The following is a 57,671-nucleotide window of genomic DNA, read 5'->3' as shown; positions in this document are numbered from 1 at the left end:
CTCGACGGCGATCAACGCATCCCATTGCGCATCCAGTTCGGCCACCGCCGCGTTGTAACGATCCGGCTCTTGCGAGTGTTTCGATTGCTGGATCGTCACCTGCTCGTGGAGAAGGTTGCGTATTTGCCGATAGAAGTCGGAGTCGTACGCGCCGCGGAACATCATGGCCAGGTCGTCGCTGTCCTGCCAATGGGTTTTCTTGCCAAGCTGCGCTTTGACTTTTTCGTAAAACTTCGTGCCCGGCAATGGGTAGGAAACACTCACGCCAATATCATCGGGCGCGGCCCTGGCGATCAGTTCGCGCGTTGCGAGCAGGTCATTGAGCTGTTCGCCCAGGTATCCGAGCTGAATAAAGAAGCCGACGCGAATGCCGCGACTTCCCAGGCGTTCCCTTGCTGCAATCAGCTCCGCGACATTCGTGCCCTTGGTCATGGCATCGAGCACGCGTTGGCTGCCGCTTTCGGCACCGATCCATGCTTCGGCGCATCCGGCTTTTTGCAACGCATTGGCCATGCGTTCGCTGATCAGGTCAGCGCGCGTCTGGATGGTGAACGGAATCGATCCGTCGGATTCGTCCAGATACTGGGCAAACTCCGCGACCCAGTCGACGTGAAAACCGAAGATGTCGTCGGCCATCCAGATGTGATCGGGTTTGAAGGTTTGCTTCAGGTACGTCATTTCCGCAGCCATGTCCTGCGCACTGCGTTGTTTGTAGTGATTTCCCCAAATGGGTTTCGCGCACCAATTGCAACGGAAGGGGCACCCGCGCGATCCAGCCATGTTCAGGCTGAAATAGCCATGGCGGTCCAGCCACATCGCGCGATACTTTTCGATGTCGACGAGATCCCACGCAGGGCGAGTGACCAGTCTCGGATCAGGAGGCTGTACGCCAATGCGTGTGATGTGCGTTTGTTCGCTCAAAACCGAAGCGACACCCGCGATGCCGGACACCCACGTTGCGTTATCGATCGTCGGCTCGCGATCCAACCGCTCCATCAGCGCGGCGAGTGCCGCGATGCCTTCGCCGATAAGCACAACATCGGCGCCCGCACCAAGGAACGCGTCGGGCTGATCGGAAGCATCGGAACCCGCAACGATCACGCGCGCGCCCGCCGCATGCGCTTTGGCGATCATCTGACACGCCGCCTCGCGCATGCGGGCCAGGCACATCTTGGTCAGGAAGTTGAAGTTGTCTTCGTAGAGCAATACGACATCCGGTTGCGCCGCATGCACGGAAGCGTCGTAGTCTTCGACGCCTTCGGCGAGCATGGCGTCGAACAGCGTGACGTCATGGCCCATCTGCCGCAGCAGTGCGGCGACGTGAATCGTGGCCAGCGGCGGGTAGGGTTTGCCACGTTCCCACTGTTTTCGGTCATACGTGAGTAGGTAGGAGTGGCCGACCTGAATTTTTAGCATTGCGAGAGCGCCTTGAGCGATACCCTGGATAGCCATGCAATGCCGTCGCCGACAGCACAGTCGCTTCAGCGTTCTTCATTGCATGGCAGTAAGTGCCGTCAAGTCGATTCGCGGTTGCTTGGTGCAACGATCCCGGCGTGCCTTTCGGGGAGAAGCGCGGGCAACCTTCAGGTGGAAACAGGGCACTCACGGGCAAAACCACGAGGATTAGCCGCGTGCCGGATTGTGCAGAATTGGAATCCATCCGGCAGAGCGTCCCGGAGTACGAAGATCACGCCGATCTTGTCGCCGATCCATTTTTCGAGCGTTTGGGCACTACGCGCTGTCTCAGCAAGCAGATACTCGGCGGCCGCTTTTTTTTCAGCAGTCAAAACGACGCGCTGCTGGATCTCGTGGAAACGACATACGGTGGTTTGCCCGGTTACGTCCTGTCAGGCGACCCATCGGAATTTCACGTCGAGCTGCGGCTTGTACCTCGCGCGCATCGTGCCACCCGCACGCCGCCTCTTGTGCAGATGCAGTCGGGCGCGGGGCTGCTATGCGGTGTCATGGACGCGTCGAATTACGTCGTGTTGATGCCAGCTCAGCGCAAGGCGCTGATCGTGGCCTCCGAAGACATGCTGATCGAGCCCTATCATCTGCGCTATGAGCTAATCGAATTCGCGGTCTTCGCGCTCGCTACGCGCGGCATGGGTCTGGTCCCGTTGCATGGCGCGTGCGTGGGACGAGATGGACGGGGCTTGCTGCTGCTGGGCGCAAGCGGTTCGGGCAAATCGACACTGGCATTGAACAGCTTGTTGCATGGCCTCGATTTCCTGGCTGAAGACGCAGTCTTCGTACAATCCGATGATTTATTGGCCACGGGCGTACCCAACTATCTGCACGTGAGGGCAGACGCGCTGCCGCTTATCGAAGAAGAATACGTACGGCGCTGGATATGTTCGGCGCCTGTCATCCGTCGGCGTAGCGGTGTGGAAAAGTTCGAGATCGATCTGCGAACCAGCCTGGGGCGCTTGGCTGAAGCGCCCATGATATTGAAGGGAGCGGTGTTTCTTTCCGCTCAACCCGTTGACGGATCAAATGCGTCGCTAAAGAGGCTGCCGAGCGACAAAGCTGTCGCGCGACTCGACGCAGATCAACCGTACGCAGCCGGACAACCCGGCTGGCAAGCCTTCACGCGGCAATTGGTGGAGACGGGTGTGTATGAATTGCGCCGTGGCCGGCATCCACAGGCATCCGTGGACGCACTGCTGCCGCTACTCGCATGAATCAAACGGCAACCTTCTGTATGAACAAGCGCGCGACTGAAACGAGCTTTCGGTCATGACAGCCCCTTCGTCTTCAGCAAAAAATCAATGGCGCTTGTTGGCGCAAACACTCGATCAAGTGAGCCTCGCGAAGATCGTCGCATACGTTCTGTTGTCTTTAGGCAGCGCATTGACCGGCAGCCTAGCCGCGGTGTTATTAGTTCCCCTGGTTCAACCGGGACATGCGTTGCCGATCATCTCCAGGCTGTTCCATGTAGAGGCGAATGTCTATGTGGATGCAGCCGTTTTCGCCGTAATAACAGCCGCTTTCGCCATCTTGCGATGGGCAACCACTCGATTGGCGGCAAGTCTATCAAGCTCCTATAGCCTGACACTGCGTCAACGTGTTCACGCGAAGCTTATCGACGCCCCACTAACTTCCCTCGCAGACGCGACGTCTGCAGAGATCGCCAACGTACTTACTTACAACGTCGAAGTGATCACGCAAGGCTTCAACGCGTTACTGCTTTTGCTGGCAGCTGGTTTTACCTGTCTTGTCAGCATTTGTTTCGCGCTGTGGTTTTCTCCAACGCTGGTGCTGGCTGCGCCGTTGCTAGCGGTGTTTGGCCTGATAGCCGCGCGTATCAGTAGTCGCGAGCAATCGCTTGTGGGGCGGCAGTACGTGGCCGATTTGACGCGACTGTTTTGGCACAGCGAAGATTTCCCGCGGCGTCTTCGCCATGTTCGTTCCTTTCAACGGGAAGCCTCTGAAAAGGCCAGTTACGGCGCGATCTCTGCGCAATTGGCGCAAGGTTATCGTCATCAGCTAAACATCATTGCGTCCGGAAGACTGATACTCGAGCTGCTGGCAGCCATCGGCGTCGCCTCGCTGTTTATTCTCGCCTATCGATTGCACGGCGTTGATCAATCGTCCCTGATCGCCGTCTGCCTGTTGTTGGGTCGCTTGCTGCCCTACCTGGTCTCAACGCGCCAAAGCTTCCAGCAATTGCATGTGGCAGCTCCCGCGTTCGAGCTCTGGCAGAAGTATGTACATCTTGTTCCGGAACACACGTCGGCGTCAGTTGTTGAGGAGAAGCTCGAGAACGACACGTTGTTTATCGAACGAATGCGGATAACACCGCCCTCCATGGGTATCGAGATCCGCCATTTCCCGCTGGTTCCCGGCGAACTGACCTTGATCTGCGGCGATTCCGGTATCGGCAAGAGCAGTCTGATCGACGTGCTGGCCGGCATGATGAAACCGGAGGCCTTTGTGGCAAGCGTCAACGGCCGCTCCCTCGATTTTTCCGAATATCGAGAACGCGTAAGCAAAGGCGCGTACGTCAGCCAGAACGTGCGCCCATGGCAGAACTCGATACGCGACAGTCTGCTTTGGGCGGCGCCGAACGCTACCGACGAGATGCTATGTTCGGCATTGAGCGACGTCGGCCTTGGAAAGCGCTTAAGTGAATCGCGCCACAAACTCGATACGGCGCTGAATAATTCCTCGAGCCGCCTTTCCGGAGGTGAGCTGCAGCGCTTGCTGCTCGCCCAGGTCATTCTGAGAAAACCCTATCTGGCACTGCTTGATGAAGCGACGAGCGCGCTGGATGTGAAATCGGAATTGGACGTGCTTTCCGCATTGAAGCGTCGACTTCCGCAGACCATCATCGTTGTGGTGTCGCATCGAAACGGCATTGCGTCCATGGCGGATCAGTGCCTCACCATCGACGAAAATCGTGAGGCAAGCATTGTCCGGAAAGAAGACTCAAAGCGCTCGGCGCTCCAGAACTAAGAAGCAACCTTCCCCGATTTAACGGTCACTCACTCGGACAAGACCCCGTCAGCCTGCGCTTGAGGGACGCCAAACGCGCGTCGACGCTATGCATACTGGAGAGCAGTACCACACCGTCATTCTGAACTCTAGGCGAGATCGCCTGGTGCGCGAGAGGTTTCAGAACATGGCGCTGAAGCTACTGGGCAAAGGTGCGGATGTTCTGGACTTTGGTGCCGGCACCGGCATTGACGCGAAGGCTTACGCCGCTCACGGACACCCGACGTTCGTGTATGAACCGTCGGAGGCGATGCGTGAGTACATGGAGCATCATTGCAGCGACGAAATCGCCCGCAAAACGATTACCAAAGTGGGCTCGCCGCTCGCGTGTACAGTGCAAGCCGTTACGGCAAACTTTGCGGTACTCAATCACATTGCGGATCACCAGGTACTTTTCGAGGAATTCTCGCGTGTGGTTCGCCGCGATGGATTTGTGCTGATCAGCATGCTCAATCCGTATTACCTCGGCGACGCGCGTTACGGCTGGTGGCGGTCGAATCTCATAAATCTTATGCGTCGCGGCCGCTATGCGATCGCGAGTGAGAGTCACATCCATCGCTTTACGCCGCGCGTCGTTGCGCGGGCGGCCGCACCCTATTTCCGGCTGGAGCGTGTCACACCGCGTGGTTTTGGCATGGCCACGCATCTCTACATGTTTTTGCTATTTCGGCGGACCTGACATGTGGAAAGATTGGATCAGACCGTTCGTGCGTCCATTGCCGCAATGGTCCACGGTTGCCATTGCCCCCACGTCGCGGGCGGTTACGGCCACCCTGCATGGGGACGACGCCTCGGTGGATGTCACCGCGGACCACACCGTGGCATCGCTCAAACCGTTGGTGATCGCGACCAGCGTTGATGCTGGAGAACGTCCTTTACTCGAATACACGGACAGTACGACGCAGAGGTTGCTAGGCGTTTTGCATCTTGTGCGAATGGCACCCGTCACCACCGATAAAGCGTCTATTTCGCTCTATCAGGTTGAAGGGGGCGAGCATTACTGCCTCAGCTGGCTACGGCGCTCGTGGAACGCGTGGCTTCAGAACCGCCTGATGTTGAAAAGCCGTGCGCCGCATCACCTTGCGATGGACCCTTCCGCCGTACAGCAGCTGATGACGGCGTATCTGCATCCACGGCCGGTTGTCCTTGTCTCGCTCGATGCGCCGGGCCATCAAAACATCTTTCCGATGGATTTGATCGGGCCGCTCGAGCGCAGCGGACTTTTTTCCCTCGCACTGCGCAGCACTAATGTTTCAGAACCCGTCATGCGCGAAGTGCGGCAGGTCGCTTTGTCCAGCATTCCCGCTGCGATGAAGAATGTCGTTTACAAGCTTAGCGAACATCATAAGCAACCACTGTCGGACTGGAATGCGCTTCCTTTTCCAGTGCGGACGTCGCGCGAATTTGGTATTCCTGCCGTCTCCTCAGCGCTACATATTCGTGAGTTGGCTGTTTTGCATAGCCAAACCATCGGTTCGCACACATTTTTCCTCTGCCGCATCGCCTCTGACGAAGATTTGGCAGAGGGACTCCAGCTGCATCACACGGCGGGCTTTCATCAAGCTTATCGCCGCAAGCGGAACATGCCTTTTGCAGAGGTTTAAGTCGATCTAGCATGCACGCTCTAGCGTGCGCGACCTTGCAGGCATTCGGATGCGCAGCAACCCCTTGCGCGCCCAGGAAGAAATCGGAGCTTCGACGTAACGAAACGTCAGCCATGCAACGATCACTGCAAGCGCCGGACGCGTTATAAAAAGCAATGCATTGGATACTTCGTGCGCGATGGGAATGGCGCCGATGACGCGCTGCGCAACTTCAAAGACGTAAACGTGGACCAGATAGAGCGAATAGGAGATATTTCCCAGCCACACAGACCACGAGGGCACATTGATCGCGCCGACTTTTGCCAGCATTCCAACCCCAAAAAACAAGATGGCCATGGGTAGAGCCCATCCACGAGGACCAAAGAAGTTTACTAAGCCGATGCGATGCCACCCTATCAACAACAGCATCGTAGACACCACAACCGCTGCATAGATCACCCAAACGCGACGGAACTTGAAGTCAGCGACATAGAGCCATCCGGCGATCATGCCAATAATGAAATCCCAGACGATGGGATTGATGGCAAGGTTCGCATACCTGCACCATTCCACTAGTGGTTGCGAAGCGACATTCAGACTGTAGTTTCCGCGAAGTAGCGGAATGGCCACCAGCGTCAAGACAAACCATGCAGTCATGACCACATAGCGCCATCGCCCGAAAAGCATGCACGCGGCGAACAACATGTAGAAATAGCACTCGAAGCACAACGTCCACGCGACACCCGCGGCCATCTGAAAATAAATGCCCGACGCGCCTGGATTGTGCGGAATGAAAGCCAGCCCCTCCAGATAGGGAAGCACAACGGAGGGATCGAAAAAGCCATGCACGCCGTGTTCCACCAGAAGCGCTACGGGTGTCACCACCGCGAACAATGGCCATATTCTGGACGCCCGCTTGGCTATGAACCGCCATGCGTACGCCTTGCTCCCGTCGAAGTTCCGGGTGGTGAACATCATCAGAAAACCACTGATGATGAAGAACAGATCCACGCCCATGCCCAAAGGCAATAGCACGTGATCCGCGACGACTTTTCCCGACGCGGTGTCCATCAACACGCTGCGGCTGTGCACCATCACGACCATGAACGCCGCGGCACCCCGCAGCGCTTGAACCCATTCCAGCTTGTTCTCTTGCGCCACCATCCAGGTGAGTGCTTACTTGCACCTGTTTCGGTTGAGTCGGTGCCGCCTTTGCAGATGCAGCAGATCAACCGATAGCGGCGGTACGGGGAATTCCAGAAACATCGGGCGTTACAAGTGGTTGATCGACCGTATCGCCGCTCAACCTCGTGGCGGTCATCGAAGTGCGCGAGCAGAAGCGATCGTACCAATGGGACAAGCGAGGGCGTGTCGCCTGGAAGACGTAGACGTTTCGGAATGCGATCCAGCTCAATGCCGTGGCGAGCGCGATATCGCCGATATCCACATTTTCTTCGTTTGCAATGTTTGCTTCCAGATAGTCGCAAGAGGCGATGACCTTCTGCAGATAACCTTCGAGCAAAGGTGGCCATCGCACCGCTTCAGGGCGCCGCTCCATCTCCCATCTCACGGCGATGCCCGCATCGGCGAGCCCGGTGGCGATGGCCTGGTTGCGTAGCGCCCGAAAGCGAACAGCCGGTGTAGACGGAATGAGCTTTCGGCCCTCGTGCAGGCCGTCCAGGTACTCGCAGATCACGTTTGAATCGAACAGTACCGTTTGATCGTCGCAGATCAGCACCGGCACCTTCCCGAGCGGATTGAGCGCAAACACCTCTTCATTGCGCTGTACGGGGCTGGTTTCGTGGTGAACGACTTCGATTCGATCGGCAAGCCCGGCTTCATGGGCAAACACGAGAACTTTTCGCGCATAGGGCGAATGGGATTGGTACAGAAGCTTCATGAGGCAGTCACCGTGAGCTGTTCCAGCAACGGGCTATGTTAGAGTCCGCGCAAGCGGCCAGACCGCGCCTTTTGGCAATATCGCGCGCCTTTTCCCTGCCTTGAAGTGTCATCACGCATAAATATCTATGGAACTGGACAAGCTCGATCGACGCATCCTCGCCATCCTGCAGAAGGATGCGCGCCGGCCCGCGGAACTGATGGGCGCCGACGTCGGGTTGTCTGCCTCGGCCGTGCAGCGCCGCATCGCCCGCATGCGCGAAGAGGCGGTGATCACCGCGGAAGTGGCGCTGGTCGATCCCAAGCAAGCCGGACGACCCTTGACCATGATCGTGGACGTCGAAGTGGAACGAGAGCGGCCCGAGTTACTGGCGAGCCTCAAGCAATGGATCGCTGCCGAACCCTGTATACAGGAAGCGTGGTACGTGACGGGGGCCGGCGATTATGTGCTGATCGTCGTAGCGCGTGACGTCGACGACTTCGAAGCGCTGATGCAACGATTGGTCGTAGATAACGCCAACGTTCGCCGTTTCCAGACCAGGGTGGCGTTGAGTACACTCAAACGAGGCATGTTTGTGCCGATGGATATCTCGCCTTGAACAATCCGGTTATTCCAAACCGTCATGCATTCGATGAGCTCTTCGCGCGCGAATGGGCGATCTCGCAACGCGAGGAACACGACATCAGCGTTCTGATGGTCGATATCGACAGATTCAGCCAATACAACGATGTTTATGGGCACGCCACCGGCGATCTATGCGTCGGCACAGTCGCCCGATTGCTCGCCGGATCGTTACGTCAGCCATCCGACTTCATCGGTCGTTATGACGGGGCGACATTCGTCGTGCTGCTTCCCGCCACGCCGATCGAGGGGGCGGAAAGAGTGGCCATTCGCATGAGCAGGGCGATTTACGACGCGGATCTGTTGCACATCCAGGGCATTGGCGGCCGAGTCACCGTAAGCATCGGCGTCGCTTCGAAACGCGGGGACGACGAGGTGGCCAAAACGCTGCTCGATCGCGCCGATGCAAATCTTCACTACGCGAAATCGCAAGGACGTAATCAGTACTGGATGGGTTGACGCTGCATACGGGGCAACACCGATCACCGCGGTTTTTTGGCGGTATACGCAGCGGGCAGGCGGGACTGATTGGCAAGTCTCATCCAGGTGGGTTGCTATGTTCGGAATCCTTACTGACCTGGAAAAATGTCTGGAACGGATTGACCCGGGCGCGCATCGCCGCATCAAGGGCCTGCGCCTTGTCACCGCTTATGGGATTGCCCTGGCGTTTGGGACGCTCCGAGATGTCAGCGCACATATTCCGTCGAATCTTTCGCTCGGCGTTCTGGCAGGAAACTTCGCTCTGTGGGCCAGCGTTTCCGGCATTGGGATTGGCGGCTGCATCGTTTCTTTTTCCCTTGCGCGCCGTCCCCGAGAAGCACAACGTTCCTTGTAGCGTTCTGCGTGCCTTTCGTATATTTGCCCATGCGAATCGGAAAGCTGCATCGCGATTTGGAAAACGCACGGTGCGTGATCTCGCAAGAATGCTCTCGACTTAAGGCATCTTGCGAGGCAATCCATGGATATCGACTTTGTAGAGCAGCTGGTGTGCTCCGATTGCGGCCTCGTCTACGGCGTGATGCTGGTATTCAACGACGGCCACGGCCCAGATAGAACCTGCCCGCGTTGTGGCGCGAGCGATGGCGCCATCTCGCCGCTTGAATGCATTTACCACACCGCACAGGCGTCGCTGATCCGCTTCTGATCGCGCGGCATATCCCCACTTTACGGCCGCGCTTCGCGAGATGCGTGGCAAGACGGCGTGCGAAACGTGCTTCGCCATTCCGGAGTTTTCTCATGAAGATGCTTCCCTTCGCCGCACTGCTGCTTTTCGCGGGTGGCGTCAGCGCGACATCGTTGAACGCGCCGCAGATTCAAGTGCATCGGACGATTACCGCCGACTATCGCTGCCCAGGCGGGCAACGCTTTCGCGTGACGTATCTCAACGCAAGCAATGGCCAGAGTTTCGCTGTGGTGCCGTATCGCGGCAACCCGATGCTGCTGGTCAGCACGATGGCTGCCGACGGCGCGGCCTATCAGGCCGACTCCCTTACGTGGAGGATCAAGGGTCGTGGCGCGACGCTTGTCGATGCGCGCGTCGATGCCGGCAAGCCGGTTTTGGAAGGATGTACGACGGACTGACGAGTCACCCAGGCAACGCATCGCAACGGCGCCGTTCGATTACGAAATTCGGTGTGGCTACGCGAAAAAGCCCCTGCTTTTCGGAAAGATCGACGGCCGTCCGACGCTCAAAATAAACCCCGAAGTCGATCAACGAGATTTCAATCTGTGCAGTCCTTTGCACTCAACCCTTGGAGAACCATCATGAGCAAGAAAAGTTTTGTACTGGGTGTTGCGCTGGCTTCCACGGCTTTGTTCGGTTGCGCCACGATGGCGCAGGACCGTCCGTATGTGGACATCGGCTGGCACCACGGCAACCTGAAAAATGCGCAGGAAAACATCGTTGCTGCATTCCAGTACATCCAACTGGCGCAGCGCGATAACGACGGCCAACTCGGCGGTCACGCCGCACGCGCCAAGGAATTGCTGACACAAGCCAACGAAGAATTGCGTTTGGCGGCAGACGTTGCGAACGCCGAAGGTCGTTGAGCAACGACGCCCGAAATACCCTTCCCCCTTTGCCGGATATTCGACATCGCTCCCGATGCCGGTATCCGGCTTTTTTTATGACTCATCATTTAAAGAACGTGCATCTCAGCGAATGAACACACATAATCGCCGCAGATATTGCGCGCCTGGGTGTGCGCAAGGGACATATCCGTTCGATCGCCGTCGGGAGCGCTAGACATGCAGTTCCGGCATTTGCGTTACTTCGCAAAGATCGTCGAGGCAGGAAGCTTTTCCCGCGCCGCGGCGCTCATCCATATTGCCCAGCCCGCACTGAGCAAACAGATCGCGGAATTGGAAGACGAGTTCGGTGTGACCCTGCTCCATCGCAGCGCACGCGGCATTACGCCGACCGTCGCGGGCGAAGTGCTCTATCAGGAAGCGCTCAAGCTTATGCGACAGGTCGACAATCTGCCGGCCATCGTGCGCTCTTCGCAGGGCGATGTGCAGGGCGTTGTGTGTTTCGGCATGGCATCGACCATGGCCCCCGCGCTCACCGGCAAAATGCTGGAAATCTGCCGCAATACGCTGCCGAAAGTGACATTGCGCTTCGTTACCGGCGACAGCCTCACGCTGCGCGAAAAAGTGGCCGCGCGCGCCATCGATATCGCGATCGTGTTCGAAGACGAACCGGAAGGCGGCTTCACGCGCGAAGTGCTGTTCCGGCAGCGGCTTTATCTGGCCAGTCCCAAAGGTTCGGCGCGAGCGTCATCCATCTCGTTGCAGGAAGTCGCGGCGTTGCCATTGGTATTGCCGACGCCTACGAATGTCTTGCGTCGACTGATCGATCGCGTTTTTGCACAAGCGAACATCACGCTGGCACCGATTGCCGAATCGGACCTCTTCGACGTGATGATGTCGGCCGTCGAAACAGGTCTAGGCCACGCCATCTTGCCCAAAGGCGATTTCTCGGACGTGCTGGGTCATCAGGACATTGCGACTACGCCGATCGAACCGCCGGTTTACATGACCGCCTGCCTGGTCAGCGCACAGGACGCGCCATTGACCCAGGCCGCCCTGGCCATCGAGGCCTCCCTGCTGACCTTCATCCGCGGCCAGCTGGAGGAAACGTCCTTCAAGGGCGCCGAATGGGTGGATCCCGAGCACCCATAGCCGGCCGTTATGGCCGCATAGCGAAACAGTATTTTCGCTTGGCACGGAAAAGTCGCACTCTACGCTGCATCGCACAACACGTGGGCCGGTCGGCCCCCGGCGATTCCAGCAACCCGATAGGCCGTACCCGCCAAAGCACCCGTCCAAGTCGCCGCTTCGACCTATCGCACTCCCTCTTTTGATTCGAACCGGCGCAGTCGTGCCGGAACGGAGACGTCATGTCCTGTGTCACCCAACAACGCAAGAACAAGGTACTCGCCACTCACGCCGCTTCGGCTACGCGCGATCTGTTGAACCGCGTGGCAGCGAGCCCGGACTGGCAGGAAAAGGTTATGCATCGCAGCGAGCGCCCGTTGAAGATTGCTGTCTCGCTCTGGACGCATGATGCAGACAGCCGTGGCGATTGCGAGATCACCATGCCACGCGATGCCTACACGGTAGGCATCCTGCTGGACGATACGCACGTTTGCCTGGATGCCGATGCACAGCGCGTGATCGACGCGTCGCTCGAAGCAGGCACGTGCTACGTCAGCCGCCCCGGCGAAACGGTACGTGTGACGTGTCCGCGCGGTTACAAGGCACTGCATCTGCGTATTCCGACCCAGCTGCTCTGGTTCAGCGCCGAGGCGGAACATGCGTGCACGGCACTCGAAGGCCGCTCGATCGGCCCAGTGAAGGACGGTTTGCTGCTACAACTCGCACGCACGCTCACCGATATGGTCGACAACGGCCAGAACACGACGTTTGCCGAACAGATCGTCGACATGCTGGTCGATTGCATCCGCCGCCTGCGTGCGGAGAACGCCACCGTCGCCCGCATATCGCGCAAGACGACGCTGCCCAACTGGCGCCTGCAGCGCGTGGATAGCTACGTGAAGTCGCATCTATCCGAATCGATAACGTTGTTGGATATGGCGAACGCCGCGGGCCTGTCGCCGATGCATTTCGCTGCGCAGTTTCGCGCTGCCACAAGCTATCGTCCGCATCACTACTTGCTGCTATGCCGGCTGGAACGGGCGAAGGAATTGATGACCGATGTGTCGCGCTCGATGCTGGATATCGCGCTGGAAGTAGGCTTTCAAACGCAGGCGCACTTCACTACGGTGTTCAAGCGTCTTACCGGTAAGACCCCGAGTGTATGGCGCGACGATATGCTGGAAGCGCGTTTACGCAAGATTGCTTGAATCTCGCACTGGTCAGAAAGGCACCCACGATGAAAACGGCACGCTTGAACACACTGCTCGCAAGTCTGCTGCTCATAGGCCCGGCGGCTGCGCAGGTCGCCAGTTACGACTGCGCAAACGCGGCCACCTCAACCGAGCGTGCGATCTGCGCATCCCCATCACTGGGCCGCAAGGATGTGATGGTCACCACGTACTACGATCTACTCTTGCATTTGAAGCCCGCGACGGCCGGCATGGCATACCGCGAGTTCGACGATCGGCTGCGCAACGAACAGCGACAATTCCTCGCCACGCGCAACGCGTGCGGCGCCAACACAAGCTGTCTTGAAAAGAGTTACGACGATCGGCTCGCGGTATTGCGCAAAACCGTCGGCCGCAATGCCGCTGTCGTTTTCGACCGGCCCACCACGCCCTAGTTGAAAGCGCTTCCGCACGAATCGGGCGCTTGTTGTCCATCGAAGCGGCCAGCCATCCATGCCACGGCGGCCAATGCGCTATCCGCACCCGCCAAGCCATGCTTCACACCCGGCATCGACATGTACTGCACTTTGCTTCCTGCGCGACACAGTCGCTGCACATAGGCTTGCGTGACAGCGGGAAGCACCAGGCGATCCGCATCGCCTTGTGCGACGAACACGGGAATATCCGGCGGCAACGTCCCAGAGATATTTTCCAGCAATAGCGAATGCCACGGTTCCACTTGCGTGATGTCGTCCACACGCAAAAACTGCTCGCGCAACGGCCGTTGTGACCGGCTGCGCTCCAGCATGTCCAAGGGTGATTCGATGCATTCATTGGACAACGCATCGACCGCGGGCATGGCGCCCGGCTCGATGACGTTATTCAGTGGAAGATGGAACACTTTCGACCATGACCACAGCGTCATCGCGGTGATGTTTCGCCCGCCGTCCGTATCGGCATCGTCGCGCAGCAAGGTTTGCAGATCCGTCGCAGGTGCTGCCACCGCGACGCCGACGAGCTGCAACTCCGGCGCATACTCTTTCGCCAGCGCGCCAGCGAACAACGCTGCCTGACCTCCCTGCGAGTGGCCCCACACGGCGTAACGATCTCCCGCGGCGGCTTGCGGCATGTTACGCACCGCGCGCACGGAATCGAGCACCGCACGCGCCTCGCTGTTTCCGACCAGATACGGATGCGGTCCGGGCGTGCCAAGCCCCGGATAGTCCGTCGCAACAACAATGTATCCGCGCCGCACCATATCGCGCAGGCCCATCATTGTTTGGAACACGAAGCGCGCTTGCGATGGTGCGCAATCCGACACGACACCCGTGGTGGGATGTGCCCAGGCAATGATTGGCCGACTGCCTTTCGGCGGATCTCCCGCCGGAATCACCACGACACCCGATACGAGGATCGGTTGATTCGACGGATCGGTGGAACGGTAAAGCACGCGATACGCCGACGCGCCTAACGGCGCGCCACGCATCGGCTCCATACGCACGATGGAACCGGGCATGCCCGGCATGCTTTCCGGTGGGGCTTGATAAAACGCCGGGTCTACACGCGCCGAGGTCACCGGCGCAAACGCGACGGCGCCAACGGCAACCAGCGCGGCACTCAGCGCACCAGACAATAATTTGCTCCTGAGTCGCAACATGATGTTTTGCTGTAACCGGCGACGTTCAGGCTTTGATCGCGATCACTAGCGCAAGACAGCAAGCGCCGACGATCGTCATGATCAGCCCCGCGATCGAGAGGCCGTTCGCATAGCGCGCGAAGCGAACGCAATGCATCGTTGTACGCGTGCGCCATGCGAATTTCGCCAGCAATGCGGCCGCTACATAGAGCAGTGCATTAACGGCGAGCAGCCCGTCGATCGCGACGCGCTCCGCGCTGATCCTTGCCACGGCGTGAAGCACACCGAACACCATCACGCATATTGCGAGCGTCGCTGCCGGCGACACGAAGATGGGCACTCCTTTGTCGATGCGCTGGCGCGAAACAACTTGCGATGTCTCATGACGATTCATGACTATGGCTCGCATACTTCTGGCTTCAAGGCGTGCGTGTCCGTTCCGCATTCGGCAGTCCGATGCGAAGCGATGGGTTGTGGGAAGTGCGCCGGTCCGGATCACGTATCCGAAACACTCATCCGGATAACGCGCCCGAACCGGCGCGAGGACAAAGCCCTCCGTGGCACCTTTCTTTCCATGAGCAACCGTTTGCCGGATACATCCGTTATCCGATCCGACCGACGTCGGCATGGCATCTCCGGCCAGGGCCTGCAGGCGCTGTTGCGACGCTCATGCAGGTCTTCATTTCGTCGTCCACGGCGCCATTATCCGGACTCGCGTTCGGCGGCTTTTTCACATAAGCCGACCTTATTTCCAGATCGAACGATTGGCGTGGATCAGGCGGCGTGAAAAGCGATCAAGCGGCTTTCGGCGCGATGTGGGGATATGTCAGTTCGCCAAAGGCTCGGCGATGGGCTGGCGCGCGCCAAACGCCGCGCCCGCAGATGCTGCCACGATGGCTGCGATGGCCAGCCATTGCAGCGTGCCCAATTGCTCGCCCAGAAATACCATGCCTGCCACTGCAGCAATCGCTGGCTCCAAACTCAACAGCACACTGAAGGTTCGCGCATGCAAGCGAGTCAGCGCGATCATTTCCAGCGTATATGGCAGCGCCGAACTCAGCACTGCGACGCCCAGTCCCAGCGGCAACAAGGCTAGCGAGAACATCGCGGTGCCGGCATGGACAAACCCGACTGGCACGGCCAACAGCGCGCCGATGGCAATGCCCAGCGCCACTGCGTCTCCGCCAAAGGCGACACCCGCTTTCTGTCCAAACAGGATGTACAGCGCCCAGCCTACGCCGGCGGCGAGCGCGTAGAGCACACCGATCGGATCGAGCGCATGCGCGTGTCCGTGCAACGGTAACAACAGGAACAAACCAATCACTGCCAACGCGATCCACGCGAAATCCAGCAGCTGACGCGAAGCAAACAGCGCGATGGCCAGCGGCCCGGTAAATTCAAGCGCGACCGCAATGCCAAGCGGTATCGTGCGCAGCGCCATGTAAAACACCATATTCATCGCGCCCATGGATAACCCGTAACCCCATAACGCACGCCAGTTGGCGCTACGGCGCGCGGTGCGCCAAGGGCGCCGCACCGCCAGCATCATCAGTGCACCCAAGCCCAATCGAAACGCGGTGGCGCCCTGCGCGCCGACCTGCGAGAACAAATGTTTTGCGATGGCCGCGCCGCATTGATACGACGCCATGGCGATCGTCAGCGCGCCGATAGCGAGCAACACCGGAGCCAACGAAGACCGTGATGACATGTCGAAACCAGGTGCTGGAGAGGGGTGTCTTATGATGCCTTTATGCCGCTTAAAAAGCGCATGGACCTTGCGACACTGCTGACGTCTTGTGACAGTAGCTTTCCCGATTTTCAGACATCAATGCGAAGTGCTTGCAGCATCGTTCAACGTTTTGACGAAATCGACGAATGCACGTAGTGGCGCGGGCATGAGGCGTCGACTCGGGAAATAAAGAAACGGTCCACTGAAGCGCGGCCACCACGGCTCGAGAAGGGGCTCCAATTTGCCGCTATCGAAATACGGGCGCAGCCAATCCTCAAACAGATAGATAACGCCCGTGCCGGCCACTGCGGCTTCAACGCCAAGATCGGTTGCTGCTCCGATCTGCACGACCAGCGGCCCCGATGGCTCCAGTTTGACGAGTTCGCCGTCGCGCTCGAATTCCCACGCGTTGATCATCCCGCTACTGAAGCGGCCGCGCAGGCAGGCGTGTGACAGCAAGTCGCGCGGATGCTCGGGCCGGCCATGGCGATCGAGATATGCAGACGACGCAGCAAGCGCGAAGCGTTGTTCACGCGGCCCGATCGGAACGGCGATCATGTCTTGTTCCAGCCGCTCGTCGTAACGAATACCTGCATCGCAGCCGGACGCGAAGACATCGACGAAACTGTCTTCGGCAATGATTTCCACCTGCACGTCGGGATACGCAGCGAGAAACTCCGGAAGGATCGCCGGCAACACCAAGCGTGCGGCGCTTACCGGCACGTTGAGCCGCAACGTACCGATGGGTGTCTGGCGTGCACTGTTGACGACATCCAGGGCCGATTGCACTTCTGCCAATGCGGGGCCGAGACGATCGAGCAACCGCTTGCCCGCTTCGGTGGGTGCAACGCTTCGCGTGGTGCGATTGAGCAACCGCACACCCAGTTGCGTCTCGAGCCGGCGAACCGCTTCGCTCAAGCCCGAAGGACTCATATCCCCTGCCCGCGCAGCGTCCCGAAAGCCCCCGGCGCGAGCCACGGCGATAAAAGCGTTAAGGTCGCTGAGGTCGACGTTCATTGTTCGCTATTTCGCACGGCCCGTGCGGATTGTGCGCTCTTATCGTGCGGTCCGACAACGCGTACGCTCTGCGCCATCCATTGAGGAGAACAACGATGCCCCTTCCCCGCCATTCCGACACGTTTACTCTCGGCAGCCGCACAGTGAAGCGGCTCGGCTACGGCGCCATGCAGCTCGCGGGGCCGGGTGTTTTCGGGCCGCCGAAAGACCACGCCACCGCGTTGACGGTGTTACGCACGGCCATCGCATCCGGCGTGAACCACATCGATACCAGTGATTTCTACGGCCCGCACGTCACCAATCGGTTGATCCGCGAAGCGCTTGCCCCGTATCCGGATGATCTGGTGATCGTCACCAAAATCGGCGCACGGCGCGGCGAGGACAAATCGTGGAATCCGGCGTTCTCGCGTGACGAACTCACGCACGCCGTGCACGACAACTTGCGCAATCTTGGGCTCGACGTGCTCGAGGTGGTCAACTTGCGCGTCATGTTCAGTCCGCATGGTGCGGCGGAAGGATCGATTGAAGCACCGCTGACTGTTCTGGCCGATCTTCAACGACAAGGTTTGGTTCGACACATCGGCCTGAGCAACGTGACGCCGACTCAGGTCGCAGAAGGACAAAAGATCTGCCCGATCGTCTGCGTGCAAAATCATTACAACGTTGCTCACCGCGGTGATGACGCGCTGATCGATAGTCTGGCGCGAGACGGCATCGCGTACGTACCATATTTTCCGCTTGGCGGCTTTACGCCACTGCAATCGTCGACTTTGTCGGAGGTTGCGCAACGCCTCGATGCAACGCCCATGCAGGTCGCCATTGCGTGGCTGCTGCAGCGCGCTCCGAATATGTTGCTCATTCCCGGCACATCTTCCATGACACATCTTCACGAGAACCTTGCTGCCGCCAAACTGCAGCTGCCCGATGATGCGATACGTGCATTGAACGCTATCGCTGCACCGGTTGGCGCAGCCTCCGTGACAAGCGTTTGATTTGATCTCGAAGATTACACGCCCGGCCTATCATGGCCTTCCAATAACGCATGCAGATGTTGCAGCGGCTCGGACAGCGACAAGTCGCGCTGTCCGAGCGTCTTCCGCGCATGGCGGACGGCGCGAACGAGGTCCTTTCTCGATCCCTGGAAAGCATCCACGCGGTGCGCGCTGTGCCTCAGCAGGTGGATCCATGTTGCAGGATGATTGGCGTTGCGATGCTGGAACGTCACATGCCGATGGAACTCGACGGGTGGCGCAACGCCATCCAGTCGCGCGATGTGTTGCTGGAAAACCTGCAGTTTTCTCTGTCGCTCTTCGGTCGATACATCTTCTGTGGACGCGAACTCATCCAAGGCAAGCAATGCGTCGGCAATGCGCCGACGCACTAAAGACTCCGTTGGGATCGGCAGGACAAACCATGTGGCACCGGCGCCGCATAGGGCGCCGATCAGAATTTCCAGCAAACGTAAGTGCAAGATGGACGCATCGGCATTCGCGCCGGTCGATTGCAGCATTGCGATAACCAGCGTCATGCAGGCTGCCCACCACGCGTAATTGATCTCCCTCAACCAGAGGCCAGCGAACAGCACGCCGAAGATCAACACGGCCGCTGCCGGGCCGTGTGGGGCATACATGTGCTGTACCAATGCAGCCGTCAGCGTGCCGGCGGTTGCGCCGGCGAGGCGGAGAAATCCCTTATAAACGGCGTCGCCGCGGCTTACGCTTCCGCTGCAGACGATAAAAGCGGTAAGCACGACCCAGCCCCAGTGTTGCGCGAAAAAGATGCGCCCCACGATGAAAGCTGCGGTGAGCGCGACGGCCATCTGTATTGCCATCCGTGTATGCGGCGACAGCGTGCCTTTCTTGCGCTGCGGTTCGACTACGCTTATAGCGATCTGCGCAGATGCACCATCGATCGCTGCGGCACGCTTTGCGACTTCAGCAAGCGCAATGAGCCATGCGTAGGCTGCCACGCCTGCAACAATGACGAGAAACAGGTTGACGAGATGTCCACCGGGCGCATGCGGTGGCGGCGGTGCAATAAGTACAGCAACGAGTGGCAGCGCCGCGATGCTGCCTATGCGCCGCATCGTTTCGCCGAGCTGCCTGGACCAGATCGAAAACGACATGGCCGAGACGAATACCGCTGCCCCGATGACGAACGCGTTGTGCAGCAGCCAACCAATCGCGGCGACAGCGACGGCGACGACGGGGAACGCGGCCAACTTCATCCATGGCGAATGGTCGCTTGATGTGCGCCGCCGCCCTTGTGTGAGTGCAAGCACCGCTGAAAGGATCGCGGCGTTGGGACCTGCCTGAAAGGGCCTGGAGATGGCGTAAACGGTGCAGAATGCGGCGATGGTCGCAACGATGGTGATCGCGGCAGGAATGCCCGCAGATCGGAATGTACCGCGCTGAGATGCCGTCGTACTCGCTGCGCTATTCGCGTTCCGTATCTCGGCCGGCTTAGTCGTCGGGCTGTTCATCCGGTGCGTTCCCCATGTCGATCAATGCAGCCAACGTTCGTCGCGTGCGCTGGATATCGTCGGCGCCGACGATATCCAGCAACTCCGCATCGACTTTTTCGCGTGCCGCGGCTTGGGCGGCAGCGGCGGCGCGTCCTCGTTCGCTCAATGTCACCGTCAACTTGCGCCGGTCTTCCGGATCGACAGCGCGTTCCAGATAACCGCGCGTTACCAGGGTGTCGACGAGCTGGCCCGCGGCCTGCTTGGAGATGCGCAATTCCCGAATGAGTTGCCCGAGCGGTACCCCACCGGCACCCATGGCGAGACCGCCGATCACATAAAGACCGTTTTTGGGCACATCGTCGTAGCCCGCTTCATCCAGGGCGCGGCGCATGGCGACGCCATAAGTGGTGCGGGCGTGCCGCAACAGGGCCGGCAGAACGACATCCTCATACCAGGGCTTTGATTCGGATTCGCTCATGGCCGGAAATTAGTCCATATATCTAATTGTCAACTTTATTGACCAATTAGCGGCCGATCAAGCACCTGCACCTCGAAGTCGGGGTGATGGCGCACCTCATCCGCTACTCACGAAGCGTTGAGGTCCCCAAAGAAACGCAAACCAAATCGGCCGCCACATACGCAACTGACGAAAATCAAACGCAAAGTGAACTATTGAAAGTCCACATTGGTTGCCAAGGGGCTCCATGGCTCGTGCGACCAGGTTGATACACCGATGCGCTTCGCCTATTTCAATACGTTTGTTTCGATCACCTTGGTGATGCTGTGCCTCACCCTCGCTGCGGGCGTCGCATCCGCGGCTGAGAACCAGACACTCAGCGCCGAGGAACAGGCGTTCTTGAATCGAGCCATGTCCGACGATGCAGCGCAGATCGCGATGGCGCAGATGGCGTTGAAGAAATCGACCAATCCCCAGATCGTGGCGCTGGCCAACGCGATCATCCAGGAGCGCACCGCGCTTGATGCAAAACTTTCCCAAGTGCTCGCAGCGACGACTGCGCAAGGCAAAGCGAAGCCGGTGGCCGCGAGCAACGACGCAACGCTCACCGCTTTGCAATCACTCAATGGCGATGCATTCGACAAAACATTCGCGGGCCTGCTGATCAGAGACCACTACCGAATCATCTCTGCCTACGAATCGATGAAGTCGGTGTGCACACATACCGGACTGCAAGACATCACCCGCGATGCGGTGCCGGCATTGCGAGGCAACCTGACTGTCGCGCTCGACTTCCTCCGATCGGAAAACTGGACGCGTTCCGCGCATCCGAGCACGCTGGCAACCGTCGACTCACACGGATCGAAAGTACCCGTCTATTGGGAATCGATTTCGATCGTCGCAGCACCGTGGTGAGATTGTTTCGGCAGCTTATTACGACTTCTTAGTGTGCGCATGATCGACGAAGACTTTCCGAAGTCTTTGTCGAAATGACATAGCCTTCACACTTATCAGCACCGCGATGCAATGAATACGTATGCATACGCTGGTTGCTGCACCGCGATGCTTCCTACTATGCGCCGCACTGGCTGCCGCATAGTCCGTTTCGTATCGCCACATAACGCGCGATAGATCTGGCCTTCCAAATGGCAGGCGTGTTCCGGGGAGAACACGCACACGGCTGTTGCACCTGTTCATCAACGAAGCAGGATGGAGGCAGATCCACATGAAGTGCATGAAGATTTTTGCCGCGTGGCTGATTTGCATCGGCCTGTTCGCAGTGTCTGTAAAGCCCGCGCAAGCATCGATCGACAGCATGAATCTCGGTGCCAGTTACAACTCGCAGCAAACGCAAATTACCTTCCGCGTTTATTCCGCCAATGCGACTCGCATGGTGCTGTATCTCTACGCCAGTGGTTACGGCTCGCAGGAATCGGCCACGTACGCGCTCACCAATGAAGGTGGTGGCGTCTGGCAGGTCGTTGTACCGGTGTCGTCGATTCAAACCGCAGGCATTACCGGCGCGGTTTACTACGGATATCGCGCATGGGGACCGAACTGGACGTATTCCTCGAGCTGGACGAAGGGGTCGTCCGCCGGTTTCGTTTCGGACGTCGACGCGAATGGCAACCGCTTCAATCCGAACAAATTGCTGCTCGATCCCTACGCGCGGGAAATCAGCCAGGACCCGCTCAATGCGCAGAATCAGAACGCCGATATCTTCGCGACTGGCGGCACGGTCGACTCGTCATTCGGAACAGCGTATCGACTGATCGACAGCGGTCCGTACGCACCTAAAGGCATCGTGCTTGCACCGAGCACGCAAAACACCGGCACGAAGCCGACCCGTGCACAGAAAGACGATGTGATTTACGAAGTGAACGTGCGCGGGTTGACCAAGCAGGACCCGAGCATTGCTTCGCAGTATCAGGGCACCTATTACGGCGCAGGACTCAAGGCCAGTTATCTGGCCAGTCTTGGCGTAACAGCCGTGGAATTTCTGCCAGTGCAGGAAACGCAGAACGACGAGAACGATGTCATTCCCGATTCCGATGCCGATCAGAATTACTGGGGCTACATGACCGAGGATTATTTCGCACCCGATCGCCGTTATGCCTATAACAAGGCAGCGGGCGGCCCGACGGCGGAATTTCAGGCGATGGTGCAGGCGTTTCACAACGCCGGCATCAAGGTCTATATGGATGTGGTTTACAACCACACGGCCGAGGGCGGCAGCTGGAGCAGTTCCGATCCCACTACGGTGACAAGCTATTCGTGGCGCGGACTGGATAACGCGACGTACTACGAACTCGATTCCACCAATCAATACTTCTACGACAACACCGGTACCGGCGCGAATTTCAATACCTACAATACCGTCGCACAGAACCTGATCGTCGATTCGCTCGCCTATTGGACCAACGCTATGGGCGTAGACGGATTCCGTTTCGATCTTGCGTCGGTGCTTGGCAATAGTTGTTTGAACGGAGCTGCGGAATCGGCCGCGCCGAATTGTCCGAACGGTGGTTACAACTTCGACGCATCGGATTCGAACGTCGCGATCAATCGCATCCTGCGCGAATTCACCGTTCGCCCCGCAAGCGGTGGTAGCGGACTGGATCTGTATGCGGAACCATGGGCCATCGGCGGCAATTCCTATCAGCTTGGCGGGTTTCCAGTGGGTTGGTCGGAGTGGAATGGTCTTTTCCGCGACAGCTTGCGTCAGGCGCAAAACGAGCTTGGCAACATGACGATCTACATCACGCAGGATGCGAATGATTTTTCCGGATCGTCCAATCTTTTTCAGGCGAATGGACGCTCGCCTTGGAATTCGACGAATCTTATCGATATCCATGACGGCCTGACGCTCAACGATGTGTATTCGTGCAACGGCTCCAGCAACAATCAAGCGTGGCCGTACGGTCCGTCCAGTGGTGGTACAACGACCAATTACAGTTGGGATCAAGGCATGTCGGCAGGTACCGGCACCGCTTTGGATCAGCGCCGCGCTGCACGCACGGGCCTTGCATTCGTGATGCTGTCGGCAGGCACGCCGATCATGCAGGGCGGCGACGAATATCTACGCTCGCTTCAATGCAACAACAATGCGTACAACCTCGATTCGACCGCCAACTGGCTGAACTACAGCTGGAACACCAATCAGTCGAACTTCTACAACTTCGCGCAACGTGCCGTTGCATTCCGTCTCGCGCATCCGGCGTTGCGGCCGGTCACGTGGTACACCGGCAGCCAGGTCGTCTGGTATGAACCCAGCGGTGCCGTCGCGACGAGCAGCTACTGGAACAACACTAGCAACTACTCGATTGCTTACACCGTGGATGGCGCATCGTTTGGCGATGCCAACTCGATCTATATCGCGTACAACGGCTGGTCTGGCAGCGTCACCTTCACGTTGCCAGCGCCGCCGACCGGCACGAACTGGTACCGCGTGACGGATACCTGCGACTGGAACGACGGGCCCAATACCTGGGTCACACCGGGCAATGAAACGTTGATCGGCGGTGCAGGCGCGACGTACAGCCAGTGCGGTCAATCGCTACTGCTGCTGATTTCCAAATAGACGGCTGATTGCCTGAAGGTAGTCAGGACCGGCGAGGTCTTGACTACCTCTTTTGCACTTACTGATCGCTTGAGCGAATGACCGCGAGTCCCGCGGACGTGAGTTCAAGCCGCGCATGACTGGCAGCGACGCAGTCCATGTGGGTGACCAATCCCACGGTGAGCAGGCGGCTGGCAACGTGATTGGAGACCGTCGAGCCCCGCCCTTCCGCAATGCGCGTGAGAGCGTCGAGTTCGGTTGCATCCAGTTGTTGTGCCAAAACCATGGTCGGTCCTCTGCCCTGCGATGGATGGGTCAAGTTTGCCCAAGAATCTGTGACAGTTTTGCGGATAATCCGGTTACCGGGTGGCCCGCGAAGATTGCAATCTCATTGTAAAACTAGCGGGGCACGCGCAGGCTGGAATTTCGCAGCGCCGCGTCGTGCAAGACGTCGTCGGTGGCGGCGATGTCGATAGTATCCAGGGGACTATGCGCCGGGCGGTGCATGCTGCCCGGCGGGACCGGGGCATCCGGGGTGCTTTCCGTGCTGGATTCGGTGTCGGCGGGCTTGTTGCTCATGGTCGTGTCCTGGCGGTTGCGTCCATTCTCACAGCTTGCCGCCCGGCAGAAAAGTGACCCTCCCCGCGCAGGGAGAGGGTCATAGCGATATCGCTTACTTGCGCGCGAGCTGATCGGCCGACCAGCCGCCGCCCAACGCGCGAATCAGCTGGACGCTGGCACGCAGACGCTGCGTGTCGATGTCCAGCAGGCCACGCTTTTCCTGCAAGGCAACGGTTTGCGCCTGCACCACATCGAGGTAGCTTACGGCGCCATGCTTGTATTGGGTCATGGACAGATCCAGCGCATGCTGTGCCGCATCGGAAGCATCTTTCTGATTCGTGCTCGCGGTGCCAAGGTTGTCGAGCAACGCAAGGTTGTCCTGCACCTGGCGGAAGGCATCGAGGACCACACCGCGGTAATTCGCACCGGCTTCATCGGTCTTGGCTTTCGCCGCCTCGATGGTCGCCTTGCGATAACCACCATCGAACAGATCGACCGCAAGGGTGGGGCCAAGTGTCCAGACGTGATTCGGTGCCGTGAGCAAACCACTCCATGCGCTGCTTTCGAAGCCGCCTTGCGCATTGAGCGTGAGAGAGGGGAACCAAGCTGCGCGCGCGATACCGATGCGTGCATTGGCCGCTGCCACACGTCGTTCTGCCGCAGCGACATCCGGGCGACGTTGCAGCAGTGTCGATGGCGTTCCCACTGGAACGACGGGCAACGCGATAGCAGCCGTTTGCGAAGGCAAGCTGAAGTTAGAGGCGTTTTCGCCGACCAGTACGGCGATGGCATCCTGCATCAAGGTACGTTGCGCAACGGACTGCGACCACTGCGAACGCGCATCCGACAACTGCGTTTGAGCGCGCGATACATCCAGCCCGGAAACAATGCCACCTGCGTGCAGCGTCTGCGTCAACTTCAACGCTTTCTCATACGCTTGAATCGTTTCCTGCAGCAAGGCAATCTGCTGATCGAGTCCACGCAACTGCATGTAGCAGTCTGCAAGCTGTGCTTGCAGACTCAGCTGGGCAGAAGCCAGATCACCAGATGCAGCCAGCGCGTCGTCGCGACCGGCTTCGACCGTGTTGCGGACGCGTCCCCACAGGTCGACTTCGTAGCTGGCCTGCACGCCTACGCCATACGAGTTGTAGACGTTCGGAGCCGTCGCGCTGCGCAGCGGTTGCGTGTTGGACTGTCGTTGGCGCATGCCGTCGGCGCCCGCGCCGATCTGCGGGAAGAGTTCCGACCGGGCTTCGGCGCTGAACGCTTGCGCCTGGGTGTAATGCGCCAATGCAGCGGCGAGCGTAGCGTTATTGACCAGCAGTTGCGCCTGCAGCTGATTGAGTTCGCTGTCGCCGTAGAGTTGCCACCATTGGCCGCGCGGCAACTGATCGGATGGCTGCGCGGTCACCCATGGGCCGACGTTCTGATACGTCTGCGCTGTGGGTGTGACAGGAGCCTTGTACGCAGGCGCGAGCGAGCAGCCGCTCAACGCTACGGCGACGACGAGTGCGGTAGCGAAATCACGCTTTTTCATGGTGCGTGGCCGTTGCGTCGTTGGTGGCAACCTTTACGGCATCGCCGTCCTTGATGCCATCGGGCGGGCTGTCGATCACGCGATCGCCGTGCGTGAGGCCCGAGCCGATTTCCACCGTCTTGCCGTAGTCGGAAAGAATACTCACCTTCTTGAAGGCAACCTTGTCGCCCTCGCCAACGGTCGCGACGCGCAAGCCGGCATTGTCGAAAATAAGCGCGCTGGCTGGCACGCGCAGCGCCTGCGTATTGACGGGCAAACTGAAATGCACGTGCGCGAAACTGCCAGGCATCAATGTGCTGTCCGTGTTGTCGACGAGCAACTGCACCAGCGTCGTGCCCGACGTTGCATTGACCGCATTGGACGTGGCAATAACCTGCGCATGAAATTCCTTGCCCGGATATTCGGGCACGATCAGCGCCGCGCTGCTGCCCACGCGAATGGACGGCCCGAAGCTCTGCGGCACCTGCACGTAGACGCGCAGTTTGCGGATATCCGATACGACGAACAGTTCCGGACCGGTGGTGCCGCCGCCTGCATTGATCAATGCACCCACGTCCGTATCGCGCGCCGTGACGACACCATCGAACGGTGCCACGATGCGTGCAAATGCCTTAGCGGCCATCAGGCGATCGACGTTTGCCTGCGCGGCATTCATCAACGCGACTTTGGCGGCGTAATCGCCAGTGCGCTGATCGACATCCTGTTGCGCCACCGAATCGCTGCCGAGCATCGCTTGCCAGCGTTTTGCGGTGATGCCGGCCAACTCCGAATTCGCCTTGGCGCTGGCGAGATCGGCGCGTGCCTGCAGCAGTTGCTGATCCAGCTCGGGCGTATCGATTTCGCCCAGCAACTGGCCCGATTTCACCGGCGCACCGATATCGGTTTTCCAGTCTTTCAGATAACCGCTCACCTGCGCATAGATCGGCGCGCGGATATACGCTTCCAATCGGCCGGGCAGATCGAGCACGGGGCCATTCGGACTTGCCTCTGGCGTCACGATGCTGACCGTGGGCACGGCTTGCTCTGCCGTCCACGTTTTCAGATTGCTGGCCTGCGTGGCGCGTGTGATCAGTCCGATCACTACGACGGCAACCAGCACGACCGCGATAACGATGCCGGTGAGGCGCAAGCCGCGACGCGACAACGACTGGGAAGGATGTTGCATGGCTTCAGACGACATAGCTGGGTTCTCCGGAGGCGTCCGCTTCTTTCGGGGCATGGCTGTGACGCGCATGGATGATGCTGAAAACGACGGGCACGAATAACAACGTGGCAGCGGTAGCGAAGATGAGGCCACCGATCACGGCGCGGCCAAGCGGCGCGTTCTGCTCGCCACCTTCGCCTAGACCGAGCGCCATCGGCGCCATCCCGATGATCATCGCCAACGCGGTCATGCAGACAGGACGGAAGCGCGTGAAACCGGCCTCAAGCGCAGCAAGCGCCGCATTGCCGTGTTCGGCGAGACGCTCGCGGCAGAAACTGACCACGAGAATGGAGTTGGCGGTCGCCACACCCATGCACATGATCGCGCCCGTCAATGCCGGCACCGACAGCGGTGTATGCGTGGCGAAGAGCATCCACACGATACCGGCCAGTGCGGCAGGCAACGCGGTGATGATCACGAACGGATCGCTCCACGACTGGAAGTTCACCACGATCAGTAGATAGATCAGCACCACCGCGCCGATCAGACCGAACAGCAAACCGGTGAAAGCGCTGTTCATCGTTTGCACCTGACCGAGCAGCACGACGTGCGCACCCTTCGGTTGCTGGCTCACCGCGCCGTCGATCACTTTCTGCACGTCGGCCGCCACGGCACCGAGATCGCGATCCTGTGTTGCAGCGTAAATCTGCACAAGGGATTGAATGTCGTACTGATCGACCACGGCGTTGGTGTCGTTGCGCTTGAGCGTGACCACACCGCCCAGCACCTGTGTGCGACCGCTGCTGCCGTTGATCGGAAGATTACGGAACGACTCCAGGCTATCGAGCGCGTATTGCGGTGCCTGCATCACGATGGGGTACGACACACCGTTGGCCGGATTGAGCCAGAACGTCGGCGCGACCTGGCTGGACCCGGCAAGATCGACGACGAGGCTGTTGGTAATGTCGCGTTCGTTGATACCCACCAGCTGCGCCTGCGTGCGATCGACGTTCACGTCGAACGTGGGATTGGCCTGCGACTCCTGGATGCGCGCATCGACAACGCCAGGGATTTTCTTGATCTGTCCCAGCAGCGTGTTCGCATACGCAAAATTGGCGGCGATGTTCGGACTGCGAATTTGCAGATCGATCGGCGCAGGCGAACCGAAATTCAGAATCTGGCTGACGATATCGGCGGGTGGAAACGAGAACGTGACGCCGGGATATTTGCGCGGCAACAGCTCGCGCAGCTTGCGCACGTAGCCAGCGGTCGGGTGATGGCCTTCGTTCAACGCAATCTGGATATCGCCATCCTGCTCACCGACAAGACCGGTGTTGTTGTACGTGGTGTTGATACCGCTGGCGGAAAGGCCGATGTTGTCGACCAGCGTGCCGATTTCTTCCGGCGGAATCACGCTGCGCACGGTCTGCTCGACACTGTTGAACACGTTGGCGGTGTCTTCCACGCGCGTGCCGACCTGGGCGCGCACATGCATCAGGATCTGGCCGCCATCCACATCTGGGAAGAAGTTGCGGCCAAGGAACGGAACGAGCAGGAACGACACGAGCACGAATGCGAGGAAGCCGACCACGAACGGCTTACGATGCCCCAGCGCGAGATCGAGCATGCCGTGATACGTCGCACGCACTCGCTCAAACCGCGCCTCGAAGGCACGCTGGAAGCGCACCAGCGGATTGCGCGACGGCGGCAAACGCATTTGCTCTTCGCTCGTGTGCGCCGCCGCATGTGGTTTCAGCAAGTACTTCGACATCGTCGGCACCAGCGTGCGCGAGAGGATGAAGGAGCAGATCATCGCGAACATCACTGCTTCGGCCATCGGCACGAACAGGAAGCGCGCGACGCCTTCGAGGAAGAACATCGGCACGAACACGATACAGATGCAAAGCAACGATACAAATGCCGGCGTCACGATCTGGCGCGCGCCGTCCATGATCGCCGTTTCCACATCCTTGCCGTGCTCAAGATGCCAATTGATGTTTTCGATGGTCACCGTGGCATCGTCGACGAGAATGCCCACCGCCAGCGCAAGACCGCCGAGCGTCATGATGTTCAGCGTTTCGCCGAATACCGACAGCAGGATGATCGAGCCGAGAATAGCCAGCGGAATCGAGATCGCAATGATGACGGTGGAGCGCCAGCTGCCGAGGAACAGCAGAATCATCAGGCTGGTCAACGCCGCGGCGATGATGCCTTCGCGCGCCACGCCACTGATGGCTGCGCGCACGAACAATGACTGATCGCCGATCGGCACGACTTTCAGATTGTCCGGCAAAATTCCGCGACTGTCGGCGAGGCGCTGCTTGATGCCGGCCACGATCGCCAGCGTCGAGGCCGAACCGTTCTTCAGCACGGTCAGCAACACCGAGCGGTTGCCGTCCACGTGCACAATGTTGGTCTGCGGCGGTGAGCCGTCGCGCACGTGCGCAACATCGCGAATATAGATAGTCGTGCCGTTGACCTCTTTGATCGGCAACGCACCCAGATCGTCGATATTCGACGGCGCGTTGTTGAGGTTCATGGTGTACTCGAACTTGCCTATCTTTTCCGTACCGACCGGAATGATCAGATTCTGCGCCGCCAATGCATTGGCAACGTCCTGCGCCGACAATCCACGCGCCTGCAACGCGGCCGAATCGACGTCGATCTGCACCTGACGCGTCTTGCCGCCGTACGGATAAGGAATCGCCGCACCGGCGACCGATACCAATTGCGGACGCAGGATGTTCTGCGCCAGGTCGCCCAGGTTCTGCTCGGTAAGGCCTTTGCCCGACAGCGCCAGCTGCAGGATCGGCACAGTGGACGCATTGTAGTTGAGGATCAACGGCGGCGTCGCACCGGGCGGCAGCTGCTTGAGGATGTTTTGCGAAACCGCCGTAACCTGTGCATTGGCTGTCGCAATGTTGACGCCCGGCTGGAAGAAAATCTTGATGATGCCGAAGCCGTTGATCGACTTCGCCTCGATGTGCTCCACGTCGTTGACCGTCGTCGTGAGCACGCGCTCGTACGGCGACGAAATGCGCCCGGCCATCTGGTCGGGCGAGAGGCCCGTGTACTGCCAAACCACGGCAATCACCGGAATTTTAATGTCCGGGAAGATATCGGTAGGCGTGCGCAACGCGGCCAATGGGCCGACAATCAGGATCAGCAGCGCGAGAACGACGAATGTATAAGGCCGCTCCAGCGCTAGCCGTACAATCCTAAGCATGTGGAATGACTCCAGGAAATGGGGGCGGAGCCCCTCAGGCCGCGTATTGCTAAAAGGCCGGTCTGCAGCTGCCGGGGACAGCCGCATGCTCCGCTTACATGCAAATTCCGGTTACGACGGACTACCGCTGGCATGGGGAATACCATCGATAGACGTAAAGATTAGTTGTACGACTTGCTAAGATCGATACAGTAAAGCGAATGGCTCCATACGCATGACGAATGAATATCTCGAACTTCGGCACCTGAAGTACTTCGTCACCGTGGCCGACGAGCTGCATTTCGGTCGCGCCGCGGAGCGCCTGGGTATTTCGCAGCCACCGCTCAGCCAGCAGATTCATGCACTGGAACAGCGGCTGGGCGCCAAGCTGTTCGAACGCAAGGGCCGCGGCATCGTGCTGAGCAGCGCAGGCAGCGCGCTGCTGCCGCGCGCACGCAGCCTGCTTACGCAAGCCGAACGCGCGGCCGAGTCCGTGGCACGCTCGCAACGTGGCGAGGTCGGCGAGTTGCATCTTGGCCTTATGTCATCGGGCCCGTTTACCGTCGTAGTGCCGCGCGTACTGGCGCGCTTCCGCGAACGTCTTCCGGACGTGCGCCTTTTCATCCACGAGTTGGCCTCCTCGCATCAGATCGATGCGCTGGAGCAAGGTGTCATCGACGTCGGCGTGATTCGTCCTGACGCGTTGCCGGACGGGATCAAGGCGATCGAATTGTTCAAGGATTCGCTGACCGTGGTGATGCATTCGAGCAATCCGCTCGCTGCCACGCCAGGGCCGATCGACATTGGCGAGCTCGCGAACGAGGACTTCATTTTCTTTCAGCGTCCTCTCGGCATGCGGCTGTATGACGAAGTGATTGCGCTGTGTACGAAGTCGGGCTTCAGTCCGCGCATTCTTTATGAAGTGCGCGAGCTGCCGACCATCATCGGACTCATTTCGGGCGGTTTTGGTGTCGCGGTGTTGCCGGGTTCGGTGCAACGCATGATGGTGCAGAACGTCGTTTACCGCCCGGTCGCGCATATGGAAGCGGCCACCGCCGTCTGGGCCATTTATCGCGATGATGCCAGCAATCCGATGGTGAACGCGTTTCTCGAGATCGCACAATGCCTGGCGACCAAGCAGGCCAGCGCTGTGGCGACGTGAGATGAAAGTCGGCAACGCCAGCTACGCCAGAGGTATCACTCAGGCTTTGTTGGCTGCAGTGTTGTTCGGCGTGAGCACGCCTTTTGCGAAATGGCTGCTTGGCTCCGTCGCGCCCGGCATGCTTGCGGGCTTGTTATACGCAGGATCGGGCGCCGGCCTGTTGCTTTGGATGTTGTGGCAACGGCGCAGATCTGCGGTGTCCCACGAAGCACCGCTGTCGCGGCGCGATGGGCCCTGGCTGATCGGCGCGGTGGTCTTCGGCGGTGTGTTGGGTCCGCTGCTGCTGCTGCTCGGTTTGGCACACACGCCTGCGTCGACGGCGTCGCTGCTTTTGAATATGGAAAGCGTGCTCACGGCGGTGCTTGCATGGGTGGTTTTTCGGGAAAATGTCGACCGACGCATTTTGCTCGGCATGCTGGCCATTGTTGCCGGCGGCGTCCTGCTTTCCATGCAATCTGGTGGATATGGCACGTCGCTGATGGGTGCATTGGCCATCGTCGGTGCATGTCTTTGCTGGGCGATCGACAACAATGTCACGCGCCCGATTTCCGGTAGCGATCCAGTGCAGATCGCAGCGGTCAAAGGCTCGGTGGCGGGTTGCATCAACATCGCGATAGCGCTCATAGCCGGCTATCGCTTCCCTGCCCTATCGCATGTACTGGTGGCCGGTCTTCTTGGATTGGCAGGCTACGGTGTGAGCCTGGTGCTTTTCGTGCTGGCGTTGCGCTCGCTTGGCACGGCACGCACCAGCGCCTACTTTTCAACCGCGCCTTTTTTGGGTGCTTGTGTGGCGTTGCTGCTTTTCGGCGAACACACATCCGTCGCGTTCTGGCTTGCCGGCGCACTCATGATGTTCGGTGTGTGGCTGCATGTGAGTGAGCGTCACGAGCATGAACATGTGCATGAAGTCATCACGCACAACCATCGTCATCGGCATGACGAACATCATCAGCATAATCATGATTTTCCGTGGGATGGAAAGGAACCGCACACTCATCCGCATACGCATGAGCCGCTGCGCCATAGCCACCCGCATTACCCGGACCTACACCATCGCCACCGGCATTCCTAGATATCCATAGGTCTATAAAGCGCCATGGACCGAACACATGATGTGGACATTCTTCCGCGACAATAGGCTTGAAGATTTACCCTTCGCCTCAACAATCTATGCGCTTACGCAGTTCCAAGAAACAGTAAGTTGCAAAAATGGCCTTATTTGTACCTAGCCACAGGCCTAAATCATTAGTAAACTTAAAAGTACACAAACGATTAGTCCCTATCCCCATAGGTATAAAGATGCGCATTCATCCCGTTACTCGCGGCTTGGCGGCCGCACTGATGTTTGCTTTACCGGCCCTTCCTGCGATGGCTGCACGTTTCGAGCTACAGGGCGGCGTCAGTTACATGGGTGACCCATCCAACGGCTACAGCGCACCTGCTGCATTTGGCGAAGTCATCTTCGATCCTAGCCAGATCGGCAGCAGCAACTTCACCTGGTCGCCCGATATCACTGGCGGCTGGATCGATGGCCGCAATGTTGCCAAATACAACAACGACCCTTACACGACGCGCGACAACATCTGGTTGTTGGCCGGCGGTGTACGACTGCACTACGGCCCGGCCAACGCCTGGTATCAGCCGCTGTTCCTGAGTTTCCAGCCGGCCGTGCATACCGGACGCACGCAGTCGTTGAGCAGCGTCTATGAGTTCGTCACGACGGTTGGCTACCAGGGCAATCACTGGAGCCTTGGTGTGCGCCACATCTCCAACGGTAGCTTCCACGAGCCGAACCGTGGCGAGACGATGGTGGTCGCAGGCATCGCGTTCTGATTCATCGCCTTCCTGCTGCACATAAAACAACGGCCCCGATTGGGGCCGTTGTTGTTTCTGGAAACTGTAGATGTATTTCTCTACGTCGCCATCGTTGCCGTTGTTCGTGCCCCCTCCCCTGCTTGCAGGGGAGGGTTGGGGTGGGGTCAAGCTTTTTGCCTTGGAATTATTGGCAAAGGCTTACCCCCTCCCAACCTCCCCCTGCAAGCAGGGGGAGGAGCAAATCTCGCGGCTATGCAGGTCAGAGACTTAAGTTGGCTTCTTTAGATCTAGTGACCGCCACCACCCGCACCAGCCTTCGCTGCAAACGGCGGCTTCGCCATCCAGATCACGACGATCAGGGACAGGAATATCCATCCAAGCAGATGGAAGACCTCGTTGAAAGAAATCTGCAAACCCTGCAGCGTGATCGTCTGATCCAGCACCGCGACTGCGGTTTGCGAATTGCCCGTCTGGGCCAACGCTTGCTGCACGTCAGGATTGTAAGGCGTGATCTGCTCGGCCAGCCGCGCATGATGCATGATGCCGCGATGCTGCCACAGGAAGGTGGTGAGCGATGCCGCAAAGCTGGCGCCCATCGTGCGCAGGAAGGTAGCCAGGCCGCCACCGGCAGCAATTTCGTTGGGCCGCAGATCCGACAGCAGGATCGTCGTCACCGGCATGAAGAAGAACGCCACGCCCAGACCCTGCAACAGCTGCACCAGCGCAACATGTTCGAAGTCGACGCCGATGTAGAAGTTCGAGCGCAGGAAACACGTCGCACCCATCACCACGAAGGCGCCGCTGGTGAGCAAACGCAAGTCGAATCGCGTGGCGTACTTGCCGACAATCACCGTGAGCAACACGGGGATGACGCCAAGCGGCGCGGTCGCCAAACCTGCCCAGGTTGCGGTGTAACCCAAATTCAGCTGCAACCATTGCGGCACCAGCAAGCCGATGGCGAAGAACGCCGCATACGCCAACACCAGCGCAATCGTGCCCATGCGGAAGTTGCGATGCCGGAACAGCTTGAGGTCGACGATCGGGTCTTTGTCGGTCAACTCCCAGATCAGGAAGATGATGATGGCGATGGCCGAAACGATCGACGTAATGACGATGAAGGTCGAGTTGAACCAGTCGTCATCATTACCCTTGTCCAGCACCACCTGCAACGCACCGACGCCGATCACCAGCGTGATCAAGCCTACGTAGTCGATCTTCGGCAGCTGCGTGACCACTTCGCGCAAACGCATCTGGTTGGACACCACCATGCTGGCGAAGATGCCGATCGGCACGTTGATGAAGAAGATCCACGGCCACGAATAATTGTCGGTAATCCAGCCGCCCAGAATCGGGCCGGCAATCGGCGCGACGACGGTCACCATCGCCAGCAGCGCCAGCGCCATGCTTCGTTTTGCGGGTGGATAGATCGAGATCAGCAATGCCTGCGTGATCGGATACATCGGGCCGGCCACTGCGCCCTGAAGCGCACGAAAACCGATCAGCATGCCCATGCTCTGCGCGATGCCGCACAAAAACGAGGCCATCGAAAACAGGATGGTGGCCCACACGAACAACTTCACCTCGCCGAAGCGGCGCGTGAGAAAGCCGGTGAGCGGAAGCGCGATGGCATTGCTCACCGCGAAGGACGTAATCACCCACGTGCTCTGATCCTGACTCACGCCGAGGTTACCGGCGATGGTCGGCAGCGACACGTTGGCGATCGTGGTGTCCAGCACCTGCATGAACGTGGCCAGCGACAAACCGATTGTCGCAAGAACCAGGTTGGGTGGACGGAAATGGGTGTTCATGAGATCCGAATATGCTTGGAGTTGGGCAACGGTTGTCGTGCCGAAGCGGGGATGGATGTCGCGAATGCGGTGACGGTTGTCTTCAAGCCGTCATCGCGATGCATGCACATGTTGTTATGCGTGCACGCGATCCATCCCCTGCCCCATCAATGCTGTCCAGCCATGTTGTCGTGAATGATGCGATCGATCTGCGCATTCGCGTCTGCCATTTCCTGCTGGAAGACATCGGTGGTGAAGCGCGGCTCGGTACGTGCTTGCTGCGAAAGCGTCTGGCCGCTTTGATCGTGCAGATTCACGTCGGTATCGAGCGACATGCCGATACGCAGCGGATTCTTGTCCAGCTGCGACGGATCGGTGAACACCACGCGCACCGGAATACGCTGCACGATCTTGATCCAGTTGCCCGTGGCGTTCTGCGCCGGCAGCAGCGAGAACGCGCTACCCGTGCCTACACCAAGGCTTTCGACCTGGGCTTTGTACTTCACGGAACTGCCGTACACGTCGGAAGTCACTTCCACCGGCTGACCGATACGCATGTGCTTGAGCTGCGTTTCCTTGAAGTTCGCATCGACCCACACTTCGTGCAACGGAACGACGGCCATCAGTGCGGCGCCAGGCTGCACACGCTGACCGACCTGCACGGTGCGCTTGGCAACGTAGCCCGTAACGGGCGCAACCATCGTCGTGCGCACATCGTCCAGATACGCAGCGCGATACTGCGCGGCTGCAGCTTTCACATCCGGATGCGATGCGACCACCGTGTCGTCGACCAGCACGCTGTTCGTCTGCAACTGCTGCTGGGCCGTGGTCAGGCCGTTCTGCGCCGAGTTGAGCGCGTCCAGTGCGTGCGACAGTTCTTCATTGGAGATCGCGCCAGTCTTGGCGAGATCGCGGCGGCGGTTGTAGTCGGCCTGTGCTTTGGCCAGCGCCACGCGCTGCACGGCGAGCTGCGCCTGTGCACCGGAGACCGTGCTGTAAAGACCGCGCACTTTGCGAACGGTGCTGGCGAGATTCGCCGCCGCGCGCTGCAGTCCGACATCGGCGTCGGAGCGATCGAGCTTCACCAGTACATCGCCCTGCTTCACCAGATCGCCGTCGTCGGCGCCGATGGTGATGACGGTGCCGTTAATGCGCGGCGTGATCTGCACGATATTGCCGTTGACGTACGCATCGTCGGTACCTTCGTACCAGCGGCCATCGAGGAAATACCAAAGCGTCCATCCGATGATGCCAAGGATGACGATGATGAGAACCAGCCGCAGCAGAAAACCGCGCCGATTGTTCGGCGGCGGTGCCTGCACAGTGGGCGCGGCGGGTGCGGCGGCGGCGGTGGGATTCGGGCTGGACATGGGGCTGCCTCAGGAACAATAGAAAGTATTGGAAGGTTTATTCGTTGGAGACCAGCTGCTTTTCGGCAGTCTGGTCATCGGTACCGGCTTGCGGACGGAAGCCGCCGCCCAGTGCCTGGATCAGTTGCACATTCAGATCGCTCTGCTGTGCGTGCAGCGTCGCCATGCGCTGCTCGGCAGCCAGCAATTCCTGGCGCACGCTCAGTGCTTCCAGATAACTGCCGATGCCTGCCTTGTAACGCTGCTCGGCGAGGTTCCACGCATCGCTAGCGGCGCTGACGGCACGTTGCTGTGCGTCGATTTCCTGCTGCACGGAATTGAGTGCGTCGTAGTCGTCGGACACTTCGTTTACCGCCGACACCAGCGTCTGGTTGTATTGCGCAACGGCCAGATCGTATTGCGCATCCTTGCTGTTCAAGTTCGAGCGACGACGGCCACCGTCGAAGATCGGCAGGCTGATCGCCGGCGCCACTTCATAGAAACGCGACTGCGCCTGGAACAGATTGCCGCCGCCGAGCGCCACCAAACCGGCGAGTGCACCGATGTTTACGTCGGGCATGAATTCGGCCTTCGCCGATTTGATGTCCTTACTCGACGCTTCCACGCGCCAGCGTGCAGCAACCAGATCCGCGCGATGGCCAATCAATTCGACCGGCACATTCGACGGTACCGTCAATGCAGAGGGCGGCAGCAACTGCGGACGACCGATGTCGCGGCCACGATCCGGACCCTTGCCAAGCAACACGGCCAGCGACGAACGTGCCGCATCGATCGCGCGATCGGTTTGTACTTTCTGCCCTTCCGCGGTCGCGACTTCGGAGTCGCTCTGCTTCAACTGCGTCTGGCTATCGATGCCTGCGGCGACACGCTGATGCGTGAGATTGCGTGCGTCATTCGCGCGCTTCAATTCGGCGACAGCGACATCCTGTTGCGCATAGGCGTAACCGAGTTGCACATACGCGCGTGCGACATTGGTGGAAAGCTCCACACGTGCCGCTTGCGCATCCACTTCGGCAGAACGCTCCTGACCCAGCGCCGCTTCCCATGCAGCGCGATGACCGCCCCACAGATCAAGGTCCCACTTGAAGCTGCCGTACACATACTTGGCAGCACCGGTGTGACCGTTGCCAATCGGCGGTAGCGTGGTGGGAATGCGTGCTTCGGCGACACTACCGCCGACACTCACCGACGGATCGCGTGCAGCGTTTGCGGCGCCGGTTTCGGCTTGTGCCGCACGCGCACGCGCATCGGCGACGGCGAGCGTGGGACTGTCATGCAGGGCTTCGGCAATCAGCGTATTGAGCTGCGGATCGCCCAGCCCCGTCCACCAGTCTTCTTTCGGCCACGCCGCATCGGAGACCTGCACGTTGGCAAAGCTGCGATCAGCTTTCAGCGTGGAAGGATCGATCGACGTGCCATTCGTATGAAGACCACCGCTCGTGACGCAGCCGGCAAGGGCTAACGTCAGTCCAACAGCAGCCGCAAGAATATGCAGACGCATGGCTTTCTATCTCGAAGTCGAAGTGAATCAGTTCTTGTCGCGAAGCGCGCGCAAGACGCGCTCCAGGTAGTCGTGCAATTGCGCACTTTCCGCGTTGCTCAACGTACGCTGCGCTGCCTGCAAGACGCGCTCGTTACAACCGCTTAGTTGTTGCCACAACTGATCGCCCGCGTCGGTCAGCTCGATACGCAAGGCGCGGCGATCTTGTTCGTGCGGGCAGCGGCGCAATAAGCCCCTGCCTTCCAGCTGATCCAGCTGGCGTGTCATCGCACCACCGTCCAGTTCAACAGATCGGGCCAGCTCGGTGGCCGACATCGGGCCCAAGGTGGCGAGCCGTTTGAGAATCAGGAACTGAGTGAAGCGCAAATCGAGCTTCTTCGCAGCGATTTCCGCCTCCAGCGACCGCACCAGTTCGGCGCGGACCAGGGCGAGCAGGGTGCCAAGACTCTCTTGGCTGGTCGGGGTGATGACGGGGCCGGGGTTCATGGGTGCGCATTATTATTGCCCCGAGAATATTTGTCAAGGCAAATATGTTTTGCGCACCTATTGTCCAGGCAAATGGTTAGAAGTGAATTATTGCTGCGCGTCGGCGGTCAGCTCGGCCAGCTCATCGCCCAACCAGGCGCGCAGCGCCGGATTGCGCAATTCGAACAGTTCGAACACGCCCAAAGCCCGCAACGCCGGCAATTGCGCCAGCAAACGGGGCTCCATCGCTCGGCGAACGGCCTCGGGGGTGGCCGGATCGAGCATCTGATGGGCGCAGGCGACAAAGGTCTCGACCGGGGCGCGGGAGACTTCGGACCGCAGGGAAACCAGTTGGATCGGGGACATAGCCTTATTCCTTGTTCTGTGTGTTGCAGGGGATCACGGATGTCGCTCTAAAAGACGAACGAACGGGAGGGACCGTGAAAGACAGACATAGACATCCAGGTTTCGGTTCGCGCAAAAAAAGAAATTGCGCGGGTCCCTCCGACCTGGGCTTGGCAAGGGTCCGCGAGCGGCGGCAGCGGCGTGGGGATCCGGCTTAACCACCGGATTGCTGAAAGATTAAGCAAAATCGGCGATAAGCTGATAACGTTATTTGGCCAAAAAATGTCGAGAACCGGCCATGTCGCAATCCGATGAGGAATTCCACAAGTTCATAGAGCGGGCTGACGGACAGCCCGTCATCGCCTACTGGGACGAAGGCGAAGCCACCAGCGAGTACAGCCAGAAGACGCACAAATACGATTGGCATAGCCATATACGCGGCCAGCTCTGGTGTGTGGAAAGCGGTCTGGTTCATGTGCATACGGAGCGCGGCTCGTGGCTGCTGCCGCCGCATCGCGCCGGCTGGATGCCACCCGGCGAAATGCACACCGTCACCCTCAGCGGCGTGATGAGCGGCTGGGGTGTCTTCATGACACCGGAAATCAGCCGCTGCATGCCCGATCATCCGGCGGTGATTGGCGTGAGTTCCTTGATGCGCGAGCTTGTCCATCGCGCCAGCTCCTGGCCTTGGGATGCCGAACTGGACGAGCAACAGGAACGCATCCTTGGCGTGCTGATCGATGAAATGCGCATCGCGACGCGCGAACCACTGCATTTGCCGATGCCCGTCGACCGGCGGCTCCTGCGTATCGCGCATGCCGTCATGGAAAACCCGCAAGACAACCGCAGTCTTGAAGAATGGGCTTCGTGGGCCGGTTTATCGCCACGCACGCTCAGCCGCCTGTTCCGCGCGGAAACTGCGCTCAGTTTTGCGCAATGGCGGCAGCAAGCGCGGCTCACTCGCGGACTCGAACAACTCGCCGACGGCACACCGGTTGCCGCCGTCGCGGATGGACTGGGCTACGCCAGCACCAGCGCCTTCATCGCCATGTTCCGCCGCAGTTTCGGCGACTCGCCTGCCCGCTACTTCGGTCAGCGCGCCGTTTGATGAGGGCAGGGCGGAAATAGTGGTTATTCCCGGTGAAACAGGTCTGTCTCACCGTATGAGACAGCCGCTGCCGAAGCTGTCGGCAGGCCACCGGAAGTCCAGGGGAAGGCCTTTACCGCGCGGCAACAGGCCCTATGTATGATCGACGAACCGCACCCGCTCCAAGGCGGGACATCGACGATGCCTCTGCACGAATTTCATCCTGCCGTTTCTGCGTGGTTCGACGCCACGTTTCCTGCGCCGACGACCGCGCAGACGCGCGCGTGGCCGGCGATTCGCGCCGGTCAGCACACGCTTGTCGCAGCGCCGACCGGTTCGGGTAAAACACTCACCGCGTTTCTCTCGGCGATCGATGCGCTGGTGCAGGAAAGCGTCGCGCGCGGCGGCACGCTGCCCGATGAAACGCGCGTGGTGTACGTATCGCCGCTGAAAGCGCTGTCGAACGACATCCACATCAATCTCGAAGCCCCGCTCGACGGCATTCGCGCGGAGCTCGAAAAACTCGGCCTGCCCGACGCGCCCATTCGCACCGCCGTGCGCACCGGCGACACGCCGCAAGCGGAGCGCAATCTGATGCGCAAAGTACCGCCGCACATTCTGGTGACGACGCCGGAATCGTTATACGTCTTATTGGGCTCGCTCTCCGGGCGCGAGATGCTCAAGAGCGTGCGCAGTGTGATTGTCGATGAAATTCACGCTGTCGCGGCGAGCAAACGTGGCGCGCATCTGGCGCTTACCTTGGAGCGGCTGGAAGCGTTGTGTCAGCGGCCCCTGCTTCGTATCGGATTGTCGGCGACGCAGAAACCCATCGAAGACGTCGCGAAATTCCTGATAGGGCAGGGCACCGGCTTGTCTCCCTCTCCCCTGTGGGGAGAGGGTTGGGGTGAGGGGTCAGCCTCGCCCGAAACTTCAAAAGAGCTACAACCTTTTACGGCAGACCTTTTCGCTAGAGCGGCCCCTCACCCCGACCCTCTCCCCACAGGGGAGAGGGAGACAAGCTGCACCATCATCGACGTCGGCCACACCCGCGATCGCGATCTCGCCATCGAAGTACCTCCGGTTTCGCTGGAGGCGGTGATGTCGAACAATATGTGGGAGCTGGTGTACAACCAGGTCGCGCAACTGGTCGAAACGCATCGCACCACGCTGGTATTCGTCAACACACGCCGCATGGCCGAACGCGTGGCGCGACATCTGTCCGAGCGCCTTGGGCATGAAGTCGTCGCCGCGCATCACGGCAGTCTGGCGAAAGAACAGCGGCTCGATGCCGAGCAGCGCCTGAAGCGCGGCGATCTGAAAGTGTTGATCGCCACCGCGTCGCTGGAGCTCGGCATCGACATCGGTGACGTTGATCTGGTTTGCCAACTCTCCTCGCCGCGCTCCATCGCTGCATTCCTGCAACGTGCTGGCCGTTCCGGACATGCCGTGGACGGCACCCCAAAAGCACGCCTGTTTCCGACCAGCCGTGATGACCTCATTGAATGCGCCGCGCTGCTCGACTGCGTGCGTCGCGGCGAACTCGACACGCTGGTGCAGCCGCCACAACCGCTGGACGTCCTCGCCCAACAAATCGTCGCCGAAATCGCCTGTGCGGAATGGGACGAAGATGCGCTGTTTGCGCTGATACGTCGCGCTTATCCCTATCGCACGCTACCGCGCGAACAATTCGATGCGATTGTGCGCATGCTCGCCGATGGCTTCACAACGCGACGCGGTGCACGCGGCGCGTATGTGCATCGCGACGCCGTGCATCATGAATTGCGCGCGCGACGCGGCGCGCGACTGACTGCCGTGACATCCGGCGGCACCATTCCGGATACCGCCGATTACCTCGTCGTGCTGGAACCGCAAGCCACCATCGTCGGCACCGTGAATGAAGATTTCGCCATCGAAAGCATGGCGGGCGATATTTTCCAGCTCGGCAACACCAGTTATCGCATACAGCGCGTCGAGCGCGACCGCCTTCGCGTGGAAGATGCGCAGGGCGCGCCGCCAAGCATTCCATTCTGGCTCGGTGAAGCACCGGGGCGCAGCAACGAGTTGTCGCTGGGCGTATCGCGGCTGCGCGAAGAAGTCGTTGCACACATCGATGCGGGCGGCGTGCAAGCGGGGTTCGACTGGCTACGCGATGCGCTGGGCATGAACGAATCGGCTGCCCAGCAAATCGTGGAATACCTCGCCAAAGCAAAAGCGGCGCTTGGCGTGCTGCCCACGCAATCCACACTTGTGCTCGAACGTTTTTTCGACGAATCCGGTGGCACGCAGCTGATCATCCACACGCCGTGGGGAAGCCGCATCAATCGTGCGTGGGGCCTCGCCTTGCGCAAACGCTTCTGCCGCCAGTTCAATTTCGAATTGCAGGCAGCGGCGACGGAAAACGCGATCGTGCTTTCCCTGTCGACCAGCCACAGTTTCCCGTTGGAAGAAGTCGCGCGTTATCTGCATAGCAGCAGCGCCGAACATGTCCTGATTCAAGCCTTGCTCGATGCACCGTTGTTCCCGGTTCGTTGGCGCTGGAACGCGGTTACCGCGCTGGCATTGCCACGCTACGCCGGTGGCAAGAAGGTGCCGGCGCAACTCCAGCGGATGAAGAGCGAAGACCTGCTCGCCACCGTTTTCCCCGATCAAGTCGCCTGCCTGGAAAACATCGTCGGCGAACGGCAGATTCCCGATCATCCGCTGGTGAATCAGACGCTGCACGATTGCTTGCGCGAAGCGATGGACGTGGATGGTCTTCTGGACATTCTCAAGAGTCTCGAGTCCGGTGCCATCACTGTGGTCGCCCGCGACCTCACTGCACCGAGCCCGCTTGCGAGCGAAATCCTTAATGCCGCACCGTATGCATTCCTCGACGATGCGCCACTCGAAGAGCGCCGCACGCGCGCGGTGCAGACACGTCATTGGAACGGCATCGAGGACACCGACGACCTGGCCAAACTCGACCCCGAAGCCATCGCTGCGGTGCGCGCCGAAGCATGGCCGGACGTGCGAAGCGCGGACGAAATGCATGAAGCGCTCAACGTGCTTGGCTTAGTCACAACGCATGAAGCCGACGCGAATACCGGTTGGATCGATTGGCTGCATAAACTGGCCAGCGCCCATCGCGCAACACGCCTGACGCTTTCTTCGCCCGACAGGCGCGAGGCGAGCCTATGGATCTGCGCAGAAAAACTTCCGCTTTGGCAGGCTGTTCACCCTGCCGTATCCATGCAGCCGCCCATCGCCGCACCTGCCGAATTCGCAGCACAAACATGGAGCCGTGAGGATGCGCTGCTCGAACTGATGCGCGGGCGATTGACCGGTCTGGGCCCCGTCACAGTGCCTGCGCTTGCCTCGTCGCTTGGCGTCGAAACATCCGACGTGGAACTTGTACTGATTCGCCTGCAATCGGAAGGCTATGTCATGCAGGGCCGCTTCACGCCTGACGCCAGCGATGTGGAATGGTGCGAACGTCATCTGCTCGCGCGCATTCATCGCTACACCATCGGCCGCCTTCGTCGCGAGATTGAACCGGTAAGCCGCCGCGACCTGATGCGTTTCCTGCTCGACTGGCAACACGCGGCACCCGCTACTCGATTGAGCGGACCCGATTCGCTTAGTGCGGTGCTTGGCCAACTCGAAGGTTTCGAAGCGGCGGCCGGTGCATGGGAAAGCGAACTGCTAACTGCTCGCATCGACGATTATTCCAGCCGCTGGCTGGACGAACTTTGCCGCTCCGGCCGCATCGGCTGGAATCGTTTGCGCAGCGGCGGCGGCAGCGGTGGGCCTGTGCGTGCGACGCCGATTGTTTTGTTACCGCGTCGCCAGCTTCCGATGTGGACATCGATCGCCGACCGTAATCAGGAACAGGCGACATTGCTTTCTTCGCGCGCGCAAGCCGTCGTCGATGCGCTTACTGCACACGGCGCGCTTTTCTTCGATGAGCTGATTGATGTCGCGCGATTGCTCCGCACCGAACTGGAAGACGCACTCGGCGAGCTGGTTTCCGCCGGTCGCGTGACGGCCGACAGCTTTGCCGGTTTACGTGCGTTGCTGACACCTGCCGCCAAACGCGAGTCGCCGAAACATCGTCGCGTGCGTCGTCATGCTCTCAGCGAGATCGAAGACGCCGGAAGATGGTCGCTGGTGCGCAATTCGCCGCAATCGTCCGCTGCAAGCGGCGAAGGGCAGGCCGAACATATCGAATATATTGCCCGCGCACTCTTGCGCCGATATGGCGTCGTGTTCTGGAAACTACTGGAGCGCGAAGCACCATGGCTACCTTCATGGCGCGAACTTTTGCGCGTTTATCATCGCCTTGAAGCGCGTGGCGACATTCGCGGCGGCCGTTTCGTCGAAGGCCTGGTCGGCGAGCAATTTGCGTTACCCGAAGCGATCGGCCAACTGCGGAGCGTGCGGCAGCGCCCGCTGGAACAGCAATGCATTTGCCTGAGCGGCAGCGATCCGTTGAATCTTGTCGGTACTGTCCTGGCGGGTGATCGCCTGCCCGCGCTTGCAGGCGCTCGCGTGCTTTACGAAGACGGCATGCCCGTGGCCGCGCTGGTTGCCAATAAACCGCAGTGGCTGATTGAAAGCGATCTTACGCAACAGCGCCGCTGGTTCAATGCACTGCTGCGTCGGCCGGAACCCGATGGCACCAGTGATGTGAGCTACGTCCGCCGCTAATTCTCATCGGCCTATTTTGCGAGGGGATAGTTCCATGGAAACGAATCGGAGAGAAAGCAGCATGATTCTGGGTTTGCGCACCGCCATTTATCCCGCCAACGATCTGGCCGCTGCCAAACAGTGGTACGCGCAGGTCTTGAACCAGCAACCGTATTTCGACGAACCGTTCTACGTGGGTTTCCAGGTGGGCGGCTTCGAGCTTGGGCTGGTACCCGATGCACAGGCAGGCACCAGCGGGCCGCAGCCTTTGTGGGGTGTAGCGGATATTGCCGCGGCGTATGCACGCTTGCTCGAACTCGGTGCCAAACCGCTTGAGCCTGTTACCGAGGTTGGTGGAGGTATCAAGGTGGCAGCCGTGGTCGATCCTTTTGGGAACCGATTCGCTGTCATCGAGAATCCGCATTTCGATCCGGCCAACGTCCGATAGCGCCATGGCCGTGCTCGATCACATCATCCTGAAGGTGAACGATCTGGAAGCAAGCGTGGCGTTCTACACGCAAGTCATGGGTTTTGCGATGGAAGGCCGCGACGGCCCGTTTACGGTTGTCCGTGTCAATCCTGACTTCCAGTTGCAACTCGCGCCTTATGGAACGCCTGGCTTGGAACACTACGCATTTGCAGTGTCGCGCAAGGACTTCGACGCCATCTTCGGTCGCATCAAGGTTTCCCGCATTGCCTATGGAAGTTCGTTCGATTCGGTAGGTTCCAATACAGGTCCCGGTGAAGAATCAGGTGCGCGTGGCCCCGCGCCGACGCTTTACTTCTACGACCCGAATAAGCATCTGCTGGAAATTCGCACTTACGAATAGCTTGAATCCGCATCTGGAGAAACGCGATGAAAGCTTCTGTCTTTGTCGGAGTGAGTGTCGACGGATTCATGGCCCGCATAGATGGCGGGCTGGATTTTCTTCCGCCGGGCGGTGGCGAACCACACGGCTATGAGGAGTTCATGGCCTCGGTGGATGCGTTGGTGATCGGACGCAAGACGTACGAGACGGTGTTGGCGTTCGACCAGTGGCCGTATGGCGAAAAACCTGTTTTCGTCATGAGTGCACACCCACTTGCGCCAGCGCCGCCGGGAGCGATTGTCGAACACCTTTCCGCTTCGCCGAAAGAAGTCGTATCGGCGCTTTCCGCTCGCGGCATCAGCCACGTTTATGTCGACGGTGGAATCACGATCCAGGGTTTTTTGCGCGCGGGACTCGTTCAACGCCTTATCGTCACACGAGTACCCGTTCTGATCGGTACCGGCATTCCGCTCTTTGGCGCAATTCCCCACGACATCGCGCTACGGCACGTCGCCACGCGGTCTTACGCCAGCGGCCTCGTGCAAAGCGAGTATGAAGTGGTCATCTGAGCCGCGCGGTCACTCGCTGTGATCGGCGATATAGATCAGTAGCCCGTCCAGTTCCTTGAATTCGCTGCGACCATTGACGGCGATGCGCTGCCCTGCACGCACGCCATTGGGTAGATCGATGGCGAACGTGCCTTCAAACGCGATTTGCGCGTGCGCGACACCCGCGGCTTCGCTATAGCCGGTGATCGTCTGGCGTCGCGCCAGAAACAGATGTCGCGAACTTTCCGCCAGATGGCGAAGCTCTTCGACGCCCAGCGTGCGCACACTGAGTACGCCACCGGTGTAGTTTTCGAAGGTGACCTCGCGGTGCATCGTTGCGAGCATGCCGTCGACGTCCATGCGGTTATAGGCGTCAATGTAGCGATCGATCAGGGCACGCATGAAGGTCTCCAACGCAACGACGGGCAGCTTGAGCCGCGATCCCGGCATGGGTGGGATCGCGGCGGGAAGCTGCAGGAAGCTTAGTGCTTCACATTATCCGTCTGTTCGATGAAATGAGCTACGTTGTCGTGCAGAAGCTTCAGCGAGGCCTCATGCGCGTAGACCATGTGGCCGGACGGATACCACGCATAGCTCACGTTGTTCATCAGCTGCGGCTGCACAGGAATGTGGTGCATTTCGTAGTCCGCCGCGAAGAACGGCGTCGCGAGGTCGTAATAACCGCCGTTGAGGAACACCTTTAGATTGGGGTTGGTCTTCATGGCCATGGCTAGGTCCGGCATCACGTTGACGGCGCCGTCGTGGTCGTTGTGCTTGAAGATCCATTCCTTGACGTCGGCAAATTCGCGGTAATTCAAATCCTGACCGAATTTGAGATCCTTGCGTACGTAGTCGTTGAACGCGGCGATATACGCAGAGCTGATCGCGGACGATTGCGGGTCGTATTCCGCTTCCTTGCTCAGCGGATCGAGCGACGGACCTGAGAAACGCGTATCCAGGCGACCGGTGGTGTCATCGGTGTCGCTCTGCAATTCGTGTTCGAACATGCCGCCCGTCACGCGCAGGTTTGCTTTCATCAAATACGACACGGACAAACCCGTGTATTGATGCAGTTTCTCCGCGACCGCTTGCTTGCGTGCATCGTCGAGCCGCGAACCTTGCATCAGCGCCTGCGCATATTCACCCAACGCGAACTGCTCCACTTCCTGCAGGAACGGCTCAAGATCGCCCGGCTGCTGCGGCAGCTTGTGGTGGTAGTAAGCCGTAGCGGCGTAGGTAGGAAGCGCCAGCTCGTAGGGCAGGTCGATGCCCGGATTCTGATCGGCGCCATCGACGCTGGTGTCGAAATTGAGGATCTGCGACAGCAGGATCACGCCGTTGAGATCGACGCTGTCTTCGTTTTCCAGATCGTTGGCGACCACGGCCGAACGCGTCGTGCCGTAGCTTTCGCCGAACAGATATTTGGGTGAATTCCAGCGGCCATAGCGCGAGAGGAATTGCGTGATGAATTGCGCGAAGGCATGTCCGTCGCCATCGACGCTATACAGTTCCTTGCGACGATCCCCCATCTGGCCCTCGCGCTTGGATGCATCAGGATCGTTGGCAATCAGACGGCTAAAACCTGCGCCGGGCGCGTCGATGAAAACCAGGTCGGATGCATCGAGCAGGCTGTAGTCGTTGTTGACCAACTGGTACGGCGCGGCGGGCGTATGGCTGTCGTCACTGGTGACGACACGGCGTGGACCGAAAGCACCCATGTGCAACCACACCGTGGCCGAACCCGGACCGCCGTTGTAGATAAAGGTGATGGGACGTTTCGCCGCGTCCGCGCCTTTCTTGAAGTAGGCGACGTAGAAAAGGCTCGCCGTGGGCTCGTTTTCCTTATCGCCCTTGCCGTGCAGCACGATCGTGCCTGCAACCGCCTTGTACGAAATGCGCTTGCCTTCGACGGAGACGGAGCTTTCGCTGGTGGAGGCCTGTGGCTTCAGAAGCGCCGCTTCGGGTTTTTGATCGTCCGGTGCCGATTTGTCTTTTTTGTCTGCGGCGGAAGCGGTGCCGAGAAGAAGTGCCGCAAGGGCGATAGCGAGCGGAAGCTTGCGCATGGACGTATGAACCCCGTTTACTGGCGTGATGTGCCGACCGCTCAGGATAGGGATGCGAGGGGGTGGGTTTCACAGCCCAGAAGTCACGTCACGATGGGAATGCGCGGGCGTGGCGAGATTTATCGCGCGGCTTCGGTCGTACCCTCATCCGCGTGCCGGCACCTTCCTCGCTCCTCAAAGCGGGCACATCCATGTGCCCTCTCCGCGTGCTCCCATAGGGAGAAGGGTTCTATGCATGTGCCGGTTATGCGTTGGCAACAACGCCGCGGAGCAATGCAGCTTCGCGTGCGAGCTGCTCGATACCTTCCCAATCGCCGCTCATGAATTTGTCCTTCGGCGTCAGCCAGGAGCCGCCGACGCAGAGGACGTTCGAGAGCGCAAGGAAATCCGGCGCGCTGGTCAGCGAAATGCCGCCCGTGGGGCAGAAGCGCAACTGCGGAAGCGGACTGGCCCATGCGCCGAGCAACTTGGTGCCACCGGCTGGAACCGCGGGGAAAAATTTCAGATGACGATAGCCGCGTTCGAGCAGTTTCATCGCTTCGCTCGCAGTGGCGACGCCCGGCAACAGCGGCAATGCGCTGTCTTCCGCTGCAGAAAGAAGATTGGGAGACACACCTGGCGATACGGCAAAGCGCGCGCCAGCTTGTTCGGCATCATGCAAGTCTTTGGCGGTCAGCACGGTGCCGACGCCGACGACGGCACCTTCTACTTCGGCGGCAATGGCGCGTATCGCATCGAGCGCTGCAGGCGTGCGCAACGTGACTTCGATAGCAGGCACGCCGCCTGCCACTAAAGCACGCGCCATCGGCACGGCATGGCGGGCGTCGTCGATGATCACCACGGGGATCACCGGGGCCAGACGCATCGTGGCTTCAACTTGTTTTTGTTTTGCTTCGATGTTCATGCGTATCCCGTGATTCAGTTAAAGCACGCCAGCGCCAAGATCTGCGGGCATGGCATTGCGGCGGAACATGCTGAAGAGTTCGCGGCCCATACCGTGCTGATGCGTGGAAAGATCGCCAATGGCAGGCGCGCGTTCGGCAAATTCCGCAGCATCGACCAGCACATCGAGCGTTCCGTGCTGGGCATCCAGACGGATGATGTCGCCATCGCGAATCTTCGCAATCGCGCCGCCATCGTCCGCTTCCGGCGTCACGTGGATCGCTGCGGGCACGCGCCCGCTCGCACCCGACATGCGTCCGTCGGTAACGAGCGCGATGCGATAACCGCGATCCTGCAACACGGCGAGCGGCGGCGTCAGTTTGTGCAGCTCCGGCATGCCATTCGCGCGCGGGCCCTGGAAGCGCACGACGGCGATAAAATCGCGATTGAGTTCGCCGCGGTCGAAAGCGCGCTTGATCTCGTCCTGATCGTGGAACACGACAGCCGGTGCCTCGATAACGAGACGATCATCCGGCACGGACGACACCTTGATCACAGCGCGTCCGATGTTGCCGTGAACCATACGCAACCCGCCGTCGACACGGAACGGCTCGGCCATGCTGCGCAACACGCCGCGATTGCCGCTCTCCTTCGATACCGGCGTCCAGACCAGCTTGCCGGATGCATCGAGCGAGGGAACCTTTGCGTAATCGGCGAGCGTCGTGCCCGCAACCGTCCGCGCATCGCCGTGCAACAGACCAGCGCTCAACAATTGATCGATCAGGAAGCCCATGCCGCCGGCTTCATGGAACTGATTCACGTCGGCGTAGCCATTCGGATACACGCGCGCCAGCAACGGGATCACCGACGACAACGCATCGAAATCTTCCCAGCGCAGCGCAATGCCCGCCGCCTGCGCAATCGCAACCAGATGCAGCAGGTGATTGGTGGAGCCACCTGTCGCGTGCAAACCGATCACGCCGTTGACGATGGCACGCTCGTCGATGATGTGACCGACGGGCAAGTCTTCACCCGACTTGCTCAGCGCTGCGCTGCGGCGCACGGCTTCGGCAGTCAGCGCATCGCGCAGCGGCGTATCCGGTGCGACAAAACTTGCGCCGGGCAGATGCAGGCCCATGATCTCCATCAGCATCTGATTGGAGTTCGCGGTGCCGTAGAACGTACAGGTGCCCGGTGCGTGATAGGAGCCGGCCTCCACTTCCAGCAACTCGGCACGGCTGGCTTTGCCTTCGGTATAGGCCTGACGCACTTTCGACTTCTGTTCGTTGCTGATGCCGCTGGGCATCGGACCGCTGGGCACGAAAACTCCCGGCAGATGACCGAAGCTGAGCGCGCCGATCAGCAGGCCCGGCACGATCTTGTCGCAGATGCCCAGATAGAGCACGCCGTCGAACATGTCGTGCGACAACGCGACAGCGGTGGCCATTGCGATCAGATCGCGCGAGAACAGCGAAAGCTCCATGCCGGAACGCCCCTGCGTGACACCGTCGCACATCGCCGGGACACCACCGGCAACCTGCGCGGTGAAGCCGGAGTTGCGCGCGATCTCGCGAATCAGCGCCGGGTAACGCTCATACGGTTGATGCGCCGACAGCATGTCGTTGTACGCGGTGACGATGCCGATATTCGGCGCATGGCCATCGCGCAACGCTGTCTTGTCGTGCTCGCCGCAGGCCGCAAAACCATGCGCGATGTTTCCGCAGGAAAGGCGCGCACGGTGCGTACCCTGTACCACGGCGCTTTGAATGCGATCCAGATAGGCGGCGCGCGTGTCGCGGCTGCGTTCGCGAATACGCTCGGTAACTTCGGCAACAACGGGATGCAAACTCATGTTCCACTCCAGCCGCTGACGCGCGGCAGGTCTTCGCTCCCCGCTGAGATGGGGGAGATTGAGTGACGGTTATTCGGTGTTTCCGGTACGCATCGCGCCTGCCCCCGCTGTCTTACCTTGCTATGCGCAAAGAACGAATCGGCGTGAGGTAGAACAAGACGCATTACGGACACCAATAGATTTCCAGCTGACGTGCGCGATGCAACACGCTGGCGATGGGCAACGAACTATCCGGTTGTTCGGCCTGTTCGAGCAGCACGCGCTTGTCCGCACCTTCGATGTGCAAATACAACGAGCGCGCTTTCAGCAAGACGGAGAGCGTGAACGTGATGCGCGGCTCTCCGGCATTCGGTGCGCGCATGGGCAACACTTCGGCGGTGTTCGTCGGATCGAGCGCCTCGCCCAGACGATCACCACCAGGAAAAAACGAAGCGGTGTGTCCATCCGGCCCCATGCCGAGTACGACGACATCGAACGGAAGTTTCATCGTGCCGATGCGCGTGCGCACTTGCGCGATGCCAGCTTCCGGTGTCGCCGCTTCCGCGTACAACGGCACAAACTGCGCGTCTGCCGCGTTGTGACGCAGCAGCAGCGATTCCACCAGGCGTGCATTGGAACGCTCGTCCGTGTCGGGCACCCAGCGCTCGTCGACCAGCGTTACCGTGACGCGCGACCAATCCAGCACCTCGTGCGACAGCCGGTCGAACAAGCGCTTCGGTGTGTTGCCACCCGATACGGCGATGGTTGCCTCGCCGCGTGCGTCGATGGCGTTGCGCAAACCCTCGGCGAGGCGCGCTGCCAGCGCCGTCGCCAGCGCCTGGCCATCGTCGAACGCGTGCAGGGGGGCTTGCGCAGTCACTCGTTGTTGTCCTCGTTGTCTTCGTTCCAGGTGCGGCCGTCGCGTTCGATCAATGCGACGGAAGCGCTGGGCCCCCACGTACCGGCGGTATACGGACGCGGCGATTCGCCACTGTCTTCCCATGCGGCCAGGATCGGGCCGGCCCAACGCCATGCTGCTTCCACTTCGTCGCGGCGCATGAACAGCGTGGGATTGCCGCGCACGACGTCGAGGATCAAGCGCTCATACGCATCGGACTGCTGCACGCCGAAGGCTTCGGCAAAGCTCATGTCGAGCGGCACATGCCGCAGACGCAAACCGCCCGGACCCGGGTGTTTGATCGTCAACCACAGCTTCACGCCTTCGTCGGGTTGCAAACGAAGCACCAGACGGTTCTGCGCCAACGGACCGGCCGACGGATGGAAGATGGAATGCGGAACGGGTTTGAACGCCACCACAATTTCCGACACGCGTTCGGCCAATCGCTTGCCGGTACGCAGATAGAAAGGTACGCCAGCCCAACGCCAGTTGCCGATTTCCGCTTTCAGCGCGACGAAGGTTTCGGTCTGGGACTTTTCGATCTTGTTCTTGCTGTCTTCGTTGAGTTCGTCGATGTAGCCCTTGACGCTCTGCCCTTCGGTAGCACCGGCGCGATACTGGCCACGCACGGTGAGTTGCGCGGCGTTTTCGTCGTTGATCGGCTTGAGCGAATGCAGCACCTTCAACTTTTCATCGCGCACCGCGTCGGGCGACAGCGATGACGGCGGTTCCATCGCCACCATGCAAAGCAGCTGCAACATGTGGTTCTGCACCATGTCGCGCAACGCACCGGCATTGTCGTAATACGAACCGCGGCGTCCGACGCCGAGCGTTTCGGCGACGGTGATCTGCACGTGATCGATGTGCTCGGCATTCCACAGCGGTTCGAACAGCGCGTTGCCGAAACGCAGCGCGAGCAGGTTCTGCACCGTTTCCTTGCCGAGGTAATGATCGATGCGGAAGGTCTGCGATTCGTTGAAGACGCTGCCAACGTCGTCGTTGATGCGGTTGGCGCTGGCCAGATCGCGGCCGATCGGCTTTTCCATCACGACGCGCGATTCGCCCTTGTTGAGGCCGTAGTGACCGAGGCGGCGGCAGATGTCGACGAACAAATCCGGCGACGTGGATAGATAGAACACACGCACGTGATCGGGCTGCTGGCCGATGAGCTTGGCGAATTCGTCCCAGCCCTCGTCCTTGCGCGCATCCAGCGGCCGGTAGGTCACCAGCTTGAGGAAGGCTTTGAACTTCTCCGGATTCTGGGCCGCCGCACCGTTGAGACCGGCAGTGATCTGCTGACGATAGCCTTCATCGTCCAGCGCTTCGCGCGCGACGCCGATGATACGGGTGCCGTCCGGGATCTGGCCGTCGACATAACGGTGGAACAGGGCAGGGAGGAGTTTGCGGACGGCCAGGTCGCCGGTACCGCCGAAAATCACCAGATCGAACGCATCGACCGGTTGTGCAGGTGCAGTCACAACTCACCTCGTGTGGTGCTGGCGGCTGCGGGGCTGCGGCCACCGGGGGACCCTGATCGTACCAATGACATACCAGGCAATACCAGTGCCTGGACCCCTGCATTCGTATGCAAATTTTTCCTAAGCGGGCCTTGGTCCGGGGCTAACTGGCTGTTGTAGAAGTGGTTAGGCATTGGTATGGTGCGCTTCTATGCAGAACGCCCTGGCCGACGAATACCGGCGCCTGAGCCGCGATACGACCACCCACCAGCCGCTGGCCTACCTGCGGCTGCGCCGGGCTATCCGCAATGTCATCCAGCATCGCGATATCGAACCGGGCCAAACGTTGCCGAGCGAAAGAGATTTATCGCAGGCTTTGGGTTTGTCCCGCGTGACGGTCCGCAAGGCCATTTCCGGGCTGGTCGAGGAAGGGTTGCTTACGCAGCGCCATGGAGCGGGCACGTTCGTCGCCGAGCGCATCGTCAAACCGATGTCGCGGCTGACCAGCTTTACGGAAGACTTGCGCGCCCGCGGCCTGCATCCCCGCTCGGAGTTTTTCGAACGCAGCGTGGGCGAGGTGACGCCGGAGGAATCGATGGCGCTGAATCTCTCGCCCGGCGTCTTGGTCGCCCGCCTGCACCGAGTGCGCTATGCGGAAGACGAGCCGCTGGCGATCGAACGAAGCGTCGTGCCCGCCAGCGTGCTGCCCGATCCGCACGAAGTGCACGACTCGCTCTACGAGGCGCTGGAACACCACAATTGCCGCCCTGTGCGTGCCTTGCAGCGGCTGCGTGCTGTGTTGCTTGGTGCGCGGCAGGCGCGCTTGCTGCATGTCACGGCAGGTAGCGCGGGGCTGCATATCGAACGGCGCGGCTTCCTCGACGATGGCCGCGTGGTGGAATTCACCACCTCGTGGTATCGCGGCGATATCTACGACTTCGTTGCCGAATTGCAGACCGACTGAACCCGCGTTTCCTCACCTTTGCTCGTCATCCCAGCGAAAGCTGGGATCCAGCGTCTTTTTGCCTTGACGTCACTGGATCCCAGCCTTCGCTGGGATGACGGGTGTTATGGCGTGTCTCCCTTATTTGCCCGCCCAGCCACGCGCCCGCTAAGATTCACCGGTTTCGGGTGTCCCAAGGACGAACGTCCAAGGGATTAAACGGGAAGCCGGTGCGCTGTTCGCTCAGCAATGCCGACACTGCCCCCGCAACGGTAAGCGAGTTTTTCGAACGGTTCGACGCCACTGTGCGGTATGCATGGGAAGGCATCGTTCGAGGGTGCGATTCAATCGCACCGCCTCGCGAGTCCGGAGACCGGCCCGATTCATTGGTTCTGGCAACTCGCGGTGGGCGAGGCTCGGATCGCGTGCCGACGCCACATCTCGCCTGCCCGCTATTCCGTTCCTTCTCTGTCGCTTGTTCGCCGGCTTATTTATTTACGCCGCGCGGGGACGCGCGGCAGGGGAACCGGACATGTTGAAGAAGACTCCGCTGGCGGCCGCCATACTTGCGCTCAGCCTGAGCAGCTCGTTTGCTTACGCGCAAACCGCGTCGAGCGACCCGTCGAACGACCAGAACACCACGCTGAAAACCGTGGTGGTGACCGCCACGCGCACCGCCACGACTGAAAACGACACGCTGTCGTCGGTCACCGTGATCACACGCGACGATATCGAACGACTGCAGCCCACCTCGCTGGTGGATCTGCTAACCGGGTTGCCGGGCGTGTCGATCGCGCAAACGGGTGGCATCGGCGGTCAAACCAGCATCTATATGCGCGGCACGAATGCCGATCACACGTTGCTGTTGATCGACGGCGTGCGTATCGGTTCGGTCAGCACGGGCCTTCCCGCGCTCGAACAGGTGCCGGTCGAAGCGATCGATCGCATCGAAATCGTGCGCGGCCCGCGCGCCAGCCTGTATGGCTCCGACGCGATTGGTGGCGTGATCCAGATCTTTACGCGTCACGGCCAGCCCAACGGCGGCATTGCACCGTCGGTGAGTGTTACCGGCGGCAGCCACGGCTATATCAACAGCCAGGCTGGCGTGTCCGGCGGCGATTCGCATCTTTGGTACAACGCCAGCCTGGGCGGCGAATACACCAGCGGCATTCCGTCGTGTCGCATGGGCGCGGCGGAATTGGGCGTCGCGTGTTTCGTCGACGATCCGCGCGACGATGCATACCGCAACTGGAACGGCTTCGCCAACTTCGGCTATCGCTGGGATAACGGTACAGAGCTGGTGTTCGATTGGCTGCGCAGCAAGAGCAATGTCGAATACGCCGGCTCGCCATATAGCGGCGACGATGCGGTTGAAGAGCAATACGTCGCCGGCACGCGTTTGACCTTCACGCCGATCGATATCTGGAAAGTGACGCTGAGCGCCGGTCAGAGCCGCGACGATTACGACACGACCTATCAGGGTGTCTATTACGGCGAGTATTTCCCGCGCATGGGTACCGGTTACTTCGATTCGCGGCGCAATCAGGCCTCGTGGCAGAACGACATCACGCTGGCGCCTGGCCAATTGCTGACCGTTGGCGCGGACTATGAGCAGGAACACATCTTCAGCGACACCGCGTTTGAACAAACCACCCGCGGCGACGCCGGTGCGTTTGCGCAGTATCAGGGTACGTTCGGCCAGAACGAAGTGCAGTTGTCGGCGCGTCACGACCACAACGATCAGTTCGGCAATCACAACACCGGCGATGCATCGTGGGGTTATCACTTCGATCAGGGCCTGGTGCTGTCGGCCAGCTACGGCACGGCCTTCCACGCGCCGACGTTCGACGACCTGTATTACCCGGCGTTCGGCGGCGTGCCCACGTCCAATCCCGATCTGAAACCCGAAACCTCGCGCAGCGCCGAAATCGGTCTCACGCAGCAGCAGGACAACTGGAACTGGGGTCTCAATGCGTATCAGACGCGCATCAGCAATCTCATCGAGTTGAATGAAGAATTCGTTCCGGAAAACGTGAGCCGCGCACTGATCCGCGGCGTCGAAGGCCAGTTCGGCTTCAACCTGGACGGTTGGCGCGTGCAGAACTACCTGACGTGGCTGCAGCCCAAGGACGATGGCAATGACGGCGACTACGGAAAAATTCTGCCGCGCCGCGCCAGGCAGACGGCACGTATCGATGTGGATCGCAGTTTCGGCAAGTTCGGTGTCGGCGCCACCTTCTTCGCGGCCGATGCTCGTTATGACGACGCCGCGAATGCGTATCGCATGGGCGGATACGCCACCACGGACCTGCGCGCCAGCTACAACTTCGCCCCCGATTGGCGCGTGGAAGCACGCCTGGCGAACGTGTTCGACAAGAACTACGAAACGGCCTACTACTACAACCAGCTGGGCCGCACCTGGTATCTGACGCTGCGTTTCACACCCACGATTCACTGAGCTGCATTCGAAGTCGCCAGGGACGGCGACTTAGCTGCATAGGCAGCGTTTTCACATTTATGCCTTTCGGCATGGCCGGACTTAAGGCACATTCGCAGGGGCCGCTCCCTGAGGCATAAAGTGCCCATGAACATGCCATTTTCTCTTGCGCCAACGCATGCGCCGTACGCGCGTGCGTGGCTTTCGTTCGCCTGACGCCTTGATGCAGGGGATCCGGTGAACGTTTTTGCACCCATCATTCGCAGACCGATCGGCACCTCGCTGCTGGCGATCGGTTTGACCATTGCCGGTTTTTGCGGCTATTTGTTGCTGGGCGTGGCGGCGTTGCCGTCGCTGGATTTCCCTGGACTCGTCGTCATCGCGCAATATCCGGGCGCGGATGCGCAAACGATGGCCGCAACGGTTGTCGCACCGCTGGAACGTCAGCTTGGGCGCATTCCCGATATTCAGGAAATGGATTCGGACACCAATGCGGGCGGCACGCAGATCCGCATCCTGTTCAATTTCGGACGCAGCGCGGACAAGGCCGCACGTGATGTGCAGGCCGCCATCAACGCGGCCCAGCCCGACCTGCCGACGAACATGCAGCCGCCGCAGTATTTCAAATTCGATACGGCATCGATTCCGATTCTGCTGATTTCGTTGACGTCGACGGGCATGCCGCCCGACAAACTCTACGATCTCACCGATACGCTGTTGATGCCTGCCGTGGCTCAGATTCCCGGCGTTGCGCAGGTGCAGGTGTTTGGCGGCACACCTCACGCGGTGCGCGTGACGATCAACAACGCGGCGCTCACGGCCAAAGGCCTTACCGCCAACGACATTGCCAATGCGTTGCGCGCGGCGAACGTCACCTCGCCGCAAGGCATTCTCAGCAATGGCATGACGCAGATGACCGTCACTGCCAACGATGCCTTGCACAGTCCGCAAGACTTCGGCTCGCTGGTGATCGCCAATCAGAAAGGCATACCCGTGCGCCTTTCCGATGTCGCCGCCGTGACAAGCGGCGAACAGGATAAATATCAAGCCGCATGGTTCAACGGCCAGCGCGCCGTGTCGATGCAGATCAGCAAACGGCCCGACGCGAATTCCGTCGAAGTCGTGCAGGAGATTCGCAACCGGCTTCCTGCGCTTCAAAATCTGGTGCCGGCGGATGTGCAGATCACGCCGATCTTCGATCTTACCCAATCCACCAAGTCCGCATTGCGTGAAGTCGAGATCGCGCTGTTGCTCAGCATCATCATGGTCGCGCTGGTAATGCTGGTGTTCCTGCGGCGTGTGCGGCCCACGGTCATCGCCATGTTCAGCGTGCCGTTGTCGCTGGCGGGTGCGTTCGTGGTGATGTTTGCG

52 protein-coding genes and 1 riboswitch (2 of these 53 cut by a window edge) are annotated in these 57,671 nt (G+C 59.9%); of the genes, 27 read left to right on the top strand and 25 right to left on the bottom strand.

Annotation, left to right across the window (positions count from 1 at the left end; all coding sequences use genetic code 11):
• Positions 1-1,416, bottom strand: the 5' portion of a protein-coding gene (locus tag EKH79_RS13770; protein WP_126674384.1) for a B12-binding domain-containing radical SAM protein. Its footprint begins 81 nt before the window's first position; only the first 1,416 of its 1,497 coding nucleotides appear in the window; it begins with the start codon at positions 1,414-1,416; its stop codon lies beyond the left edge, outside the window.
• Between the two features lie 215 nt (positions 1,417-1,631).
• Between EKH79_RS13770 and EKH79_RS13765 the strand changes: the two genes are divergently transcribed.
• From EKH79_RS13765 to EKH79_RS13750, 4 genes are all read left to right on the top strand, one after another.
• Positions 1,632-2,684, top strand: coding sequence for a serine kinase (locus EKH79_RS13765; RefSeq protein WP_233590311.1), 1,053 nt, complete (start codon positions 1,632-1,634; stop codon positions 2,682-2,684).
• A gap of 55 nt (positions 2,685-2,739) precedes the next feature.
• Positions 2,740-4,458 (top strand): ATP-binding cassette domain-containing protein, encoded by a 1,719-nt coding sequence (locus tag EKH79_RS13760; RefSeq protein ID WP_126674383.1) that lies wholly within the window; start codon positions 2,740-2,742, stop codon positions 4,456-4,458.
• An 88-nt stretch (positions 4,459-4,546) separates the two neighbouring features.
• Positions 4,547-5,176: a class I SAM-dependent methyltransferase gene (locus EKH79_RS13755; protein ID WP_126674382.1), complete on the top strand. Its 630-nt coding sequence runs from the start codon at positions 4,547-4,549 to the stop codon at positions 5,174-5,176.
• 1 nt (position 5,177) lies between these two features.
• Positions 5,178-6,101: a PNPOx family protein gene (locus EKH79_RS13750; RefSeq protein ID WP_126674381.1), complete on the top strand. Its 924-nt coding sequence runs from the start codon at positions 5,178-5,180 to the stop codon at positions 6,099-6,101.
• A gap of 6 nt (positions 6,102-6,107) precedes the next feature.
• On the opposite strand, the gene EKH79_RS13745 is transcribed toward EKH79_RS13750, so the two are convergent.
• Both EKH79_RS13745 and EKH79_RS13740 read right to left on the bottom strand, forming a co-directional pair.
• Positions 6,108-7,244, bottom strand: coding sequence for an acyltransferase family protein (locus EKH79_RS13745; RefSeq protein ID WP_126674380.1), 1,137 nt, complete (start codon positions 7,242-7,244; stop codon positions 6,108-6,110).
• A gap of 64 nt (positions 7,245-7,308) precedes the next feature.
• Positions 7,309-7,980, bottom strand: coding sequence for a glutathione S-transferase family protein (locus EKH79_RS13740; protein ID WP_126674379.1), 672 nt, complete (start codon positions 7,978-7,980; stop codon positions 7,309-7,311).
• Positions 7,981-8,107: 127 nt separating this feature from the next.
• Between EKH79_RS13740 and EKH79_RS13735 the strand changes: the two genes are divergently transcribed.
• From EKH79_RS13735 to EKH79_RS13695, 9 genes are all read left to right on the top strand, one after another.
• Positions 8,108-8,578, top strand: coding sequence for an Lrp/AsnC family transcriptional regulator (locus EKH79_RS13735; RefSeq protein ID WP_233590309.1), 471 nt, complete (start codon positions 8,108-8,110; stop codon positions 8,576-8,578).
• Positions 8,575-9,060, top strand: coding sequence for a GGDEF domain-containing protein (locus EKH79_RS13730; protein ID WP_126674377.1), 486 nt, complete (start codon positions 8,575-8,577; stop codon positions 9,058-9,060). The genes EKH79_RS13735 and EKH79_RS13730 overlap by 4 nt, the downstream gene beginning before the upstream one ends.
• 97 nt (positions 9,061-9,157) lie before the next feature.
• Entirely contained in the window at positions 9,158-9,436 is a 279-nt protein-coding gene (locus tag EKH79_RS18950; RefSeq protein ID WP_199754312.1) for a hypothetical protein, read from the top strand.
• Positions 9,437-9,559: 123 nt separating this feature from the next.
• Positions 9,560-9,745 (top strand): hypothetical protein, encoded by a 186-nt coding sequence (locus EKH79_RS13720; protein WP_126674376.1) that lies wholly within the window; start codon positions 9,560-9,562, stop codon positions 9,743-9,745.
• 92 nt (positions 9,746-9,837) lie between these two features.
• Positions 9,838-10,182 (top strand): MliC family protein, encoded by a 345-nt coding sequence (locus EKH79_RS13715; RefSeq protein WP_126674375.1) that lies wholly within the window; start codon positions 9,838-9,840, stop codon positions 10,180-10,182.
• 183 nt (positions 10,183-10,365) lie between these two features.
• A complete protein-coding gene (locus EKH79_RS13710; RefSeq protein ID WP_126674374.1) occupies positions 10,366-10,650 on the top strand; it encodes a hypothetical protein in 285 nt (94 codons plus the stop codon).
• A 198-nt stretch (positions 10,651-10,848) separates the two neighbouring features.
• Positions 10,849-11,781: a LysR substrate-binding domain-containing protein gene (locus EKH79_RS13705; protein WP_126674373.1), complete on the top strand. Its 933-nt coding sequence runs from the start codon at positions 10,849-10,851 to the stop codon at positions 11,779-11,781.
• Positions 11,782-11,999: 218 nt separating this feature from the next.
• The gene (locus EKH79_RS13700) at positions 12,000-12,965 is read left to right on the top strand and encodes a helix-turn-helix transcriptional regulator (protein ID WP_199754310.1); all 966 of its coding nucleotides are present in this window, start codon (positions 12,000-12,002) and stop codon (positions 12,963-12,965) included.
• Between the two features lie 29 nt (positions 12,966-12,994).
• The gene (locus tag EKH79_RS13695; protein ID WP_126674372.1) at positions 12,995-13,381 is read left to right on the top strand and encodes a lysozyme inhibitor LprI family protein; all 387 of its coding nucleotides are present in this window, start codon (positions 12,995-12,997) and stop codon (positions 13,379-13,381) included.
• Here the strand turns inward: EKH79_RS13695 and EKH79_RS13690 are convergent.
• The 4 genes from EKH79_RS13690 to EKH79_RS13675 all read right to left on the bottom strand — a co-directional run bounded on the left by EKH79_RS13690 (position 13,378) and on the right by EKH79_RS13675 (position 17,308).
• Positions 13,378-14,583, bottom strand: coding sequence for an alpha/beta fold hydrolase (locus EKH79_RS13690; RefSeq protein WP_126674371.1), 1,206 nt, complete (start codon positions 14,581-14,583; stop codon positions 13,378-13,380). The two genes, EKH79_RS13695 and EKH79_RS13690, sit on opposite strands and share 4 nt — an antisense overlap.
• A 25-nt stretch (positions 14,584-14,608) precedes the next feature.
• A complete protein-coding gene (locus EKH79_RS13685) occupies positions 14,609-14,956 on the bottom strand; it encodes a hypothetical protein (protein ID WP_126674370.1) in 348 nt (115 codons plus the stop codon).
• A gap of 432 nt (positions 14,957-15,388) precedes the next feature.
• Complete coding sequence (locus EKH79_RS13680) at positions 15,389-16,270, bottom strand: EamA family transporter (protein ID WP_126674369.1); 882 nt, start codon at positions 16,268-16,270, stop codon at positions 15,389-15,391.
• A 117-nt stretch (positions 16,271-16,387) separates the two neighbouring features.
• Positions 16,388-17,308 carry a LysR family transcriptional regulator gene (locus EKH79_RS13675; protein ID WP_126674368.1) on the bottom strand — a complete coding sequence of 307 codons (921 nt, stop codon included), beginning with the start codon at positions 17,306-17,308 and terminating at the stop codon, positions 16,388-16,390.
• Positions 17,309-17,403: 95 nt separating this feature from the next.
• On the opposite strand from EKH79_RS13675, the gene EKH79_RS13670 reads away from it, so the two are divergent.
• Positions 17,404-18,300: an aldo/keto reductase family oxidoreductase gene (locus tag EKH79_RS13670; protein ID WP_126674367.1), complete on the top strand. Its 897-nt coding sequence runs from the start codon at positions 17,404-17,406 to the stop codon at positions 18,298-18,300.
• 14 nt (positions 18,301-18,314) lie between these two features.
• Here EKH79_RS13670 and EKH79_RS13665 read toward each other — a convergent pair whose 3' ends face one another.
• Entirely contained in the window at positions 18,315-19,790 is a 1,476-nt protein-coding gene (locus EKH79_RS13665; RefSeq protein ID WP_126674366.1) for an FUSC family protein, read from the bottom strand.
• On the bottom strand, positions 19,771-20,250 hold the full coding sequence (locus EKH79_RS13660; protein WP_126674365.1) for a MarR family winged helix-turn-helix transcriptional regulator: 480 nt from the start codon (positions 20,248-20,250) through the stop codon (positions 19,771-19,773). The genes EKH79_RS13665 and EKH79_RS13660 overlap by 20 nt, the downstream gene beginning before the upstream one ends.
• Before the next feature lie 255 nt (positions 20,251-20,505).
• Here EKH79_RS13660 and EKH79_RS13655 point away from each other — a divergent pair, with 255 nt between their 5' ends.
• Positions 20,506-21,144, top strand: a complete 639-nt coding sequence (locus tag EKH79_RS13655; RefSeq protein WP_126674364.1) for a DUF4142 domain-containing protein — start codon at positions 20,506-20,508, stop codon at positions 21,142-21,144.
• Between the two features lie 310 nt (positions 21,145-21,454).
• Positions 21,455-23,809 (top strand): isoamylase, encoded by a 2,355-nt coding sequence (locus EKH79_RS13650; protein ID WP_126674363.1) that lies wholly within the window; start codon positions 21,455-21,457, stop codon positions 23,807-23,809.
• A 58-nt stretch (positions 23,810-23,867) separates the two neighbouring features.
• Here EKH79_RS13650 and EKH79_RS13645 read toward each other — a convergent pair whose 3' ends face one another.
• From EKH79_RS13645 to EKH79_RS13625, 5 genes are all read right to left on the bottom strand, one after another.
• On the bottom strand, positions 23,868-24,074 hold the full coding sequence (locus EKH79_RS13645; protein WP_126674362.1) for a hypothetical protein: 207 nt from the start codon (positions 24,072-24,074) through the stop codon (positions 23,868-23,870).
• A gap of 113 nt (positions 24,075-24,187) precedes the next feature.
• On the bottom strand, positions 24,188-24,367 hold the full coding sequence (locus EKH79_RS13640; protein ID WP_126674361.1) for a hypothetical protein: 180 nt from the start codon (positions 24,365-24,367) through the stop codon (positions 24,188-24,190).
• A 94-nt stretch (positions 24,368-24,461) separates the two neighbouring features.
• Complete coding sequence (locus EKH79_RS13635; RefSeq protein WP_126674360.1) at positions 24,462-25,886, bottom strand: efflux transporter outer membrane subunit; 1,425 nt, start codon at positions 25,884-25,886, stop codon at positions 24,462-24,464.
• The gene (locus tag EKH79_RS13630; RefSeq protein WP_126674359.1) at positions 25,873-27,066 is read right to left on the bottom strand and encodes an efflux RND transporter periplasmic adaptor subunit; all 1,194 of its coding nucleotides are present in this window, start codon (positions 27,064-27,066) and stop codon (positions 25,873-25,875) included. The genes EKH79_RS13635 and EKH79_RS13630 overlap by 14 nt, the downstream gene beginning before the upstream one ends.
• Complete coding sequence (locus EKH79_RS13625) at positions 27,056-30,256, bottom strand: efflux RND transporter permease subunit (RefSeq protein WP_126674358.1); 3,201 nt, start codon at positions 30,254-30,256, stop codon at positions 27,056-27,058. The genes EKH79_RS13630 and EKH79_RS13625 overlap by 11 nt, the downstream gene beginning before the upstream one ends.
• 214 nt (positions 30,257-30,470) lie before the next feature.
• Here EKH79_RS13625 and EKH79_RS13620 point away from each other — a divergent pair, with 214 nt between their 5' ends.
• The 3 genes from EKH79_RS13620 (at position 30,471) to EKH79_RS13610 (ending at position 33,230) form a co-directional block, all read left to right on the top strand.
• On the top strand, positions 30,471-31,397 hold the full coding sequence (locus EKH79_RS13620) for a LysR substrate-binding domain-containing protein (protein WP_126674357.1): 927 nt from the start codon (positions 30,471-30,473) through the stop codon (positions 31,395-31,397).
• A gap of 1 nt (position 31,398) precedes the next feature.
• The gene (locus EKH79_RS13615; protein WP_126674356.1) at positions 31,399-32,469 is read left to right on the top strand and encodes a DMT family transporter; all 1,071 of its coding nucleotides are present in this window, start codon (positions 31,399-31,401) and stop codon (positions 32,467-32,469) included.
• Between the two features lie 227 nt (positions 32,470-32,696).
• The gene (locus EKH79_RS13610) at positions 32,697-33,230 is read left to right on the top strand and encodes an acyloxyacyl hydrolase (protein WP_126674355.1); all 534 of its coding nucleotides are present in this window, start codon (positions 32,697-32,699) and stop codon (positions 33,228-33,230) included.
• Positions 33,231-33,499: 269 nt separating this feature from the next.
• On the opposite strand, the gene EKH79_RS13605 is transcribed toward EKH79_RS13610, so the two are convergent.
• The 5 genes from EKH79_RS13605 to EKH79_RS13585 all read right to left on the bottom strand — a co-directional run bounded on the left by EKH79_RS13605 (position 33,500) and on the right by EKH79_RS13585 (position 38,701).
• Complete coding sequence (locus EKH79_RS13605; protein WP_126674354.1) at positions 33,500-35,020, bottom strand: DHA2 family efflux MFS transporter permease subunit; 1,521 nt, start codon at positions 35,018-35,020, stop codon at positions 33,500-33,502.
• A gap of 146 nt (positions 35,021-35,166) precedes the next feature.
• Positions 35,167-36,369 (bottom strand): HlyD/EmrA/EmrK family protein, encoded by a 1,203-nt coding sequence (locus EKH79_RS13600; protein WP_126674353.1) that lies wholly within the window; start codon positions 36,367-36,369, stop codon positions 35,167-35,169.
• 37 nt (positions 36,370-36,406) lie between these two features.
• On the bottom strand, positions 36,407-37,870 hold the full coding sequence (locus tag EKH79_RS13595) for an efflux transporter outer membrane subunit (protein ID WP_126674352.1): 1,464 nt from the start codon (positions 37,868-37,870) through the stop codon (positions 36,407-36,409).
• A gap of 27 nt (positions 37,871-37,897) precedes the next feature.
• On the bottom strand, positions 37,898-38,356 hold the full coding sequence (locus EKH79_RS13590) for a MarR family winged helix-turn-helix transcriptional regulator (RefSeq protein ID WP_126674351.1): 459 nt from the start codon (positions 38,354-38,356) through the stop codon (positions 37,898-37,900).
• Between the two features lie 87 nt (positions 38,357-38,443).
• Complete coding sequence (locus tag EKH79_RS13585; RefSeq protein ID WP_126674350.1) at positions 38,444-38,701, bottom strand: hypothetical protein; 258 nt, start codon at positions 38,699-38,701, stop codon at positions 38,444-38,446.
• Between the two features lie 277 nt (positions 38,702-38,978).
• Here EKH79_RS13585 and EKH79_RS13580 point away from each other — a divergent pair, with 277 nt between their 5' ends.
• From EKH79_RS13580 to EKH79_RS13560, 5 genes are all read left to right on the top strand, one after another.
• Positions 38,979-39,788, top strand: coding sequence for an AraC family transcriptional regulator (locus EKH79_RS13580; protein WP_126674349.1), 810 nt, complete (start codon positions 38,979-38,981; stop codon positions 39,786-39,788).
• A 180-nt stretch (positions 39,789-39,968) separates the two neighbouring features.
• On the top strand, positions 39,969-44,453 hold the full coding sequence (locus tag EKH79_RS13575) for a DEAD/DEAH box helicase (protein WP_126674348.1): 4,485 nt from the start codon (positions 39,969-39,971) through the stop codon (positions 44,451-44,453).
• Between the two features lie 34 nt (positions 44,454-44,487).
• Positions 44,488-44,880, top strand: coding sequence for a VOC family protein (locus EKH79_RS13570; protein ID WP_199754308.1), 393 nt, complete (start codon positions 44,488-44,490; stop codon positions 44,878-44,880).
• Between the two features lie 4 nt (positions 44,881-44,884).
• Positions 44,885-45,262: a VOC family protein gene (locus EKH79_RS13565; RefSeq protein ID WP_126674347.1), complete on the top strand. Its 378-nt coding sequence runs from the start codon at positions 44,885-44,887 to the stop codon at positions 45,260-45,262.
• A gap of 26 nt (positions 45,263-45,288) precedes the next feature.
• Positions 45,289-45,810 (top strand): dihydrofolate reductase family protein, encoded by a 522-nt coding sequence (locus EKH79_RS13560; RefSeq protein WP_126674346.1) that lies wholly within the window; start codon positions 45,289-45,291, stop codon positions 45,808-45,810.
• Between the two features lie 9 nt (positions 45,811-45,819).
• Here the strand turns inward: EKH79_RS13560 and EKH79_RS13555 are convergent, their stop codons facing one another.
• The 6 genes from EKH79_RS13555 to zwf all read right to left on the bottom strand — a co-directional run bounded on the left by EKH79_RS13555 (position 45,820) and on the right by zwf (position 52,941).
• Entirely contained in the window at positions 45,820-46,191 is a 372-nt protein-coding gene (locus EKH79_RS13555) for a nuclear transport factor 2 family protein (protein WP_126674345.1), read from the bottom strand.
• Positions 46,192-46,271: 80 nt separating this feature from the next.
• Positions 46,272-47,852 carry a S10 family peptidase gene (locus tag EKH79_RS13550; protein WP_126674344.1) on the bottom strand — a complete coding sequence of 527 codons (1,581 nt, stop codon included), beginning with the start codon at positions 47,850-47,852 and terminating at the stop codon, positions 46,272-46,274.
• A 244-nt stretch (positions 47,853-48,096) separates the two neighbouring features.
• Positions 48,097-48,756, bottom strand: coding sequence for a bifunctional 4-hydroxy-2-oxoglutarate aldolase/2-dehydro-3-deoxy-phosphogluconate aldolase (locus EKH79_RS13545; protein WP_126674343.1), 660 nt, complete (start codon positions 48,754-48,756; stop codon positions 48,097-48,099).
• A gap of 18 nt (positions 48,757-48,774) precedes the next feature.
• The gene (gene edd, locus EKH79_RS13540; RefSeq protein WP_126674342.1) at positions 48,775-50,586 is read right to left on the bottom strand and encodes a phosphogluconate dehydratase; all 1,812 of its coding nucleotides are present in this window, start codon (positions 50,584-50,586) and stop codon (positions 48,775-48,777) included.
• Between the two features lie 163 nt (positions 50,587-50,749).
• The gene (gene pgl, locus EKH79_RS13535) at positions 50,750-51,445 is read right to left on the bottom strand and encodes a 6-phosphogluconolactonase (protein WP_199754332.1); all 696 of its coding nucleotides are present in this window, start codon (positions 51,443-51,445) and stop codon (positions 50,750-50,752) included.
• Positions 51,442-52,941, bottom strand: a complete 1,500-nt coding sequence (gene zwf / locus EKH79_RS13530) for a glucose-6-phosphate dehydrogenase (protein WP_126674340.1) — start codon at positions 52,939-52,941, stop codon at positions 51,442-51,444. The genes pgl and zwf overlap by 4 nt, the downstream gene beginning before the upstream one ends.
• Before the next feature lie 190 nt (positions 52,942-53,131).
• Between zwf and EKH79_RS13525 the strand changes: the two genes are divergently transcribed.
• The 3 genes from EKH79_RS13525 to EKH79_RS13515 form a co-directional block, all read left to right on the top strand.
• Entirely contained in the window at positions 53,132-53,884 is a 753-nt protein-coding gene (locus EKH79_RS13525) for a GntR family transcriptional regulator (RefSeq protein WP_126674339.1), read from the top strand.
• 148 nt (positions 53,885-54,032) lie between these two features.
• Positions 54,033-54,259: riboswitch (cobalamin riboswitch) on the top strand.
• A gap of 136 nt (positions 54,260-54,395) precedes the next feature.
• Positions 54,396-56,321 carry a TonB-dependent receptor domain-containing protein gene (locus EKH79_RS13520; protein WP_233590308.1) on the top strand — a complete coding sequence of 642 codons (1,926 nt, stop codon included), beginning with the start codon at positions 54,396-54,398 and terminating at the stop codon, positions 56,319-56,321.
• Between the two features lie 216 nt (positions 56,322-56,537).
• Positions 56,538-57,671 carry the 5' portion of an efflux RND transporter permease subunit gene (locus EKH79_RS13515; RefSeq protein ID WP_126674338.1) on the top strand. It continues 2,028 nt past the right edge of the window, so the window shows 1,134 of its 3,162 coding nt (coding positions 1-1,134); its start codon is at positions 56,538-56,540; its stop codon lies off the right edge, out of view.

Origin of the sequence: Dyella dinghuensis, assembly GCF_003977615.1 — a bacterium.
GTDB lineage: Bacteria > Pseudomonadota > Gammaproteobacteria > Xanthomonadales > Rhodanobacteraceae > Dyella_B > Dyella_B dinghuensis.
The sequence above is the reverse complement of the archived record's forward strand: the minus strand, read 5'-3'. Positions and strand labels throughout refer to the sequence as shown.

What these genes read in the sequence shown, in the direction of transcription:
- EKH79_RS13760 (WP_126674383.1), top strand. Translation starts at nt 2,740, where the DNA reads ATGACAGCCCCTTCGTCTTCAGCAAAAAATCAATGGCGCTTGTTGGCG.
- EKH79_RS13755 (WP_126674382.1), top strand. Translation starts at nt 4,547, where the DNA reads ATGCATACTGGAGAGCAGTACCACACCGTCATTCTGAACTCTAGGCGA.
- EKH79_RS13750 (WP_126674381.1), top strand. Translation starts at nt 5,178, where the DNA reads ATGTGGAAAGATTGGATCAGACCGTTCGTGCGTCCATTGCCGCAATGG.
- EKH79_RS13745 (WP_126674380.1), bottom strand. Translation starts at nt 7,244, where the DNA reads ATGGTGGCGCAAGAGAACAAGCTGGAATGGGTTCAAGCGCTGCGGGGT.
- EKH79_RS13740 (WP_126674379.1), bottom strand. Translation starts at nt 7,980, where the DNA reads ATGAAGCTTCTGTACCAATCCCATTCGCCCTATGCGCGAAAAGTTCTC.
- EKH79_RS13735 (WP_233590309.1), top strand. Translation starts at nt 8,108, where the DNA reads ATGGAACTGGACAAGCTCGATCGACGCATCCTCGCCATCCTGCAGAAG.
- EKH79_RS18950 (WP_199754312.1), top strand. Translation starts at nt 9,158, where the DNA reads ATGTTCGGAATCCTTACTGACCTGGAAAAATGTCTGGAACGGATTGAC.
- EKH79_RS13720 (WP_126674376.1), top strand. Translation starts at nt 9,560, where the DNA reads ATGGATATCGACTTTGTAGAGCAGCTGGTGTGCTCCGATTGCGGCCTC.
- EKH79_RS13715 (WP_126674375.1), top strand. Translation starts at nt 9,838, where the DNA reads ATGAAGATGCTTCCCTTCGCCGCACTGCTGCTTTTCGCGGGTGGCGTC.
- EKH79_RS13710 (WP_126674374.1), top strand. Translation starts at nt 10,366, where the DNA reads ATGAGCAAGAAAAGTTTTGTACTGGGTGTTGCGCTGGCTTCCACGGCT.
- EKH79_RS13705 (WP_126674373.1), top strand. Translation starts at nt 10,849, where the DNA reads ATGCAGTTCCGGCATTTGCGTTACTTCGCAAAGATCGTCGAGGCAGGA.
- EKH79_RS13700 (WP_199754310.1), top strand. Translation starts at nt 12,000, where the DNA reads ATGTCCTGTGTCACCCAACAACGCAAGAACAAGGTACTCGCCACTCAC.
- EKH79_RS13695 (WP_126674372.1), top strand. Translation starts at nt 12,995, where the DNA reads ATGAAAACGGCACGCTTGAACACACTGCTCGCAAGTCTGCTGCTCATA.
- EKH79_RS13690 (WP_126674371.1), bottom strand. Translation starts at nt 14,583, where the DNA reads ATGTTGCGACTCAGGAGCAAATTATTGTCTGGTGCGCTGAGTGCCGCG.
- EKH79_RS13685 (WP_126674370.1), bottom strand. Translation starts at nt 14,956, where the DNA reads ATGAATCGTCATGAGACATCGCAAGTTGTTTCGCGCCAGCGCATCGAC.
- EKH79_RS13680 (WP_126674369.1), bottom strand. Translation starts at nt 16,270, where the DNA reads ATGTCATCACGGTCTTCGTTGGCTCCGGTGTTGCTCGCTATCGGCGCG.
- EKH79_RS13675 (WP_126674368.1), bottom strand. Translation starts at nt 17,308, where the DNA reads ATGAACGTCGACCTCAGCGACCTTAACGCTTTTATCGCCGTGGCTCGC.
- EKH79_RS13670 (WP_126674367.1), top strand. Translation starts at nt 17,404, where the DNA reads ATGCCCCTTCCCCGCCATTCCGACACGTTTACTCTCGGCAGCCGCACA.
- EKH79_RS13665 (WP_126674366.1), bottom strand. Translation starts at nt 19,790, where the DNA reads ATGAACAGCCCGACGACTAAGCCGGCCGAGATACGGAACGCGAATAGC.
- EKH79_RS13660 (WP_126674365.1), bottom strand. Translation starts at nt 20,250, where the DNA reads ATGAGCGAATCCGAATCAAAGCCCTGGTATGAGGATGTCGTTCTGCCG.
- EKH79_RS13655 (WP_126674364.1), top strand. Translation starts at nt 20,506, where the DNA reads ATGCGCTTCGCCTATTTCAATACGTTTGTTTCGATCACCTTGGTGATG.
- EKH79_RS13650 (WP_126674363.1), top strand. Translation starts at nt 21,455, where the DNA reads ATGAAGTGCATGAAGATTTTTGCCGCGTGGCTGATTTGCATCGGCCTG.
- EKH79_RS13645 (WP_126674362.1), bottom strand. Translation starts at nt 24,074, where the DNA reads ATGGTTTTGGCACAACAACTGGATGCAACCGAACTCGACGCTCTCACG.
- EKH79_RS13640 (WP_126674361.1), bottom strand. Translation starts at nt 24,367, where the DNA reads ATGAGCAACAAGCCCGCCGACACCGAATCCAGCACGGAAAGCACCCCG.
- EKH79_RS13635 (WP_126674360.1), bottom strand. Translation starts at nt 25,886, where the DNA reads ATGAAAAAGCGTGATTTCGCTACCGCACTCGTCGTCGCCGTAGCGTTG.
- EKH79_RS13630 (WP_126674359.1), bottom strand. Translation starts at nt 27,066, where the DNA reads ATGTCGTCTGAAGCCATGCAACATCCTTCCCAGTCGTTGTCGCGTCGC.
- EKH79_RS13625 (WP_126674358.1), bottom strand. Translation starts at nt 30,256, where the DNA reads ATGCTTAGGATTGTACGGCTAGCGCTGGAGCGGCCTTATACATTCGTC.
- EKH79_RS13620 (WP_126674357.1), top strand. Translation starts at nt 30,471, where the DNA reads ATGACGAATGAATATCTCGAACTTCGGCACCTGAAGTACTTCGTCACC.
- EKH79_RS13615 (WP_126674356.1), top strand. Translation starts at nt 31,399, where the DNA reads ATGAAAGTCGGCAACGCCAGCTACGCCAGAGGTATCACTCAGGCTTTG.
- EKH79_RS13610 (WP_126674355.1), top strand. Translation starts at nt 32,697, where the DNA reads ATGCGCATTCATCCCGTTACTCGCGGCTTGGCGGCCGCACTGATGTTT.
- EKH79_RS13605 (WP_126674354.1), bottom strand. Translation starts at nt 35,020, where the DNA reads ATGAACACCCATTTCCGTCCACCCAACCTGGTTCTTGCGACAATCGGT.
- EKH79_RS13600 (WP_126674353.1), bottom strand. Translation starts at nt 36,369, where the DNA reads ATGTCCAGCCCGAATCCCACCGCCGCCGCCGCACCCGCCGCGCCCACT.
- EKH79_RS13595 (WP_126674352.1), bottom strand. Translation starts at nt 37,870, where the DNA reads ATGCGTCTGCATATTCTTGCGGCTGCTGTTGGACTGACGTTAGCCCTT.
- EKH79_RS13590 (WP_126674351.1), bottom strand. Translation starts at nt 38,356, where the DNA reads ATGAACCCCGGCCCCGTCATCACCCCGACCAGCCAAGAGAGTCTTGGC.
- EKH79_RS13585 (WP_126674350.1), bottom strand. Translation starts at nt 38,701, where the DNA reads ATGTCCCCGATCCAACTGGTTTCCCTGCGGTCCGAAGTCTCCCGCGCC.
- EKH79_RS13580 (WP_126674349.1), top strand. Translation starts at nt 38,979, where the DNA reads ATGTCGCAATCCGATGAGGAATTCCACAAGTTCATAGAGCGGGCTGAC.
- EKH79_RS13575 (WP_126674348.1), top strand. Translation starts at nt 39,969, where the DNA reads ATGCCTCTGCACGAATTTCATCCTGCCGTTTCTGCGTGGTTCGACGCC.
- EKH79_RS13570 (WP_199754308.1), top strand. Translation starts at nt 44,488, where the DNA reads ATGGAAACGAATCGGAGAGAAAGCAGCATGATTCTGGGTTTGCGCACC.
- EKH79_RS13565 (WP_126674347.1), top strand. Translation starts at nt 44,885, where the DNA reads ATGGCCGTGCTCGATCACATCATCCTGAAGGTGAACGATCTGGAAGCA.
- EKH79_RS13560 (WP_126674346.1), top strand. Translation starts at nt 45,289, where the DNA reads ATGAAAGCTTCTGTCTTTGTCGGAGTGAGTGTCGACGGATTCATGGCC.
- EKH79_RS13555 (WP_126674345.1), bottom strand. Translation starts at nt 46,191, where the DNA reads ATGCGTGCCCTGATCGATCGCTACATTGACGCCTATAACCGCATGGAC.
- EKH79_RS13550 (WP_126674344.1), bottom strand. Translation starts at nt 47,852, where the DNA reads ATGCGCAAGCTTCCGCTCGCTATCGCCCTTGCGGCACTTCTTCTCGGC.
- EKH79_RS13545 (WP_126674343.1), bottom strand. Translation starts at nt 48,756, where the DNA reads ATGAACATCGAAGCAAAACAAAAACAAGTTGAAGCCACGATGCGTCTG.
- edd (WP_126674342.1), bottom strand. Translation starts at nt 50,586, where the DNA reads ATGAGTTTGCATCCCGTTGTTGCCGAAGTTACCGAGCGTATTCGCGAA.
- EKH79_RS13525 (WP_126674339.1), top strand. Translation starts at nt 53,132, where the DNA reads ATGCAGAACGCCCTGGCCGACGAATACCGGCGCCTGAGCCGCGATACG.
- EKH79_RS13520 (WP_233590308.1), top strand. Translation starts at nt 54,396, where the DNA reads ATGTTGAAGAAGACTCCGCTGGCGGCCGCCATACTTGCGCTCAGCCTG.